General features: G+C 70.8%; 52 protein-coding genes, 2 pseudogenes and 1 riboswitch (2 of these 55 only partly in view). Of the genes and pseudogenes, 16 read left to right on the top strand and 38 right to left on the bottom strand.

Annotation, left to right across the window (positions count from 1 at the left end; translation table 11 throughout):
• On the top strand, positions 1–1791 hold the 3' portion of the coding sequence (locus ABEA10_RS12250) for a right-handed parallel beta-helix repeat-containing protein (protein ID WP_345461881.1). Its footprint begins 1575 nt before the window's first position; 1791 of the gene's 3366 nt are visible here — the last part of the coding sequence; the start codon falls outside the window, past its left edge; it ends in the stop codon at positions 1789–1791.
• Here ABEA10_RS12250 and ABEA10_RS12245 read toward each other — a convergent pair.
• The 5 genes from ABEA10_RS12245 to ABEA10_RS12225 form a co-directional block, all read right to left on the bottom strand.
• Positions 1753–4005, bottom strand: coding sequence for an ATP-binding cassette domain-containing protein (locus ABEA10_RS12245; RefSeq protein WP_345461879.1), 2253 nt, complete (start codon positions 4003–4005; stop codon positions 1753–1755). The genes ABEA10_RS12250 and ABEA10_RS12245 overlap by 39 nt on opposite strands.
• A gap of 203 nt (positions 4006–4208) precedes the next feature.
• Positions 4209–5477 (bottom strand): ABC transporter substrate-binding protein, encoded by a 1269-nt coding sequence (locus tag ABEA10_RS12240; RefSeq protein ID WP_345461877.1) that lies wholly within the window; start codon positions 5475–5477, stop codon positions 4209–4211.
• An 8-nt stretch (positions 5478–5485) separates the two neighbouring features.
• Entirely contained in the window at positions 5486–8254 is a 2769-nt protein-coding gene (locus ABEA10_RS12235) for an alpha-L-rhamnosidase (protein ID WP_345461874.1), read from the bottom strand.
• Entirely contained in the window at positions 8251–9072 is an 822-nt protein-coding gene (locus ABEA10_RS12230; protein ID WP_345461871.1) for a carbohydrate ABC transporter permease, read from the bottom strand. The genes ABEA10_RS12235 and ABEA10_RS12230 overlap by 4 nt, the downstream gene beginning before the upstream one ends.
• The gene (locus ABEA10_RS12225) at positions 9069–10067 is read right to left on the bottom strand and encodes a carbohydrate ABC transporter permease (RefSeq protein WP_345461869.1); all 999 of its coding nucleotides are present in this window, start codon (positions 10065–10067) and stop codon (positions 9069–9071) included. Before ABEA10_RS12225 ends, ABEA10_RS12230 begins: the two co-directional genes overlap by 4 nt.
• A 192-nt stretch (positions 10068–10259) precedes the next feature.
• Between ABEA10_RS12225 and ABEA10_RS12220 the strand changes: the two genes are divergently transcribed.
• Positions 10260–11180: a helix-turn-helix domain-containing protein gene (locus tag ABEA10_RS12220; RefSeq protein WP_345461866.1), complete on the top strand. Its 921-nt coding sequence runs from the start codon at positions 10260–10262 to the stop codon at positions 11178–11180.
• A gap of 79 nt (positions 11181–11259) precedes the next feature.
• Here the strand turns inward: ABEA10_RS12220 and ABEA10_RS12215 are convergent, their stop codons facing one another.
• Positions 11260–11937, bottom strand: a complete 678-nt coding sequence (locus ABEA10_RS12215; RefSeq protein ID WP_345461863.1) for a phosphatase PAP2 family protein — start codon at positions 11935–11937, stop codon at positions 11260–11262.
• Between the two features lie 161 nt (positions 11938–12098).
• Entirely contained in the window at positions 12099–12554 is a 456-nt protein-coding gene (locus ABEA10_RS12210) for a hypothetical protein (protein WP_345461860.1), read from the bottom strand.
• Positions 12555–12656: 102 nt separating this feature from the next.
• Between ABEA10_RS12210 and ABEA10_RS12205 the strand changes: the two genes are divergently transcribed.
• Positions 12657–13340 carry a response regulator transcription factor gene (locus ABEA10_RS12205; RefSeq protein WP_329260209.1) on the top strand — a complete coding sequence of 228 codons (684 nt, stop codon included), beginning with the start codon at positions 12657–12659 and terminating at the stop codon, positions 13338–13340.
• A complete protein-coding gene (locus tag ABEA10_RS12200; RefSeq protein ID WP_345461855.1) occupies positions 13337–14617 on the top strand; it encodes a sensor histidine kinase in 1281 nt (426 codons plus the stop codon). The genes ABEA10_RS12205 and ABEA10_RS12200 overlap by 4 nt, the downstream gene beginning before the upstream one ends.
• Positions 14618–14725: 108 nt before the next feature.
• Here the strand turns inward: ABEA10_RS12200 and ABEA10_RS12195 are convergent.
• From ABEA10_RS12195 to ABEA10_RS12185, 3 genes and pseudogenes are all read right to left on the bottom strand, one after another.
• Positions 14726–15377: pseudogene (locus ABEA10_RS12195) on the bottom strand (IS701 family transposase); the annotation flags it as partial.
• Positions 15378–15612: 235 nt separating this feature from the next.
• Positions 15613–16557 carry an alpha/beta fold hydrolase gene (locus ABEA10_RS12190; protein WP_345461852.1) on the bottom strand — a complete coding sequence of 315 codons (945 nt, stop codon included), beginning with the start codon at positions 16555–16557 and terminating at the stop codon, positions 15613–15615.
• A gap of 146 nt (positions 16558–16703) precedes the next feature.
• Positions 16704–16984, bottom strand: a pseudogene (locus ABEA10_RS12185) (IS701 family transposase); the annotation flags it as partial.
• Between the two features lie 135 nt (positions 16985–17119).
• Between ABEA10_RS12185 and ABEA10_RS12180 the strand changes: the two are divergent.
• The 6 genes from ABEA10_RS12180 to ABEA10_RS12155 all read left to right on the top strand — a co-directional run bounded on the left by ABEA10_RS12180 (position 17120) and on the right by ABEA10_RS12155 (position 20768).
• Positions 17120–17530, top strand: a complete 411-nt coding sequence (locus tag ABEA10_RS12180) for a PepSY domain-containing protein (protein WP_345461849.1) — start codon at positions 17120–17122, stop codon at positions 17528–17530.
• Between the two features lie 223 nt (positions 17531–17753).
• On the top strand, positions 17754–18137 hold the full coding sequence (locus ABEA10_RS12175; RefSeq protein WP_345461846.1) for a MarR family winged helix-turn-helix transcriptional regulator: 384 nt from the start codon (positions 17754–17756) through the stop codon (positions 18135–18137).
• A 127-nt stretch (positions 18138–18264) separates the two neighbouring features.
• Positions 18265–18687: a cytochrome P450 family protein gene (locus ABEA10_RS12170; protein WP_345461843.1), complete on the top strand. Its 423-nt coding sequence runs from the start codon at positions 18265–18267 to the stop codon at positions 18685–18687.
• Positions 18668–19510 carry a cytochrome P450 gene (locus ABEA10_RS12165; RefSeq protein ID WP_345461840.1) on the top strand — a complete coding sequence of 281 codons (843 nt, stop codon included), beginning with the start codon at positions 18668–18670 and terminating at the stop codon, positions 19508–19510. Before ABEA10_RS12170 ends, ABEA10_RS12165 begins: the two co-directional genes overlap by 20 nt.
• A 32-nt stretch (positions 19511–19542) precedes the next feature.
• The gene (locus ABEA10_RS12160; protein WP_329260225.1) at positions 19543–19740 is read left to right on the top strand and encodes a ferredoxin; all 198 of its coding nucleotides are present in this window, start codon (positions 19543–19545) and stop codon (positions 19738–19740) included.
• Positions 19737–20768, top strand: coding sequence for an NAD(P)/FAD-dependent oxidoreductase (locus ABEA10_RS12155; RefSeq protein WP_345461835.1), 1032 nt, complete (start codon positions 19737–19739; stop codon positions 20766–20768). Before ABEA10_RS12160 ends, ABEA10_RS12155 begins: the two co-directional genes overlap by 4 nt.
• Position 20769: 1 nt before the next feature.
• Here the strand turns inward: ABEA10_RS12155 and ABEA10_RS12150 are convergent, their stop codons facing one another.
• Both ABEA10_RS12150 and ABEA10_RS12145 read right to left on the bottom strand, forming a co-directional pair.
• Positions 20770–22209 carry a sodium:solute symporter family protein gene (locus ABEA10_RS12150; RefSeq protein WP_345461833.1) on the bottom strand — a complete coding sequence of 480 codons (1440 nt, stop codon included), beginning with the start codon at positions 22207–22209 and terminating at the stop codon, positions 20770–20772.
• A gap of 52 nt (positions 22210–22261) precedes the next feature.
• The gene (locus ABEA10_RS12145; RefSeq protein WP_345461831.1) at positions 22262–22489 is read right to left on the bottom strand and encodes a DUF3311 domain-containing protein; all 228 of its coding nucleotides are present in this window, start codon (positions 22487–22489) and stop codon (positions 22262–22264) included.
• 552 nt (positions 22490–23041) lie between these two features.
• Here ABEA10_RS12145 and ABEA10_RS12140 point away from each other — a divergent pair.
• Together ABEA10_RS12140 and ABEA10_RS12135 are read left to right on the top strand one after the other, a co-directional pair.
• Positions 23042–24520 carry a hypothetical protein gene (locus ABEA10_RS12140; RefSeq protein ID WP_345461829.1) on the top strand — a complete coding sequence of 493 codons (1479 nt, stop codon included), beginning with the start codon at positions 23042–23044 and terminating at the stop codon, positions 24518–24520.
• A 110-nt stretch (positions 24521–24630) separates the two neighbouring features.
• Positions 24631–25266, top strand: a complete 636-nt coding sequence (locus ABEA10_RS12135; RefSeq protein ID WP_345461827.1) for a GNAT family N-acetyltransferase — start codon at positions 24631–24633, stop codon at positions 25264–25266.
• Positions 25267–25321: 55 nt separating this feature from the next.
• Here ABEA10_RS12135 and ABEA10_RS12130 read toward each other — a convergent pair whose 3' ends face one another.
• Positions 25322–26776, bottom strand: a complete 1455-nt coding sequence (locus tag ABEA10_RS12130; protein ID WP_345461825.1) for a protein kinase domain-containing protein — start codon at positions 26774–26776, stop codon at positions 25322–25324.
• 476 nt (positions 26777–27252) lie between these two features.
• Between ABEA10_RS12130 and ABEA10_RS12125 the strand changes: the two genes are divergently transcribed.
• Positions 27253–27612 carry a LysR family transcriptional regulator gene (locus tag ABEA10_RS12125; protein WP_345461824.1) on the top strand — a complete coding sequence of 120 codons (360 nt, stop codon included), beginning with the start codon at positions 27253–27255 and terminating at the stop codon, positions 27610–27612.
• A 91-nt stretch (positions 27613–27703) separates the two neighbouring features.
• Here the strand turns inward: ABEA10_RS12125 and ABEA10_RS12120 are convergent, their stop codons facing one another.
• The 15 genes from ABEA10_RS12120 to ABEA10_RS12050 form a co-directional block, all read right to left on the bottom strand.
• Positions 27704–28996, bottom strand: a complete 1293-nt coding sequence (locus ABEA10_RS12120; protein ID WP_345461822.1) for a 2-hydroxyacyl-CoA dehydratase — start codon at positions 28994–28996, stop codon at positions 27704–27706.
• Positions 28996–30132: a 2-hydroxyacyl-CoA dehydratase gene (locus tag ABEA10_RS12115; protein ID WP_345461821.1), complete on the bottom strand. Its 1137-nt coding sequence runs from the start codon at positions 30130–30132 to the stop codon at positions 28996–28998. The genes ABEA10_RS12120 and ABEA10_RS12115 overlap by 1 nt, the downstream gene beginning before the upstream one ends.
• Positions 30129–31367, bottom strand: coding sequence for a CaiB/BaiF CoA transferase family protein (locus ABEA10_RS12110; RefSeq protein WP_345461820.1), 1239 nt, complete (start codon positions 31365–31367; stop codon positions 30129–30131). Before ABEA10_RS12110 ends, ABEA10_RS12115 begins: the two co-directional genes overlap by 4 nt.
• Positions 31364–32512: a CapA family protein gene (locus ABEA10_RS12105; RefSeq protein ID WP_345461819.1), complete on the bottom strand. Its 1149-nt coding sequence runs from the start codon at positions 32510–32512 to the stop codon at positions 31364–31366. Before ABEA10_RS12105 ends, ABEA10_RS12110 begins: the two co-directional genes overlap by 4 nt.
• Positions 32513–32577: 65 nt before the next feature.
• The gene (locus ABEA10_RS12100; RefSeq protein ID WP_345462218.1) at positions 32578–33438 is read right to left on the bottom strand and encodes an alpha/beta fold hydrolase; all 861 of its coding nucleotides are present in this window, start codon (positions 33436–33438) and stop codon (positions 32578–32580) included.
• Positions 33438–34334 (bottom strand): alpha/beta fold hydrolase, encoded by an 897-nt coding sequence (locus tag ABEA10_RS12095; RefSeq protein WP_345461818.1) that lies wholly within the window; start codon positions 34332–34334, stop codon positions 33438–33440. Before ABEA10_RS12095 ends, ABEA10_RS12100 begins: the two co-directional genes overlap by 1 nt.
• A 64-nt stretch (positions 34335–34398) precedes the next feature.
• Positions 34399–35130 (bottom strand): ABC transporter ATP-binding protein, encoded by a 732-nt coding sequence (locus ABEA10_RS12090; RefSeq protein ID WP_345461817.1) that lies wholly within the window; start codon positions 35128–35130, stop codon positions 34399–34401.
• Entirely contained in the window at positions 35127–36935 is a 1809-nt protein-coding gene (locus ABEA10_RS12085; RefSeq protein WP_345461816.1) for a branched-chain amino acid ABC transporter ATP-binding protein/permease, read from the bottom strand. Before ABEA10_RS12085 ends, ABEA10_RS12090 begins: the two co-directional genes overlap by 4 nt.
• On the bottom strand, positions 36928–37779 hold the full coding sequence (locus ABEA10_RS12080) for a branched-chain amino acid ABC transporter permease (RefSeq protein WP_345461814.1): 852 nt from the start codon (positions 37777–37779) through the stop codon (positions 36928–36930). The genes ABEA10_RS12085 and ABEA10_RS12080 overlap by 8 nt, the downstream gene beginning before the upstream one ends.
• Before the next feature lie 16 nt (positions 37780–37795).
• Positions 37796–39022: an ABC transporter substrate-binding protein gene (locus tag ABEA10_RS12075; protein ID WP_345461811.1), complete on the bottom strand. Its 1227-nt coding sequence runs from the start codon at positions 39020–39022 to the stop codon at positions 37796–37798.
• 214 nt (positions 39023–39236) lie between these two features.
• On the bottom strand, positions 39237–39959 hold the full coding sequence (locus tag ABEA10_RS12070) for a TetR/AcrR family transcriptional regulator (RefSeq protein WP_345461808.1): 723 nt from the start codon (positions 39957–39959) through the stop codon (positions 39237–39239).
• A gap of 167 nt (positions 39960–40126) precedes the next feature.
• The gene (locus ABEA10_RS12065; protein ID WP_345461805.1) at positions 40127–40591 is read right to left on the bottom strand and encodes a MaoC family dehydratase; all 465 of its coding nucleotides are present in this window, start codon (positions 40589–40591) and stop codon (positions 40127–40129) included.
• Positions 40588–42087 (bottom strand): acyl-CoA synthetase, encoded by a 1500-nt coding sequence (locus ABEA10_RS12060; RefSeq protein ID WP_345461802.1) that lies wholly within the window; start codon positions 42085–42087, stop codon positions 40588–40590. Before ABEA10_RS12060 ends, ABEA10_RS12065 begins: the two co-directional genes overlap by 4 nt.
• A 95-nt stretch (positions 42088–42182) precedes the next feature.
• Complete coding sequence (locus ABEA10_RS12055) at positions 42183–43133, bottom strand: amidohydrolase family protein (RefSeq protein WP_425550896.1); 951 nt, start codon at positions 43131–43133, stop codon at positions 42183–42185.
• Between the two features lies 1 nt (position 43134).
• Positions 43135–44046 (bottom strand): SDR family NAD(P)-dependent oxidoreductase, encoded by a 912-nt coding sequence (locus tag ABEA10_RS12050; protein WP_345461799.1) that lies wholly within the window; start codon positions 44044–44046, stop codon positions 43135–43137.
• Positions 44047–44196: 150 nt separating this feature from the next.
• Here ABEA10_RS12050 and ABEA10_RS12045 point away from each other — a divergent pair, with 150 nt between their 5' ends.
• Positions 44197–44652 (top strand): MarR family winged helix-turn-helix transcriptional regulator, encoded by a 456-nt coding sequence (locus ABEA10_RS12045; protein WP_345461796.1) that lies wholly within the window; start codon positions 44197–44199, stop codon positions 44650–44652.
• Positions 44653–44670: 18 nt separating this feature from the next.
• On the opposite strand, the gene ABEA10_RS12040 is transcribed toward ABEA10_RS12045, so the two are convergent.
• Complete coding sequence (locus ABEA10_RS12040; RefSeq protein WP_345461793.1) at positions 44671–45138, bottom strand: MarR family winged helix-turn-helix transcriptional regulator; 468 nt, start codon at positions 45136–45138, stop codon at positions 44671–44673.
• Positions 45139–45260: 122 nt separating this feature from the next.
• On the opposite strand from ABEA10_RS12040, the gene ABEA10_RS12035 reads away from it, so the two are divergent.
• On the top strand, positions 45261–46898 hold the full coding sequence (locus ABEA10_RS12035; protein WP_345461790.1) for an MFS transporter: 1638 nt from the start codon (positions 45261–45263) through the stop codon (positions 46896–46898).
• Between the two features lie 88 nt (positions 46899–46986).
• Here the strand turns inward: ABEA10_RS12035 and ABEA10_RS12030 are convergent, their stop codons facing one another.
• Both ABEA10_RS12030 and metE read right to left on the bottom strand, forming a co-directional pair.
• Positions 46987–47382: an MmcQ/YjbR family DNA-binding protein gene (locus tag ABEA10_RS12030; protein WP_329260294.1), complete on the bottom strand. Its 396-nt coding sequence runs from the start codon at positions 47380–47382 to the stop codon at positions 46987–46989.
• 144 nt (positions 47383–47526) lie between these two features.
• Entirely contained in the window at positions 47527–49824 is a 2298-nt protein-coding gene (gene metE / locus ABEA10_RS12025; protein WP_345461785.1) for a 5-methyltetrahydropteroyltriglutamate--homocysteine S-methyltransferase, read from the bottom strand.
• A 127-nt stretch (positions 49825–49951) separates the two neighbouring features.
• Positions 49952–50172, bottom strand: a riboswitch (cobalamin riboswitch).
• Between the two features lie 96 nt (positions 50173–50268).
• Between metE and ABEA10_RS12020 the strand changes: the two genes are divergently transcribed.
• Positions 50269–50553: a hypothetical protein gene (locus ABEA10_RS12020; protein ID WP_345461783.1), complete on the top strand. Its 285-nt coding sequence runs from the start codon at positions 50269–50271 to the stop codon at positions 50551–50553.
• A gap of 41 nt (positions 50554–50594) precedes the next feature.
• Here the strand turns inward: ABEA10_RS12020 and ABEA10_RS12015 are convergent, their stop codons facing one another.
• The 7 genes from ABEA10_RS12015 to ABEA10_RS11985 form a co-directional block, all read right to left on the bottom strand.
• Positions 50595–51866, bottom strand: a complete 1272-nt coding sequence (locus ABEA10_RS12015) for a GNAT family N-acetyltransferase (RefSeq protein ID WP_345461780.1) — start codon at positions 51864–51866, stop codon at positions 50595–50597.
• Positions 51863–52222: an ArsR/SmtB family transcription factor gene (locus ABEA10_RS12010; protein WP_345461777.1), complete on the bottom strand. Its 360-nt coding sequence runs from the start codon at positions 52220–52222 to the stop codon at positions 51863–51865. The genes ABEA10_RS12015 and ABEA10_RS12010 overlap by 4 nt, the downstream gene beginning before the upstream one ends.
• Positions 52223–52437: 215 nt before the next feature.
• The gene (gene nhaA / locus ABEA10_RS12005; RefSeq protein WP_345461774.1) at positions 52438–53688 is read right to left on the bottom strand and encodes a Na+/H+ antiporter NhaA; all 1251 of its coding nucleotides are present in this window, start codon (positions 53686–53688) and stop codon (positions 52438–52440) included.
• Positions 53689–53807: 119 nt separating this feature from the next.
• Complete coding sequence (locus ABEA10_RS12000; protein ID WP_345461771.1) at positions 53808–53960, bottom strand: hypothetical protein; 153 nt, start codon at positions 53958–53960, stop codon at positions 53808–53810.
• 184 nt (positions 53961–54144) lie between these two features.
• The gene (gene eno, locus ABEA10_RS11995; protein ID WP_345461768.1) at positions 54145–55479 is read right to left on the bottom strand and encodes a phosphopyruvate hydratase; all 1335 of its coding nucleotides are present in this window, start codon (positions 55477–55479) and stop codon (positions 54145–54147) included.
• A 298-nt stretch (positions 55480–55777) separates the two neighbouring features.
• Positions 55778–56005: a hypothetical protein gene (locus ABEA10_RS11990; RefSeq protein ID WP_345461765.1), complete on the bottom strand. Its 228-nt coding sequence runs from the start codon at positions 56003–56005 to the stop codon at positions 55778–55780.
• Positions 56006–56061: 56 nt separating this feature from the next.
• Positions 56062–56509: the 3' portion of a dynamin family protein gene (locus ABEA10_RS11985; RefSeq protein ID WP_345461763.1), read on the bottom strand. It continues 206 nt past the right edge of the window; 448 of the gene's 654 nt are visible here — the last part of the coding sequence; its start codon lies beyond the right edge, outside the window; it ends in the stop codon at positions 56062–56064.

Genomic DNA, 56509 nt, shown 5'->3' with positions numbered 1-56509 from the left:
GAGCTGCCCGACGCGTACGGCGAGACCGCCGAGGCCGGCGCCGGGGGAGAAGAGCCGGCGGAGCCGGTCGAGCCCGCCGAGGACGCGGAACGGCCGGCCGGCGAGGAGGCGGAGCCGAAACGGCCCGAGGAGCAGCACGGCCCGCTGGCCGACCTGCACGCCCTGGTCGGGCTGGCGAACGTGAAGGACGAGGTCACCGCGCTCGTCAACCGCAACGAGCTGGCGAAGCGCCGCGCCGAGGTGGGCCTGCCGGCGCCGCCGATGAGCCGGCACCTGATCTTCGCCGGGCCGCCCGGCACGGGCAAGACCACGGTCGCGCGGCTGTACGGCAGCATCCTCGCCGAACTGGACGTGCTGCGGTACGGCCACATCGTCGAGGTGTCCCGCGCGGATCTGGTGGCACGCGTCGTCGGCGGCACCGCGATCAAGACGACCGAGGCGTTCACGAAGGCCCTCGGCGGCGTGCTGTTCATCGACGAGGCGTACACCCTGGCGGGCGAGGGGGAGCGGGGCGGTACGGACTTCGGCCGGGAGGCCGTGGACACGCTGGTGAAGCTCATGGAGGACCACCGCGACGACGTCGTCGTGATCGCGGCCGGCTACTCCGAGGAGATGCGGCGCTTCCTCTCGACCAACCCGGGCCTGGCCTCGCGGTTCAGCCGGACGATCGAGTTCCCCAACTACAGCGTCGACGAGCTGGTGACGATCGTCGAGAAGCAGTGCGCCAAGCACGGCTACGAGCTGGACGACTCCGGCCGGGTCGCGCTCGCGTACCACTTCGAGACCATGACGAGGGACGCCACGTTCGGCAACGGGCGCGAGGCCCGCAGGACGTTCGAGGGGATGGTCGACCGGCAGGCGGTGCGGCTCACCCGCATGCCCGACTCCGACCCCGCCGACCTGCTCCGGCTGACCGCGGAGGACGTCGGGGAGGCCGCCGCGGAGGCGGCGCGCAACGGTTCCGGCGCGGTGGCCGGAGACAAGGGCCGGCTGGCGGCCCTGATGGCGGACCTCACCGCCATGATCGGCCTGGCCGAGGTGAAACGTCAGGTCACCGACATGGTCAATCTCGTATCGGCCACCCGCAAGCGCGCGGCGGTCGGGCTTCCGGTGCCCAAGATCAGCCATCATCTCGTGTTCTCCGGCGCGCCCGGCACCGGCAAGACCACGGTGGCCCGGCTGTACGGCGAGCTGCTCTCCGCCCTCGGTGTGCTGCCGCGTGGGCAGATGGTGGAGGTCGCCCGGTCCGACCTGGTCGGCCGCTATATCGGGCACACCGCGCAGCAGACCAAGGAGGCGTTCGACAAGGCGCGAGGCGGCGTGCTGTTCATCGACGAGGCGTACGCGCTGACCCCGCCCGGAGCCGACGGCGACTTCGGCCGGGAGGCCGTGGACACGCTGGTCAAGCTCATGGAGGACCACCGCGACGACACCGTCGTGATCGTCGCGGGCTACTCCAGGCCGATGCGGCGGTTCCTGGACTCCAACCCCGGCCTGGCCTCGAGGTTCTCCCGCAACGTCACCTTCGCCGACTACACCGACGAGGAGCTGGTGACGATCGTCGGCTACCAGGCCGCCGCCCAGGGGTACGAGCTCGCTCCGGAGCTGAGCGGGGCGCTCGCCGGCCACTTCGCGTCCGTGCCACGCGACGAGTCGTTCGGCAACGCGCGGTACGCCCGCAAGGTCCTGGACGTGATGATCACCCGGCAGGCCGGGCGGCTGGCGTCGGTCGCCTCACCCACGCTCGACGATCTACGGCTGCTCACCCCGGACGACCTGGAGATGCCGTGAGCGAAGCGGCCGTCCGTCGAAGCGCATGGGGCCTCCCACCGACTCCTCCTGGCCTTCCTCCTCCTGGCGTTCGCGGGCGAACAGCCAGAGCAGGCCGGGCAGCTGGAACCAGCGAACGCTCCTGGTCACCTCGACCAGGTTGGTGTCGATGAGCTCCTCAAGGGCCTCCTCGGTCCGGTCCCGGCCGACCCCGGCCGACGCGGCGGCGAGGCCGGCGTCGAACGGGCGGTGGTCCGGGAGCAACGACAGGCACCGGAAGATCCGCTGGGTGGTCGGCGAGAGCCTCCGGTAGGAGGAGACGAAGGCGTCGCGCACGTTCAGGTCGTCGACGCTCAGGGCGGTCAGCCGGTTCTCCGCGGGCCGCAGCTGTTCGACGAGGCGGCGGATCGACAGTCCCGGGCGGTTCGCCAGCCGCCTGGCCATGATCTGCAGCGCCAGCGGCAGCAGGCCGCACAGCTGGACGAGTTCGGCGGACGCCTCCGGCTCCGCGGCCACGCGGTCGGCGCCGACCGCCTGTTCGAGCAGTGTCAGCGCCTCGCCGACCGACAGGCAGCGCAGCGGCACCGGCCGCGCCGTCTCCAGGCCGGCGAGCGTACGGCGGCTCGTGACCAGGGTCATGCAGTGCGGATTCGGGGCGATGAGCGGGCGGACCTGGCGTTCGTCGATGGCGTCGTCGAGCACCACCAGCACGCGCTTGCCGGTGAGCAGCGAGCGGTACATCGCGCCGCGCTCCTGCAGCGAGGTGGGCAGCTCTCCGGAAACGCCGAGCGATCGCAGCAGTGTGCCCAGCGCTCCGGCGGGCGAACCCGAACGCCTCCCGGCGGAGCCCAGGCAGACGAAGAGCTGCCCGTCGGGGAACCGGTCGCGCAGATCGTAAGCGGCCCGGATCGCGAGTGCCGTCTTACCGACTCCGGGCCCACCGGAGATCGCCGCCGCCGGTGGTGCCGGCGGCTGGATGTGCGCGGCGGTGTCCGCCAGCGCCCGTATCGTCGCGATCTCGCCGTCACGGCCGGCCAGCGGGCCGGAATGGGCGGGCAGCGAGTCCAGGGTGCGGTCGAACGCGTTCGAGCGCCGCCTGCCGGCCGTGGCGATCTGGTGGAACCAGTCGAGCTCCGGCCTGCTCAGCCGGAGCGCGGTGCCCAGCACCTCGGTGGAACGCGACTGGGGTCCGCGCGCCCGGCCCCGTTCCATGTCGCTGATCGCGCGCACGCTCATTCCGGATTCGGCGGAGAGCTTCTCCTGGCTCAGGCCGAGGCGGGTCCGGTGGGCCCGGAGCAACGCGCCGAACATCGAACCGTGCGCCTGGGCCGTCCCCGGATCGGGCGCCGGCCGTGTCGCGATCCCGGCGGCGGATGGCGGCGGGCGCCACCGTGAGCCTGGCATCGCCTCCGTCTCCAGCTCGGTGAGGCGGTGAGCGCCCCCGGCCGCGGTCGGCCCGTTCACCGTGCCACGGACCCGCCCGCCGGCCATGACCAGAGCACGGTCCGCCCAGGCGGCGACGGCCGGGTCACGGGTCACCATCACCATGGTCTGGCCGAGACCGTCGACCAGGTCGCGGAGCAGGTCGAGCACCTCGCCGGCGGTGTGCGGGTCCAGGCCGCCGGTCGGTTCGTCACCGAACACGACCGTCGGCCTGGTCACCAGAGCCCGGGCTATCATCGCCCGCCGCTGCCGGCCGTCGGACAACTCGGCGGGGCGGTGGTCCAGCCGGTCGCTCAGCCCCACCCGCTCGACCAGCATCCGCAGCCAGTCCCGGTCCGGCTCCTTGCCCACCAGCCGAAGCGGCAGCCTGATGTTGTCCGCGACGGTGAGCGAGGGCACCAGGTTGTAGGGCGCGAACACGAACCCGACGCGCTCGCGGCGCAGTTCGGCACGGCGCGTCTCGCTGAGCCCGCCGGCCGCGGTGCCGTCGATGATCACATTGCCGCTGGTCGGTTCGTCCAGGCCGGCGGCGCAGTGCAGTAACGCGCTCTTGCCCGCCCCCGGCGGCCCCGTCACGACGACGAACGTGCCGCGCTCGACGGTGATCGAGACTTCGGTGAGCGCACGGACGCCGCGCGGATAGACCTTGGTGACCTGCTCCAGCAGCACCGCGGGAGCCTGCAGCGCCGGCCGTGGGTGGCCGGGTGGCCGTACGACCTCGCGCAACGGGCTCACGGGCGGTACGGCGGCAGGTTCGGCGGGCGCCTCCGGAATGTCGCGGAGATCGGTCATTCGCGTGCTCCCGCCTGCTCGCTGGTCAGCAGTCCCGGCCAGATGCTCCGTAACGGTAGGGGAGGTTCGGCGCGAATGGCCGCTTATCCGAAGTCTTTTCTTTTACTGATACATACAGGATAGGCGTTCCAGCGAGAGATTGAGGGGTTACCGGCGCGTGCGGTGCGGCCGGAGGCCGGACCGCACGGGCTCGGTGTCGGCGGTTACTTCTGGGTGTAGGCCTCGTCCATCCGCTTGAGGACCTCGGCCGGGTCGGCCTTGCCGGCGAACAGGTTCTGCACGCCGGTGAAGTGGGCCTGCTGGACCTTGGGGTTGGGCCACAGCTGGTCCATGAACGGGACGGTCCTGCCCGCCTTCTGGAAGTCGATGAGCGGCCGGAGAGCGGGGTCGGCGGTGAACTGGGCGTTGGGGATGCTCGGGAGGTTGCCGATGGCGCCCGCGTAGAGGTTCATGGCTTCCGGGGTGGCGAGGAAGTCGATGAACTCGGAGGCCAGGCCGGGGTTCTTGGCCTTGGCGTTGAGGGCGAAGGCCCCGCCGGCGGCGCCGGGCATGCGGGTGTCGGCGGGGTTGTCGGTGGCGGGCAACGGGAACATGCCGAATCCGGTGCCCTGGGGGGCTTCGGACTTGAGCTGGTTGAGGGTGGAGGTGACCTGGACGGCGGCCACGGCGTCTCCCTTGGCGAGCTGGGACACCGAGCTTTCGAAGGACGTGCCGAGCGGGTCCTTGGAGAAGCAGCCGCGCCTGTTCATCTCCAGGTACTTGTCCATCGCGGTCTTCCAGCCGGATCCGGCGAAGGTGGCGGAGCCGGCCTTCATCTTCTGGTCGAAGTCCGGCGTGGTCGCGTAGACGGTGGTGGGGACGAGGGCGTAGTCGACGAGCTGGGTGACCCAGTCGGTCTGGTCGCCGAGGGCGAAGGCGACCTTGCCCTTCGCCTTGGCCGCGTCGCAGAGCGCCAGGGTCTGCGTCCAGGTGGTGGGGATCTTCGAACCGACCTCGTCCAGGGCCTTCTTGTTGTACAGGGCGCCGATGCCGACGAAGGTGAGCGGCACGATGTAGGTCTTCCCGTTCACCTGGGTCACGGGCTTGATCCCGGAGGGGATCCGGGACGTCCAGGATCGTCCGGACAGGTCGGCGAGGTAGCCGGTGGGGGCGAGCACGTCGACGGCACCGGGGTTGCCGTTGCCCGGCCAGGCGAAGAACACGTCGGGCGCGGTGCCCGAGGACAGCTGGGTGCGCAGCGTGCCCTGGTACTGGTCGGTGTCGGCGTAGGAGGCGGTGATGTTCACGCCGGGGTTGTGCTGCTTGAACGCCTTGATGACCGCTTCGGTGCCGGCGCGGTCGGTGGCGACGGCCGACACCCGCAGGCTCTTGGAGCCGCCGGAGTGGGCGTTGGTGCCGCTGCTGCACGCGGCGGCGGAGAGGGCGACGGCCGAGACCGCGCAGACGGCGGTCAGACGATTGATCTTGGACATGGTGTTCCTCAGGGGGTGGGCAGGTCCTGGGCCAGGACCTGGGACGGTGATGAGGACGGCCCGGTGGCAGGAGCCCTGAAGTCGTAGTGGCCGCTGCCCAGGCGTACGGTCAGGGATCGGTCGGAGCGTTCGAGGACGTCCACGCCATCGACCGCCGGCAGCGGCACGCCGCTCTCGGACACGCCGTCGGGGAGTTCGGTCGGCACGGTCAGCGTGGCGTCCACGCCGGGCGGGACGACGACCCGGAGCCGGAGTTCTCCCGCTTCCAGGGCCCAGCCGCATTCGACGGTTCCGCGCGCGGTCTCCTGGCGGGCGCAGGCCCAGGTGAGCCGTCCGCCGATCGTGGGAGCGAGGCGGAGTTCGCGGTAGGCGACGGATCCGGGGGCCTGGCCGATGCCGGCGACGCCGCCGTACAGCCATTCGCCCACCGAGCCGAGGCTGTAGTGGTTGAAGGAGTTCATCGCGGGCGGCTTGATGCCGTGTTCCTCGGTCCAGCCGTCCCAGCGCTCCCAGATCGTGGTGGCGCCGTGCCGGATCGAGTAGGCCCAGGACGGATAGGTGTCCTGGTGCAGCAGGGCGTAGGCCAGGTCCGCGCGGCCGTGCGCCGCGAGCACCGGGCACAGCAGCGCGACGCCGACGAAGCCGGTCGTCAGGTGGTGGCCGCGGGCTTCGACGTCGGCGGCGAGCCGGTCCACCGCGGCCGGTACCGCCCGTTCGGGCAGCAGGCCGAACGCCAGGGCGAGCAGGTAGCCGGTCTGGGTCTCGCCCGCGACGCGTCCCTCGTCCGCGTCGACGAAGGCGTCGGCGAACGCGTCCCCGACGGCGGTGCGCAGCGCGCGGTAGCGTGCGGCGTCCTCCTCCGCACCGAGCACTTCGGCGGCCCTGGCGACCAGTTCGGCGCTGCGGGCGAAGTAGGCGGTCGCCAGCAGGTCGCGCGGGGTCTCGGCGCCGACCTGGAGCCAGTCGCCGTAGTGGTTGCCGACGCGGTGCCGCCACAGCAGGTCAGGGTTGTCGCGGTGGACGTGGTCGACCCACGCCTTCATCGCGGGAAAGCCGCGTTCCAGCACCCGGCGGTCCCCGTACTCCCGGTACAGGTGCCAGGGGATGATCACGCCGCCGTCGCCCCAGGCGGGCGCGCCCTCCCGGGTCATGCACACCTCCGGCACGACGTCGGGGAACGCGCCGTCGGGGTGCTGGGCGTCCACCACGTCGCGCATCCAGCGGGCGAAGAACGCGGCGACGTCGGCGTTGCGGCACGCGGTCGGCAGGAAGACCTGCGCGTCGGCCAGCCAGCCGAGCCGCTCGTCGCGCTGCGGACAGTCGGTGGGGACGGACACGAAGTTGCCGCGCTGGCCCCAGCGGATGTTGGACTGCAACCGCATGACGGTCTCGTCCGAGCACGCGAACTCGCCCGTCCACGGGGTGTCGCTGTGCAGGACGCGTCCGGTGACGTCCTCGGGCGCGAGGTCGCCCGGGTGGCCGGTGACCTCGACGTAGCGGAAGCCGTGGAAGGTGAAGCGGGGCTCGAACACCTCGACGCCGCGGCCGGCCGTCACGTAGACGTCGGTTGCCTCGGCGGTACGCAGGTTGTCGACGTACAACTCGCCGTCGTCGAGGATCTCGGCGTGCCGGAGCCGGATCCGCCGTCCGGCGGGAGCGCCCCGGACGGTCAGCCGGACGCGTCCCACCATGTTCTGACCGAGGTCGACGATGAACCGCCCGTCCGCGCGGCGTTCCACCGTACGGGCCGGCAGCTCCTCGAGCACCCGGACCGGACGGTCGGGCGCGGCCCGCAGGACGGAGGTGTCGGCGCCGGCGATCGCGACGGGGGTCCAGTCGTGGTCGTCGTAGCCGGGTTCGTCCCAGCCGGGCAGCTCGCGGCGGCCGTCGACGTACTCGCCCATGAGCAGGTCGGCGTGCCGGATCGGGCCGGACCGCTCGCGCCAGTCGCCGTCCGACAGCACCCAGCGGCGTGAGCCGTCGGCGAAGTCCAGCAGCAGCTGGACGATCAGCTGCGGCGCGTCGCCGTAGTGCAGCGCCTGCCGCCGCGAGTCGAAGCCGACGAAGCCGCTCCACCAGCCGTCGGCCAGCACCGCGCCGATCGCGTTGCCGCCCTTGCGTAGGAGGTCACCGACGTCGTACGTCTGGTAGAGGACGCGATGCCGGTACTCGGTCCATCCCGGGGCGAGCTCGGCGTCGCCCACCCGTCGCCCGTTGATCCGGAGTTCGTACAGGCCCCGCGCGCTGACGTACGCGCGGGCCCGGACCAGGGGCTTGTCGACGGTGAAGGCACGCCGCAGATGCGGGCAGGAGGCCAGGTGGCGCGTGCGTTCCGTGCGGTCCTCGACGGCCGGCGGATCCTGGGGCGGCGCCGCGTCCCGGTCGCGGGCGATCCACGACGCCTTCCATTCGTCCCGGTGCAGCAGCCCGGTCTCGAACCACGAATCGGCGTGGGCGGTCTGCTCACCGCGCACGTCCCAGACGGTGACGCGCCAGTGGTAGCGGGTCGACGACTGCAGCGGCGGGCCGTCGTAGGGGATCAGCAGCGTGTCGGCGCCGCTCACGCGGCCGGTGTCCCAGAGGAGGCGGCCGTCGCGCAGATCGGTTCCGGACGGCGCGACGGTGAGCCGGTAGGCGCTCTGGGCGTCGCCGCGCCGTGACGAACGCAGCTTCCACGACAGGCGCGGAACCGGTTCGTCCAGGCCCAGGGGTTCGTCGAGCAGTTCGCAGGTGAGGCCGTACGGGGTCAGTGGCCCGGGAGGCGGTGGCACGGTCATCCCTTCAGCCCTCCCGCGAAGCCCTTGATGATGTGCCGCTGCATGACGAAGTAGACGGCCAGGATCGGAAGCATCGCCAGGACGAGGCCCGCGAAGACCAGATTCCACTGCGAGACGTACTGGCCGAGGAAACCGAAGATGGCGACCGGAATGGTCTGCTGGTCGCTGCCGCTGAGATACAGGAAGGGAGTCAAGAAGTCATTCCAGATGAAGATGGCGTTGAGGATGATGACCGTCCCGGTGATGGGACGGAGCAGGGGGAACAGCACGCGCCAGAAGACCTGGATCGGCCGGGCGCCGTCGATGAGCGCGGCCTCTTCGTAGTCGCGGGGGATCGCCCGCAGGAACCCCACGTACAGGAAGGTCGCGAAGGGCACCTGGAGCCCGCTGTAGAACAGCACCAGCGACCAGAGCGTGCCGAGCAGGTGGAGATCGCGGATGGTCTGGTACAGCGGCAGCAGCGCGAGCTGGAAGGGCAGCAGCAGCCCGAGCATGACCAGCCAGAACAGCCATCGCGACCAGCGGGCGGTCACCCGGGCCAGCGGGTAGGCGGCCATCGCCGACAGCACCACGATCAACGCCACGCTCAACGCGGTGACGACGACGCTGTTGACGATGGCGCCGGCCAGCCCGGCGTCCCGCCACGCGTCGGCGTAGTTCCGCAGCGTCGGGGACGTCGTCGGCACGACCGCGGACGACCCGTCGTGCGGGTCCCGCAGCGACAGGTTCACCAGTACGTACAGCGGGAACGCCATCACCGCGGTGACCGCGATCATCAGGATCTCGCGCAGGAGGGTGCGCGCCGTGTAGCGGTTCACCGGGCCGCCCTTTCCTGCCGCCGCAGCAGCCCGTACTGGCCGCTGGAGATGATCGCGACGAAGATCGTGAGCACGATCGCGATCGCGACGCTGTAGCCGTACTCGTTGAACTGGAAGGCGTTCTTGTAGATGAGCGTGGACAGGGTCTCGGTAGCGTTTCCCGGCCCGCCGGCGGTCATCACCCAGACCTGGTCGAACAGCTTCAGGCCGCCGATGATCGACAGCATCAGGTTGATGGTCGTCGCGGGTGCCAGCAGGGGCAGCACGATGCGGCGGAACCGCTGCCAGGCGCCCGCCCCGTCGACCGCCGCGGCCTCGTGGATCTCGGCGGGGATGCCCTGCAGCCCGGCCAGGAAGATGACCATCGAATAGCCGGCGAACTGCCAGACGATCACGCCGATCACGCTGGCCAGGGCCAGATCGCCCCGGCCCAGCCAGTTCTGCTGCCAGGAGCCCAGGCCGACTCCGTCCAGCAGGCCGTTGATCGCACCGTCCGGCGCCAGCATGTACTTCCACAGGGCCGCGGTGACCACCGGCGTCATCACCGCCGGTGCGAACAGCAGCACCCGGAGGACGAACCGGCTCTTGATCAGGCTGTGCACGCCCATCGCCAGCGCCAGCCCCAGCGCGTTCTGGACCACCGTGATCGCCACCGCGATGATCAGCGTCTGCCGCAGCGCGCCGCGCGCCGCCGGATCCGACCACATCTGCCGGAAGTTGCCGAGCCCCACGAAGTGCTTGACCGGGTTCAGGCCGTCCCAGTCGGTGAACGCGTATCCCGCTCCCCTGACGCTCGGCACCAGCACCACGAACGCGTAGAGAACGAGGGCGGGAAGCAGGAACCATCCCGGCGCACGCGCCCGCCGTCTCCGGCGCGACGGCCGCCGCGGGCGTGATCCGATGGATGTGAGGCGACGCTCGGCCGCGGCGGTCGCGCTCGCCCCGGGATCGGCTTCCATCTCCGACGTCACCTCCTTGGTGTCCCGGTCGGACATCAGCACCTCCCAGCGCCGTACGCTCCCGGCGCGCGGCGAACGACGATCTCGTTTCGAACGGGTGAACCACGTCACCGTTCAGTGAGGGATCGTGCGCCCGCGGCCATGGACGCCGATAGCCCGGAATGGCCCCGCGATAGCACGATGTTCACCTCACCTCCATTGAGGAGTGGACGGGTTAGAGTGCCCGCCATGGAAGAACCGCCCGTCGGGACGGCCAAGGGACTGCTGTACTTCACCGACGGCTCGCTGGCGTACGCCGGCCACTACGTCCACCAGGGACACCACCCGGTCCACACGCACAGCTTCATGGAGATCGCCGTGGTCACCGGCGGCAAGGGGACGCACCGGTCCCTCGGCGGCCGCAGGAACCTCGAGTTCGGCGAGGTCATCCTCTTGCGGCCCGGGGTCTGGCACGGCTACGAGGACTGCCAGAGCCTGGATCTGTACAACTGCTGCTTCAGCACCGAGCTCCTCCACCGCGAGCTCGCCTGGACCCGCGAGGACCCGATGCTGGGCTACCTGCTGTGGACCGCGCCCAACTCCATGCAGCGCCGCGGCATGCTCACCACCCGGCTCGGCGCACAAGCGCTCAAAGCATCTGTCGTTCACCTCGACGCACTCGACCGGCTCGGCCGCCAGAGCGTCGACCGCCACCGCGGCGACATCATCGGGCGTCTCACCCTGTTCCTGAGCCACCTCGCCCGGGCGGTCGCCGAGCAGCGCGGCTCCGGCTCAGGACCGGCCCACCCCGCGGTGGTGCAGGCGATGCGGCTGCTGGAGGCACGCTTGGCGCACCGGTGGACGCTCACCGAACTCGCCGGCGAGCTCCACCTGTCTCCCCGCTACCTGGTGAGGATCTTCAAGACCACCACCGGCCTGCCGCCGATGGCCTACCTCGCCCAGCACCGCGTCGAGACCGCGGCCTCGCTGCTGCTGCACACCGACCAATCCGTCACCCAGATCGGCCAGGCCGTCGGCTGGGCCGACCAGAACTACTTCGCCCGCCGCTTCAAGGCCCACTACGGGCTGTCGGCCACCACCTACCGGCAGCGTTTCACCCACAACGCCATCGGCCTGCGACCGTCCGCACGCGTCCCCGTACGGTCGTGACGGCCGAGGGTGACCTGACGGGCGGCGTCTGACGGTCTGGACGCCGCCGTCGCCCGGAGCCGTCGGCCGGTGCCAGAGCTCAGCGACGCTCCACCACGGTCCCGGACGCGCGTCCCGCGTGGTGGCGTCCGGACGCGGGCGTTCCGACGTCCTCGAGGCCGCGGCGGATCGCCGGTACGTTGAAGAAGCCGACCACCACGAGCGACACTCCGGTCGCGACCAGGTATCCGCCGGCGACGTCCACCGGGTAGTGCACCCCCAGGTAGACCCGGGCGAAACCCACCCCGAGCGCGAACAGCACCCCGAGAGTCGACACGAGCACCCGCAGCCGTCCGCGTACGAGGAGGAACAACAGCAGTGCGACCGCGGCCGCCACGGTGGCGTGCCCGCTGGGAAAGCTCTCCTTGTTGTCCGGCGGGATCACCCACAGCCGCTCCGGCGGCCGATGCTCGGCCACCAGGATCTTGGCGGCGAAGGCGACCGCCAGCGACCCCGCCATCAGGCAGAGGGCGATCAACGCGTCCCGGCGCCGGCGCACCAGCCACAGGCCGATCGGGACGACCACGGCGACGACCGCGCCCACCGCCGCCTGGGCGACGGTCGTGGCCCCCTTCGCCCCCAGGGTGAGTACGGCGTCGCGCATCGGCGCGAGATGTTCGTCCAGCCGGATGTCGATCCGGGTGAGCGCCGGTGTCTTGGCGGCGACGCCCAGCAGCGCCATGAGCACGAGAAGTAGCAGCCCACCAAGAATCTTCATCCGCTCCGTCACGTGCGCCCTTCACATGCTCATGCGGTGTTCACCGCAACTTCATGATCACGACACGTTATCGCCCCGGCGGCGTGCGGGCGCCCCGATGCCGGTCTCCGGGCGCGGTCACCGGGGAACGCGCCATGGGCCGTCCGATCGGCGCGGGCCGTTCAGTCGTCGACGTCGCCGTTGACGGTCGTCGCCGTGGGGACACCCGAGCGGCAGGTCACCTGGACGGTGACCTTGTTGTCGTGGTCGGCCTCGAACTCCACCCATGCCCGCGCGGCCGGGCCGCGGTGCGCGTCATCGGCCGCGTACCCCTGCGCGGGGGTCCAGGAGACCAGGTACGCGTCGCCGGCCGGGTCGCAGCGGGCGAGCACGCTGCCGCCCGGGGTCGACAGCCCACGGGTGATCGCGCCGGCCGGCGTGCTGCCCGCGGTGCCCGGTACCGGTGTCGCGGTCGCGGGGCTCGCCAGGGCGCGCTCGACCTGGGCGGACGTCAGCGGCCGGACGCCGTGGTCGGTGATGCCCGCGCCCAGTACGGAGATCGCGGCCACACCGACGCCGGTCGCGACGGCCGCGGTGGCGGCCCAGGCGCCGATCCCCATCAGAGTGCCTCGCGTCATGCCGTCCAGGCTCGCACGGCTGCGGCTAAGGGGCGGATAAGACGCCGACAAGGCCCCGCTATGGGCGTATCGGACGCTGAAACCGCTGGCTACGGTGGGGAGGTGCCGCAACTTCTGCTGATCGAGGACGACCCGCAGGTGCGGACCGCGCTGGTACGGGCGCTGTCCGAGCGCGGTCACGCGGTCGCCACCGCGGACACCGCGATGGCCGGGCTGGCCCAGGCCGTCGAATCCCGGCCCGACCTGGTCGTGCTGGACCTGGGGCTGCCCGACCTGGACGGGTGCCGGCTGCTACGGATGCTCCGCGGCGTCAGCCGGGTACCGGTCATCGTGGCCACCGCCCGCGACGAGGAGAGCCAGATCGTCGAGGCACTCGACGCCGGCGCCGACGACTACGTCGTCAAGCCGTTCGGCGCGAGCCAGCTGGACGCGCGGATCCGCGCGGTGCTGCGCCGCGCCGACGACCAGACCGGTCCGGAGCCGGTGACGGTCGGCGCGTTGCGCATCGACCCCGGCGCCCGCGAGGCGAGCCTGGACGGGCGGGCGCTGGTGCTGGCGCCCAAGGAGTTCGACCTGCTGCACTACCTCGCCGCCCGCGCCGGCCAGGTCATCTCCAAACGGGAACTGCTCACGCAGGTGTGGCAGACCCCGTACGGCGGGGCCGACAAGACCGTCGACGTGCACGTGGCGTGGCTGCGCCGAAAGCTCGGTGAAACCGCCAAACAGCCCCGCTACCTGCACTCCGTACGCGGTGTCGGCGTCAAGATCGTTGATCCGGGCGCATGAGAGGCCGCCTGTTCCGGCTCGTGGCCGCCACCGCCTCCCTGGTGCTGATCGCGTTCCTGGTACCGCTGGCGCTCCTGGTCCGCGACGTCGCCGCCGACCGTGCGACCGCCGCGGCCACCACCGCCGCTCAGTCGCTGGCACCGGTGGTCGCCGCCGCGGACAAGGCCACCGTCGGGCTGACCCTCGCCCAGATCCAGTCCACCAGCCGCTATCCCGTCACCGTGTTCTGGCCCGACGGCCACCTCCTCGGCACACCCGCGACCCGCAGCCACGCGGTCGAGCTGGCCGCTCGCGGGCGCAGCATCACCGTCCAGGCTCCCGGCGGGCGCGAGATCCTGATCGCCGTCCAGGGTGGCGCGGGCGGAACCTCCGTGGTCCGCACCTTCGTCACCGACGCCCAGCTCCGCGCCGGCGTGGCGCGCGCCTGGCTGATCCTGGGTCTGCTCGGGGCCGGACTGCTCGCCGTCGGCCTGGTGGTGGCCGACCGGATCGCCCGCTCCATGCTCGGGCCCGTCACCGCACTGGCGGCCCTGTCACATCGGCTGTCGGCCGGCGACCTGGACGCCCGGGTGCACCCCGGCGGACCCAGCGAGATCCGCGACGTCGGCGCCGCCCTCAATCACCTGGCCGGCCGCATCGCCGATCTGCTCGCCGGCGAACGTGAAGCGGCCGCCGACCTGTCCCACCGGCTCCGCACCCCGCTGACTGCGCTGCGCCTGGAGACCGAGACACTGCGCGATCCCGCCGAGGCCGAGCGCATCACCGCCGTCGTCGACGCGCTGGAGCGCACCGTCACCCGGATCATCCAGGACACCCGTCACCCCCACCACCGGGCCGGTGTGCACTGCGACGCCCGCCAGGTCCTCACCGAACGTGTCGAGTTCTGGTCCGCCCTGGCCGACGAGCAGGACCGTGCCGTCACCACCACGCTGCCCGACGGCCCGCTGCCGGTCGCCACCGGCCGCGACGAGCTGGCCGCGGCCGTCGACGCCCTGCTGGAGAACGTCTTCGCCCACACCCCTGAGGGCACCGCCTTCTCCGTCACGCTGGAGGCCGTCTCCGGCGGGGCCCGCATCGTCGTCGGCGACGACGGCCCCGGCCTGCCCGCCGGCGACCTGCCGGCCCGCGGCCGCAGCACCGCGGCCTCCACCGGCCTGGGCCTCGACATCGCCCGGCGCACCGCCGACACCGCGGGCGGAACGATCGATCTGGGCGCCTCACCCGGTGGCGGCGCGCAGATCAGCCTGACCCTGCCCGAGCCTCCCGCAACGCCTTAATACTGCAACGGCATTTAGGTGAGTGGGTAGCCGCGTCGCGGGTAGTGGCTGAGACGGGCTTGATGCTGGCGTCCGCGGCGCCAGGTCGACCAGTACCAGACGTGTTCGGCATTCTTCGATCCGCCAGCGTGCCCCGGCGATCCAGGCCAGGTCGGCCAGGCTGGAGCGGCGGGGGCCGTAGCAGATGTAGTAGGCGATCTCGGTGGGGTCACTGATCGAACGGCGGGCCAGGAGCCAGTGTCCTCGCCCGCGCGGCCAGCCGATGCGGATCGGGATACGCGCCCAGTCGTACTCGCGAGGGCCGTGTCCAGGACTCGGGCAGGTACAACTCCCGATCGATCAGCGCGTGCCCACACGCTGAGGCATAGGCCAAGAAGGTGCCGATCTGACAGTTCTCGGTCCGGCCCGCGGTCCCTGGATACTGCCGTCGCACCCCGGCCGATCGGGTGCCCTTCTTGATGAACCCGGTGTCATCGACGATCAGCACACCCTCACGGTCGCCCAGATGCTCGATGACGTAGTCCCGCAGATCCTCCCGGACGCCATCGATGTCCCAATCCGCCCGCCGCAACAACCGCTGCATCCCATCAGGTGACAGGGCACCGGCATGCTCGGCAAGCGTCCAGCCGTTCTTACGCTCCAGCCCCGCGACCAGCCCGGACACATACTCCCGCACCCGCTGGCGCGGCTCGGACCGGGTGAACCGGCCCGCGATCCGCGCATGCACCCGATCCAGCTCCTCAGCAACCACATCGACAATCCATGATCCACTACAGACCACCCGAGTGCCGTTGCAGTACTAGGCCCGCGACAGGACTCGGGTGGGCGCCTCCTCGGCGTGCGGCCGACCACGCGAGGCGCAGCACCCTGTGCCGTCCCGCCCGATCTGCCGGCCAGACGTCAGGGCCTGTCCGGTGGGGCGAACGGAGCGACCTGGCGGGACGTGCCATCGGATACCGAAGGGCCGGGTGCGCCGGGCTGTGCCGGGGGCAGGGTCAGCGCGGTGCGGCGGCGACCATGTCTTCGACCTCCTTGAGCACGAGAGCGGGGCGGTCCTTCGGCACGTCGTGGGAACTCCCCTTGGCGGTGACGAGCGTCCGGTCGGGGCCGGCATTGACGAACGAAGCGGCGGCGTCGCGCCAGCGCTGGGCGTCCACGGGGGATCCGTCGAACGGGGTCTTCTCCGAGACGATGACCGTCACCGGTACCGAGTCCGGCCAGCCGACCTTGTGGTATGCCCGGTGCGCGGGGAGGTAGTTCTCCGCCGTGGAGATGAGCTGGCGGTTCGCCGGCTTGTCGGGGTCCTTCTTCGCCGCCTCGACTTGCGACCGGCTTGCGGCCACCACACGGGTGATCTCCTCGTCCGTGAAGAACTGGGGGAGGTCGGCGTCGACCAGCACCGCACCGGAGAGCACCCTCGGGTTCTCCTCGGCGAAGTAGCTCGCGACCTCGCCGGCCTCCGAGTGGGACACCAGGGTCACGTCCCTGGTGACGCCCAACTGCTCAAGCCCCGACTCAAGGTCGCCGGCGGCGCTCTCGGCCTTCCACGCGCCGGGCACCACGTCGCTTTTCCCCATACCGGCCCGGTCGTATGTGATGACGGTGGCGCCGGTGGCCGCGTGAAGCTTGGGGACGAGGTCCTTCCAGTAGGAGGCGTCCTCACCGCCGCCCGAGTCCAGGACGATCGTGCGGCCGCTTCCTCGGGTGACGTAGAAGGCGAGCCGGTGCCCGTCATGGGGGAGCATGTACAGCTTCGACCCGACGGATTGTCCGACTCCCGGTGAGGCGGATGACGTGGCCGAGGGTGAGGCCGCGGCCTGCTGCGAGCTTGAGTCGTTGCTCTTGCAGGCCGTGACGGCACCGGCGGCCAGGGGAAGCAGGGCGAGAGCGGACAGAACCCGGTACGCGTGCCGGCGGCGCTTGAGGGGAGTGCGGGACATGACTGATCCTTCGGTGAATGATGGGCGCTGTGGTGCCCTCTTGAAGTCCCATCATTCGGTCACGCGGCCGATCATTTAATACGGCTGGCACGTCTGTTGGCCGTGTCGCTGGAACCCATGAGCATGGTGGGGTCAGCCCCCGCCCGGAGCACACCCTCACGGTCGCCCAGATGCTCGATGACGTAGTCCCGCAGATCCTCCCGGACGCCATCGATGTCCCAATCCGCCGCCCCCGCAACATCCGCTGCATCCCATCAGGTGACAGGGCACCGGCATGCTCGGCAAGCGTCCAGCCGTTCTTACGCTCCAGCCCCGCGACCAGCCCGGACACATACTCCCGCACCCGCTGGCGCGGCTCGGACCGGGTGAACCGGCCCGCGATCCGCGCATGCACCCGATCCAGCTCCTCAGCAACCACATCGACAATCCATGATCCACTACAGACCACCCGAGTGCCGTTGCAGTATTAACCCGTCCTTAGGCTCGCCACAGCGCCTCCCTATCACCGCCGGCCCCACCCTGAGACACGTACGACCACGAACCCGATCAGGGGAGGCATCTCATGCACCGCAAGCTCGCACTCGGCGTCGGCATCGCCGCCGCGGCCGTCATCGCCACCGGCGGCATCGCGCTCGCCGCCGAGGACCACTCCCACCCGGCCACCGCCGGCGCGCACAGAGGCGACCACCACGACGACGCGCCCGGTCGCGACGATCACGGCACCGCCGCCACGGCCACCCCCGCCAACACCAAGATCAGCCTGGAACGAGCCGGCGAGATCGCGCGCGGAGCGGTGCCCGGAGCCACGATCACCTCGATCGAGATCGAGGATGAGCACGGCACCGCTGCCTGGGAGGTCGAACTGACACCGGCGAACGGCCCCCACCGGGAACTGACCATCGACGCCGGGACCGGCAAGATCATCGAGAACGAGATCGACCGGCCCTCAGCCCACGACGACGACGAGGACTGAGCCGGCACCGACGGGGACCAGACGACGGCGATCCGCCCCGTGACGGACCCCGGCGTCGCGCGATCGCCGGACCGCGGCGCTCTCCTCCGCCCTGGTCCCCGCCGGTCGCCGGTTCGGTGAGGGCGTCGAGCTCGGCGAGCACTCCCTCGGCGGCCATGGCGGGGGAGGGCCTCGACAGTACGTGACGGCGTTGATGGCGAGGCACCTGTCGAACCGTCAGGCCATGAGTCTCACCACCGCCTCGACCCTCGCCAGGGTGGAGCGGGAAGGTCCCATCCGGCTGACCGCACTGGCCGTGGCGGAAGGCGTCGCCCAGCCATCGATGACCCAGCTGGTGCAGCGGCTCGAACGCGACGGCCTGGTCGCACGGATGAGCGACCCCGAGGACCGGCGCGTCGCTCTCGTCACGATCACTGAGACCGGGCGGGGAGTCCTGGCCGAGCGCGGACAGGCGCGGCACGCCCGGCTGGCCGGGCTCCTGGCCGCCCTCCCCACGGAGGAGCGCGAGGCGCTGGGCTCGGCCATGCGGACGGCCTTGCCGATCGTGCGGCGGCTGATCCACGCCGCCGGGCAGCCTTCCGCCACGGACGACGGGACGGGCTCGTGACCGACGCCTCGACCCCCCGCGTTCCGGCCTTGAGGCCGGGCTCCCTCCGCCGGCCGCGGGCCGCGACCTCGCGCTTACGCGTGCCGCCGCTGATCACGCAACGGACGCGTCGAGAGGACGGAGAACCATGAGCGCCGACTCGGCGACCACCACGACGAGCACTCCTTCGGCCGAGGTGCCGCGATTCCCGATGCCCCGGGCGACCGGCTCCCCGTTCGACCCGCCGCCGGCCCTGCGCGCGCTGCGGGCCGACGCCCCCATCACCCGGGTCCGGCTGTGGGACGGCAGCACCCCCTGGCTGATCAGCCGCTACGACGACCAGCGGGCCCTGTTGTCCGATCCCCGGATCAGCGCGGACTCCGGCCTCCCGAACTACCCCCACACCACCCCGGGTCAGATGACGGTCCGCAAGGAGTCGCGGACCTTCATCAACGTCGACGACCCGGAGCACGCGCGTCTGCGCCGGATGGTGACGGCCCCCGTTCTCCATCAAGCGGGTCGAAGCGCTCCGGCCCGCCGTCCAGAAGATCGTGGACGGCCTGATCGATGACATGCTCGCCGGCCCGGCACCCGTGGACCTGGTCGAGGCGTTCGCGTTGCCGGTGCCCTCGCTGGTGATCAGCGAGCTGCTCGGCGTGCCGTACGCCGACCATGACTTCTTCCAGCGGAACAGCCGGCTGCTCGTCAACCGCGCCACCGCACCGGAGGAGGCCCTGGCGGCCCAGCACCGGCTGGTCGAGTACCTCGAGCGGCTGGTCGCCGACAAACAGGCCCACCCGTGCGAGGACCTGCTGTCCCAGCTGGCCGTACAGCGCGTCGCCACCGGGGAGCTGTCCCGGCACGAGGCGGCGATGATGGGCCGCCTGCTGCTGACCGCCGGCCACGAGACGACCGCGAACATGATCGCGCTGGGCACTCTCGCGCTGCTGCGCCACCCGGACCAGCTCGCCCGGCTGCGGGAGACCGACGATCCCAAGCTGATCGCCGGCGCGGTCGAGGAGCTCCTGCGCTACCTGACCATCGTGCACAGCGGGCGGCGACGCGTCGCGCTCGAGGACATCGAGGTCGGCGGCCGGACCATCCGCGCCGGCGAGGGCATCGTCTTCGCCAACGACATCGGCAACCGCGACACCACCGTGTTCGCCGACCCCGACCGGCTCGACCTCCGGCGCGACGCCCGGCGGCACATCGCCTTCGGCTTCGGTGTGCACCAGTGCCTCGGGCAGCCGCTGGCCCGGGTCGAGCTGCAGGTCGTGTACGGCACGCTCTACCGCCGGATCCCGACCCTGCGCCTGGCGGTGGACCTGGAGCAGGTGCCCTTCAAGCACGACGCACTCGTCTACGGCGTGTACGAGCTCCCCGTCGCCTGGTGACCACGGCGAACGACAACGCGAAGGAGGCCTTGATGAAGGTAACGATCGACCAGGACAAGTGTGTGGCCTCCGGCCAGTGCGTGCTCGCCGCCGCCGGCATCTTCGACCAGCGCGACGAGGACGGCATCGTCGTCCTGCTCGACCCCGACGTGCCCGCCGGACGGGAGGACGACGTCCGGGAGGCCGCCATGCTCTGCCCGGCTCTGGCGATCACGGTGGAGGAGGAGTGAACCGGATCGTCATCGTCGGCGCCTCGGCGGCGGGCCTGACCGCCGCGGAGGCACTCCGCCGTCGTGGCTACGACGGAAGGCTGACGCTGATCGGTGACGAGCGGCATGCGCCGTACGACCGGCCGCCGCTGTCCAAGCAGGTCCTCGCCGGCACGTGGGAGGCCGGACGCACCGCCCTGCGCTCGCCCGAGGCGCTCGCCGGGCTCGGCGCCGACATCCGGCTCGGCCGGGCCGCCACCGGCCTGGACATCACCGGTCGTCAGGTGCACATCGGCGACGGCCACCCGATCGATTTCGACGGCCTGGTCATCGCCACGGGTCTCACTCCCCGTCGCCTGCCCGGCGGCGACCTGGCCGGGGTTCATGTGCTGCGGACCCTCGACGACGCCGTCGCCCTGCGCGCGGCGCTGCTCGCCGGGCCGCGGGTCGTCGTCGTGGGCACCGGGTTCCTGGGGACCGAGGTGGCGGTGACGGCCCGGACGATGGGCGCGGAGGTCACCCTGGCCGGCCCGCGGCCGGTGCTCCGCCCGTTCGGCGACCGGGTCGGCGCGCTCGTCGCCGCGTTGCACCGCGACCACGGCACCGTGCTGCGCTGCGGGGTGCCCGTCCGCCGTCTGCGGGGCGCGGGCGGCCGGGCCACCGGGGTCGAACTGGCCGATGACACCCTGCTGCCGGCCGACGTGGTTGTCCTGGCCATCGGCTCGGATCCCGCGACCGGCCGGCTGGAGGGTTCGGGCCTGCGGCTGGGGGACGGGGTGACGTGCGATCGGTTCTGCCGCGCGGCTCCCGGTATCTACGCCGCCGGAGACGTCGCCTCCTCCCCGCCGACGGCCGTTTCACCGCCGCCTACGCCCGCAACGGCACGGTGGTCGGGGTCCTCGGCTGGAACCACCCGCGTGAGATGTACGGACTGCGCCGGCTCGTCGCCGAACGTGCCTCCTGGGCGGCCGCGTAACCGGCCGATGCCCCGGCGGTCACAGGGCACCCGGAGCGGCGGCTTCGGGTGCCCTGTGCGCCGTCGTCCGTAGGCTAGGCGCGCCCGGTGGCCTCGTGCGAGAGCCCGGCCGGCCTGCCGCCGAGGGTACGTTCCAGCGCCGCGCCGATGGCGACGACGACCACGTTCGGCACGAGCCCGATCAGTCCCACGTTGACGTGGCCCTGGTAGACGTCGCTGAAGGTCAGCCAGATCACGACCGCCTCGCCGACCAGCAGGCCGGACAGTACCGGCCACAGGCCCACGATCCTGCGGGCGAACAACGCCAGGACGATCGCCGGGATCAGCTGGTCGAGCCCCGAGTAGGTCAGCAACAGCAGGTTGGCAAGGAGATCCGGGCGTACGAGCGCGGTGATCAGAGCGAAGCCGGTGACGACGACGACCGACACATGGTTCACGGCGATCTGGCTGCGCTCGCTTCGGGTGCCGACGAGATTACGGGCGATCAGCGTGGACATCCCGACGATGAGCCCGGCCGCCGGCACCATCGCGGTCGCGGCCGTCGCCACCACCACGATGCCGACGAACCAGCCGGGAAACGCCTGACCGGCGAGCGTCAGGAGCACGCCGTTGCTGCCGGAGTTCTTCGGCAGCGCGAGGATCCCCGTGAATCCGATGATCATCGGGAGCGCCAGGGCGATCGAGTACACCGGGAGGAACACATAGTTGCGGCGTACGGCCTTGGGCGACCTCGCCGAGAGCAGCGCCGGCCACTGGTGCGGGAGCGTCATGAACAGGACGCCGATGGTCGAGGACACCATGCTGCTGAAGAACCAGGCGGTGTCGTTCTCACCCGCGTGCACCTTGAGCATGTCCGGGTGAGCGGCCAGGATCTTGTCGAACGTCGGGCCGATGCCGCCGGTGAAGTGCGCCGGAATGGCGATCAGCAGGACCAGCAGCACGACGAGCATCAGGGCGTCCTTGAAATACGAGGTCGTCGCGACGCCGCGGATGCCCGCCCAGAGGACGAACGCCACCACGAGCACGAACGCGATGATGATGCTGACATCGCTGGAGGTCTTGTCGCCGGTGGCCAGCTGGACGGCGAGACCGAGCCCGGTGATCTGCAGCTGAAGATAGGGGATCAGGAAGACCACGCCGCACAGCGCGGCGAGCCGCCCGAGCAACCGCGAGTCGTAGTGGTCGGCGAGGAAGTCGGCCTGGGTGAGATGGCCGCGGTCCCGCGCCCGTCGCCAGATGACCGGGCCGAGGAAGTACAGGCCGGCGTACGCGAGCGGAACGTACGGCAGCGCGTACAGGGCGGCGGCTCCACCGGTGAAGGCCAGGCCGGCCATACCGAGGAACGTGAACGTCGTGAAGACCTCTCCGGCCTGCAGGAACCACATCGTCATGGCGCCGAAGCCACGACCGGCCACCGTCCATTCGGACAGGTCGCCGGTGCTGCGGCGGCCGACGAAGCCGAGGACGGCGATCACGACGATGCCGACGAGCGTGACGACCAGGGTCGTGGTCATGAGACCTCCTTCGCCGACCACCGCGCGTCCTTGATTCCCTCGCACCGCTCGGTCATGGCCGGCCTCCGTCCGTCGCGTCGACGTCATCGGTCTCGTTCGCGTCCGCGCGGCTGAACTCGATGAGGGCCAGGACCAGGGTGAGGCCCAGGACCCAGGCGGCCGTCCAGACCATGATCGAGGGGAGGCCGAGCCACAGGGACGAGGAGTTGACGAAGGGCAGCCAGACCGTCGCGACCAGTGCCACGACGACCACGCCGAGCAGGATCAGCTTGATGCGCATGGGGCTCCTTCCGTGGGGGTTGCAGGGAGATCACCATCTCGGCGGCTCTCGATGCCGCATCACCGCCCGCGACGGCGGAGGCCGGGGGAGCGATCGCTTCGATCGACGGCGCGCGGCCTCGGCAGCCGCGCCGGTCGGGACGCGACGGCCGCCCGGGGTAAGCGTCTGGTCATCGAGCCACCTCATCGCCGATGGTGGAACGAACCCACGATCACTCGATTTGATCACTTGATGCAATCCATAACAATGGATCTTCCACGCCGATTTTGTGGCGCGTCCTCGCGGCGGGTCGGCGGGCCTGCCCCGGCCCGGCGGCGGCCGTTCGAGCACCGCCCGCCCGGTTCGGCGACCTCGGCTACCGGAGACGGGCTCGGCGGCGGAGGGCCGGATTTCGGCTATACCGAACGTAAACCGCAGGCCGCTAACGTGCCGCCTCAGCCCGGCGCCCGCATTGTCGATGCGGGGTCGGGCGGTTCGTATTGATCCGCGGAACGGGGATCCCGATGAGCGCGCGCCCGTACGGCGACGCGTCGAACGTCTTCAGGAGGACGAGTGGGCAGGTTGGTCCGGGTCGGAGCGGGAGTGTCGTCACTCGCGCTGGTGGCGGGTATCGCGACATGGGCCGCGGTGCGGGAACCCGCGTCCTCCACCGCGTCGATGCGCTCGAACGCCGACGCCGCCGCGTCGCCGGTCGCGAACGCCGTACGCGTCGACCTGTCGCAGAGTCAGGGCGCGTTTCCGTTCCGGCCCGGCGGTGAGCTGAGCGCGACGCCGAACAGCTGGAAATACGGTACGAAGACGAGCGCCGAGTTGAGCGGCCTGAAGCTCGACCGGTCGCGGGTGTGGCTGGAGTTCGACCAGGCGTACGACGTGGCGAACAAGAAGCCGGACTACGCCAAGTGGTACGACTACCTGCAGGCGTACTCCTCGTGGTCGAAGTCGCTGGTGCTCAACTGGCGCTCCGACTACGACCCGCTGGTCACCAAGGGCACGTTCTCGCGCGCCGAACTCTTCGCCGCCGAGCGCGACATGCTCGCCGACTACAAGCGGCATTTCCCGACCATCGAGTACCTCGAGTCGGAGAACGAGCCGCCGGACATCGCGGCGTACTACCCGAAGTACAAGTTCACCTACCAGATGGTCAACGCGGTGAACGCGATGAACCTGCCCGGCCCGGCGATCAAAATCGGTGGGCCGACGACCGACATCTTCACCACGAACCGGATCGGCGCCTTCCTGGACCTGTACGCCGCCGACACGGACGCGAACAAGCGGCTCGACTTCGTCTCCTACCACCAGTACCTGATCAACACCACCGGCGGTGCGTGGGACAAGCTGAAGATGGACCCGGCGGTCGTCGCCACGGAGCGTTCGCAGCTGAACTCCATGCTGTCCGCCCGGAAGCTGAAGAGTGTTCCCGCCCTGGTCACCGAGAGCGGCGTCTTCCCCGGATCCCGCGCCTCCAGCTTGGGCCTGTCGGCCGACTACCACATCCAGGCGGCGGGCCTGGCGTCACTGCACTACTACTACCTCGGTCAGAAGTCGGTCACGCCGTTCCACTGGACCATCGACCACCCGGACAACGACCGCAAGGACATGTTCGCCGACACCGGCACCGGCGTACCGCGGCCCTACTTCAACATGATGCAGATGCAGTCGATGCTGCCCGCGACCCGGTACAAGGCGACGTCGGACCAGCTCAGCGCCCAGGGCATCGGCGTGTACGGGCTGGCCGCCGCCGATCCGACCAAAGTCGCGGTGATGACGTGGAACTATCAGTGGACGCAGCAGACCGGCTACAACTCGAAGATCGTCCTGTCCCACCTGCCGAGCGCGTTCGGCAAGTCGAACATCCTGGTGACCCGGTACAAAATCGGCGATGACTCGGACTCGGGCGACCTGAAGCCGGTGGAGCAGTTCGTCATCGCGCCACGCACCAGCGGCTACACGAGCCAGACCCTGTCCCTGCAACCGAACGAGCTGCGCCTGCTGGTCCTCACACCCACCACCCAGCCCGTGACCCCGCGCTGACACCGCGACGACCGACCGGCCCCTTGCGGATGATCGCAAGGGGCCGTTATTTCGCTTGGCGTGCAAATCGCCTACGGGAGTGAGGGGGATTACGGAGTTACGAAGGAGAAGTGAAGCCGTTGTCCTTACGGCGCGAGCGCGGCCTGGTTCTCGTCAACGTGTGGGAGATTGGTGCCATGTCAATGTTCGCTCCCTTTCCCCGAATCGACGACGGCACGCTCGTGCTGCGGAATTTCTCCGACGACGATGCGAGATTCATCGAAGAAGTCTCCGACGATCCGCTGATCACATTGATCGATCCGGTGCTCGCGCAGAGCAAGGTTCAGGCGACATCCGACGTTGATCAGATGCAGGCCCTGATCGACCTGGCCCGAAGCCACTACGTCGCAGGCGTCAGATATTACTTCGCCATCGCTGACGCGGAAACCGACCACGCCATCGGACATATCGGACTGGGATTGAAGGATCTGCAGGCCGGGCGGGCAAGCATCGGGTACTGGATCGCCGAACGAAAGCGCGGTCAGGGGGCGGCGGGACATGCGTTGCGCATGCTGTCGGCCTGGGCGTTCACGCCGCCCGGGATCGACCGCCTTGAGCTGTACGCGGAGCCTTCGAACGAAGCGTCCTGGCGCACCGCCGAGCGGGCCGGCTACCAACGTGAAGGACTCCTTCGCCGTTGGTGGCCCGCCGAAGACGAACGCCGAGACGTTTACCTCTACTCCCTGCTGAGATCCGACCCTCGCTGAAGAACCCGGCCGCGTACCCCGCTGTGTCCAACGCGGGCCAGGCTCGGTCCCCGGGTCATCGCCAGGTGCCGGTCGCCCATACCGGCGTGCCGTTCTTGTCCTCGATCACCAGGTTGGCGTCGGCCTGCAGCACCATCGTCGGATGATCATGGCCCTGGCATCCCGCGCCCCAGACCGGCCGATCGCTCGCGGTGTAGACGACCAGGTTGCCGTCGCTCTGGAGGATGGCGTGGGCTCCGGGCCGGTGGGTCCCGGTGGACCAGATGACCTTGCCACCCTTGTCGCGGAGCACGAGATCACCGTCGGTCTGCATGGTCAGCGCGATGCGGTTCGTCCGCACGGTCCTGCCCGAGCGGAGCACGTACGGTGCGTGCAGCACGCGGCTCGTCCACGGCGGCCCGCCCGCCAGCGGCAACTCGTTCGAGGCGGCCTCGGTCCCGGCGTGCTTGCGGCGTGAAGCCGAGGGCGTGGGGCTCGCCACGGTCATCGGTCCGCGGCTCCTGCTCGGGGAGGCCGTCGGGTGCTGCTGCCGGTCACCGGGCTGCACGGAGTGGACCGTGGTCGTCACCGTTGGGGCGGCCTGCGTCGCCGCCGGTCTCAGCTTGATGGCCCCCGTGGCCGCGGCCACACCGGCCGCGAACGCGGCTACGGTGATGATGGCCGCCACCGGCAGTACCCACGCGCGGCGAGTGCGCTTTCCGTCGCCACCTTCCTTTCCGGGTCCCTTCTCGGCGGCCGGAGGCGCCGTGTCGGTGGAGGCCGACGGTGTGCCCTCGGCCACCTGGCGGAGCCGCTCGACGACCTGAGCGCCGCTGGGCCGCCGTTCCGGGTCCTTGTCGAGCATGGCCATGATCAGCGGGGTGAGCGGTCCGCCGTGGATCGGGTCCGCCGGCCGCGCGTTCATGATCGCCTGGAAGGTCGCCTCCGGGACCTTGCGCAGGAAGGGTGAGTAGCCCTCGACCGCCGCGTACAGGACGACGCCGAGGGAGAAGAAGTCCGACGCGGGCACGGCGACCCTGCCCAGCATCCGTTCGGGTGGAAGGAACTCGGCGGAACCCATCATCATGCCCGTGGCGGTGAGCCCCTGCTCGCCGTGAATCTGGGCGAGGCCGAAGTCGGTGAGGACGGCCCGGCCGTCGTCGCCGATCATGATGTTGTGCGGCTTGACGTCCCGGTGCAGCACACCCATCGCGTGCGCGGCGACCAGCGCCTCCGCGACCGGCAGCGTGACCTTCATGACGCCCGATCCGACCGGGGCCCAGAATCTCCGCAGGGCGAACCGCACCAGCCGCTGGGCCTTCGCGCTGCGTGCCAGCCGATCACGCGCCTGTGTCGCGTAGAAGGCGACATGGCGGGTCTCCTGCCGGACGATCCGTTCCAGCAGGGCCGACAGAACCGGGTGGTTCTCGAATGCGGTAAGGCGTTTGTACGCGGCGATCGCCGACCATTCATTTGCGATGTACGACAGCGGCGGCTCACCGCAGGCCGGTAGGGACCTCGCCCGCATCATGATCGAGCCACGTCCGGCCCACGAATCCGCGGTGGATCAGGTGACGCCGGTGGAAGATGTCTCTCCGGCCGTCGAAGCGGGGGACGAAGAGGGTCCGCGGCCGCAGGTCGGCGATGAGGCCGTGCACACCGCGGCGGCCGACGACAGTGCGTGGACGAAATCCTCGTGGAGCATTCCCTGGAGCCGGGAGGCCCGGTGCACTGCGTGGAAGCGGTTCTCATCTCGACCGCCACGGCGGTGGGGTGATCGCGGGCTGAGCCGGTGGTGATGCGCTCGAATGCGACGGACGGTAGTGCCGGCTGTACCGCGGATGTACCGCGTGCCGGATCGTGACGGCCGTCGGTCTCGGAGAAGCTACTTCGTACGAAGCGGCCGGATGCCTCCAGCCGCTTCGCGATCAGCTGGACTCCTTGGCGCCCTGGCAGGGCGCCGCCGGCCTCGACCTGGACATCGCTCGCATTCGCGGAGGGAAATGCGTGGACTTCCAGTCACTTCGTTACGCGATCACGCTTGCGGAGGAGCTGCACTTCGGCAGCGCCGCGCAGCGGCACTACATCGGCGCACAGCCGTTCGGCCGTCGAATCCACGAGCTGGAGCGTGAACTGGGCGTCCGGCTGTTCGAGCGGACCAGCCGGCGGGTCACCGTGACTCCTGCGGGCGCGCGGATCGTGGCCGAGGCACGGGCCATCGTGGACGCGGTGGACGCGCTCACCGATTCGCGCCACTGGGCCGGACCCGACGAGCCCGAAATTCCGGCCGGCTCGCGCAAGGAGTCGAAAGGCCGGTCGCGGGAAAAGGTACGTGGCGGCGGGAACGCGCGGAGCGCCGCCACGTGAATGTCAGTTGAAGTCGATTTCTTCGAACACTACGCCAGCGGGGCCGAAATAAATTTCCTGGTAGTTCCTGAAGCGCACGTTCGCGCCCGTCTCAAGGTGCCGAGGGAGTGTGCGGGCTCGGCTTTTTCGATGCCCTGCCGGCGACGCGGTCGGTGAGCCAGTCATCGACCGCGGCGCGGACGGTGGTCAGGTCGTAGGCACGCTGGTCGACGTTGTCGACCCGCAGTTCGAACACCGGGATACCCGCGCGTTCGAGCGTCTCGGTGATGAACCAGCCGCTGCGCGCGTCCTCGCCGACCAGGTGCACGACTCCGTCGACCTGGTGCAGTCTCGCCTCCTTGAGGTACCACTCGTTCGACCACGGTGGGCGGTACAGCTGGTCCGAGAAGGCCGCGAACCTCGCAGCGAGGGCGCGCATCGGGTCGTCGCCGTGGCGGATGTAGCCGTCCGCGGCGATCGCCAGGTACATCGACCAGACGAAGACGGCGCCGTGACGTTCCTCGAAGTACCGGTAGAAGTCCATGTCGTACCAGAGGCCGCGGCCGATCCACATCAACCGCAGCCGCTCGCCGGGGCAGGCGGCCTCGCCGGCGGCGACGCGCGCGGCGACCTCGTCATGGAAGCGTCTGGCGGCGTCCCGGGCCCAGACGGTGCCACGGTGCCATTGCGGGACCATGACGCTGGAGATGCTGTCGTCCACGCGAAGCGGGACGGGACGCGTGCGGGCGATGAGGTCGCGGGTGCGGCGGTTCCATTCCTCCTGCTCGTTGATCAGAGCCATGACCTCGCGGAAGCGGGACTCGCGGAAGACGCGGCCGGTCGTCGTCTCCAGGAAGCGCACCAGCCCTTCCAGCTCGGCGACCATGAGGTCCAGGCGTGCGGTGCCGATGACGGTCTCCCACTGGTCCGGCATCAGCTCCCACCAGTTGACCGGGACGGTGTCGGCGGCGGCGCTCTCCAGCGGGTAGTAGGCGATCCCGTCCTGCTCGTCCCAGATGTCGAAGACCTTGCGTGAGGCGTCGCCGGTGGTGTCGCCCAGGACGATCGTGGGCCGGGGCAGCCCGTTCCAGGGAGGGTCGGGGATCTCCGCGAAGACGGACGCGAGGGAGGTGGCGCTGTACTGCTCGGAGTAGTCGGGATAGCCGTTCTCGCGGAGCGTCCGCAGGTATTCGCCCGTACGCCGCTTGGCGGCCACGACGGACGCCCACCATTGGTTCACCACGTACGGGATGCCCATCGCCCGGAAGATCTCCTGTGGTGCGTCGGCGTTGACGAGGGCGAGTGGTGCGCCACCGGCCACGGCCTCGCGCAGCCCGGCGAACCATTCCCGCTGGTAGCGGGTGGCCTCGATCGAAGAGGCGAGGAGCTTGTTCCGCCGGGCCATCAGCCGGTCTCTCCGTTCTGACGGGCGGTGCGCAGGGCGTCCGCGATGATCGGCAGCGCGTCCTCGCCGAGTTCTCCGTAGCGGCGGTGTTCGAGGATCACCGCCGGGACGCCGGCCGCTCTGCGCTGGGCGGGGAAGTCCCAGGCCGGTGCCTCGTCCCTGTCGCGGACGTAGCACACGAGCAGGTCGGGGTGGGAGCGTTCCACGGTGGCGGCGGTCTGGTCGGCGCGGACGCGGACCGACGACCGCGCCGCGGTCGGGGCCCGGTACTGGTAGCGCTCGGCCAGGGCGTCCAGGGTCGGCTCGCCGACGAGCGGCCCGGCGAGTGCGTCTCCCCAGTCGTGGTCGTCGGCGACGATCAGGTAACCGGCGGCTTCGATCGCACGGTAGACCTCGGGACCGTCATGGGCACTGCCGGTGAGGTAGAGGCGGGGACCGTCGTAGCGGGGCAGGCCGGCGTCGGCGAGCATGAGCCGGTCGAGCAGTGCCGCGTGTTCCTCGGGGGTCAGCACCGCGCCGGCACCGATCGCGACCAGCGCGTCCTCGCCACGCAGCGCGGGACGGTCGGCGGTGCGCAGCCGCCGCAGGGCGAGAATCCTCCGTCGCGCCTCGTCGTGCTGCCGGACGGCCTTCGCGAGCTCGCTCTCGCCGATGCGCCGGCCGGACCAGCGTTCGAGCAGTTCCTTGGTCTCCGCGAGCCGGACGCGGTTGTAGCGGGTCGTGGTGCGGTGGGGGAGATGAAGGACGTCGACGAGGTGGGTGCGCGGCAGGGAGGGTTCGACGCCGAGCCGGCGCAGTTCGCGGACGGTGTAGAAGAGCCGCAGTGAGGCGGCGCAGTCGTTGGAGATCAGCAGCAGGTCCAGCTCCGGCTCTCCGGACAGGAGACCGGCGAGGATCGAACGGGCCGCGGGATCGAGGCCGGTGCCGAGATAGCGGTCGGCGGCGGCGCGGTCGCGGGCGGGATCCCCGGCCAGCCGCACCGGTAGCGCCCCGGCCGCCGTGACGAGTTCGACGGGGACGTCGGCGCCCACGCATCCCACGACCGGGGCGCCCGCCGCGCGTCGGCGCCGGATGGCGGCGGGCCGGTCGTCATAGGCGTCGCGCAACTCCTTGAGCGCCGCGGGCGTGGTGCTCACAGGACGCCCTCGTCGGCGAGCGCGGCCAGGCGTTCGGCGGAGTAGCCGAGCAGCCCGCCGAGCACCGCCTGGTTGTGCTGGCCGATGTGAGGTGCCGGGCGGTCCAGGTCGGCGTGCGAGGCGGAGAACGTGATCGGGATTCCCGGGCCCAGCAGTCCGGTCGGGCCGTGGTCGGGGTGGACCAGCTCGACGACCTCCCCGCGGGCGAGGACCGTCGGGTCCCGGACGGCCTCCGCCGGGTCCCGTACCTCGGCGGCCGGGACGCCGTGGTCCGCGAGCCGCTTGATCGCCTCCGCGCGGGTCAGCCCGGACGACCAGGACCGGATCAGCTCGTGGAGTTCCGCGGCGCTCCGAACGCGCCGGTCGCGCGTGGCGAAACGCTCGTCCCCGGCCAGTTCGGGGCGGTCCATCGCGGCGAACACCCCGCGCGCGAACGCGTCGGTCGGGCCGCACAGAGCGATCCAGCCGTCGGCGGCCGGGAACACGCCGAACGGTGCGAGCCGCGGCACCAGCGCGCCGGTGCGGCCGGGCAGGCCCATCATCTCGTAGGCGTCGAACGGCTCGCAGGACAGCAGTGAGGTGAGCGCGCCGAGCATGGACACGTCGACGTGCTGGCCCTCGCCGGTGTGTTCGGCGTGCAGCACGGCGGCGAGGGTGCCGATGACGGCGTACAGCGGGGCGAGCAGGTCACCGACCGGAAGTCCGAACCGGACGGGAGGGTCGCCCGGTTCGCCGGCCGTCATCATCACCCCGCTGAGCGCCTGGATGATGGTGTCCATCGCCTTGCCCGTGCCGGAGCCGCCGCCTTGCGCGCCGAAGCCGCTGATCGAGGTGTAGACGATGCGCGGGTTGACCGCACGCGCCGCCTGGTAGCCGACGCCGAGCCGGTCGGCCGTGCCGGCCGCGTAATTCTCGACCACGATGTCGGCGTGGCCGAGGAGGTCGGCGAAGACCTCCCGGCCGCGGGGCTGCTTGAGGTCGAGCGTGACGCTCAGTTTGCCCCGGCCACGGGTCAGCATCGACACCGACATGTCAGTGTCGTCGCGGCGATCGGCGGCCGGGCCGTCCGCTCGCGCGTACGGGGAGTTGCCGCGGGAGCTGTCCCCGCCGGTCGCCGGATTCTCGATCTTGATCACGGTGGCGCCCAGGCCGGCCAGCAGCAGCGTGGCGTACGGTCCCGCCAGCGCGGTCGTCAGGTCCAGGACGGTCTTACCGTCCAGCGGTCGTGCCGTCATCGGGTTCCCCCGTCCACTTCCGTCAACTCGATCTCGGCGTCACCGCGCCAGCGCGTCGCGGTGTCCAGGCCCGCGCGGCGGCCGATGCCGTCGATGTAGGCGGCGACGTCCTGGCCTCCGTCGCGGCGGCCCCGCGGGACCGGGCGTCCTCGGTCGTCGATCCAGCAGGGCACGTAGCCGGCACCGGTGAGGCCGGACGCGCCGAACCGCATCGTGGCGATGGCGGTGTTCCGGCTCTCCGGATGGAAGGGGTAGAACGGCATGTCCGGATCGGGCGCGAACCCGTACAGTTCGACGCGGCGTCGTGCCCATGCCTCGATCTCCGCGCTGTCGCCGCCGGTCGGGGTGAGGGCGCGGGTGACGGTGACGAAGTTGCCGAGGCCGTGGTAGATCGGACGGCCGCGATAGACCTCGATGCCCCGCATGATGTGGGCGTGGTGGCCGACGACCGCGTCGGCGCCCGCGTCGATCGCGGCGTGCGCGACGGGCCGCTCGTACATGGCGATCGCGGCCGGGGTGTGGCCGACGCCCTTGTGGAAGGCGACGAGGACGGCGTCGGCCTCGGCGCGGGCGGCGCGTACGTCGTCGGCGAGCCGGTCGAGGTCGTCGGGTTCGGCGAAGGTGTAGATTCGCGGCGGGCCGCCGGGGCTGGCGTGGTCGAGCTCGTAGTGGGTCAGGACGTGCACGTACGCGCAGCCGGCCTTCGCGGAGGTGGCCCATGACTCGCGGGGGCCGACGCAGTTGTAGCTGAGCACGGCCAGTCGCAGTCCACCGCGTTCGACGATGGCGGGGCGCCGCGCCGCGGGCAGGTTCGGCCCGGCGCCGGTCGTGGCCACGCCGTTGTCCCGCAGGTGCCGGATCGTGTCCGCGACGCCGCTCGCGCCGGCGTCGTAGATGTGGTTCCCCGCGAGAGTCGCGACGCCGAACCCCGCGCCGGGCAGCGCCGCCAGAGCGGCGGGATCGGCGGGCGGGGCGGGCACGTCGGTGCTGGTCCGCTCGGTGGTGTCGGAGTGCGGCACCTCGATGTGCGCGACCGCGACGTCCGCCCCCAGCAGCGTGTCGCGTGCCGGTTCGAAGAACGAGGCGGGCTCGGGTTCGTCGAGGATGACGTCGCCGACGGCCATCACGGTGATCTCCGCGCTCATGAGTCCTCCTCCGTCGGAGGAGAGATCCCGGCGCACGTGTTCTTTGATTCGCTCGCTCCGCTCGCTCATGCTCCGGCTCCCGTCCTGGCGGCGGTCCGGGGCTCGGCGACGTCGTTCAGCTCGTCGACGAACACGCGCACCTCCCGGACGAGCCGCTCCGGGCTCTCCGTGCCGATGAAATGGCCTTCGTCCTCGAAGAGCACGGACTTGGCGCCCGGGACCGAACGGGCCGCGCGCAACGCCGACTCCGGGGAGATGACCCCGTCCCGCATCGCCGCCAGGATCAGGACGGGGACACGGATGCCGCGCAACACCTCGGCCAGTTCCTCGTCGGTGCGCGCCCGCGGGAACGGCTTGCCCTGGTTGATGAGCGTCTCCCGTTCGGGCTGGGCGAGGTACCGCTCCACGCGGCGGGCGATCTCCTCCTCGCGCGCCGCCCGCCGGACGGGGTCGTCGGTCGGCCCGTACATGATCCGGAGCTGCTCGGCGACGATCTCGGGGGAGCGGCGGTTCTCGATCATCCGGCGGCGACCGGCCGACGAGTCCGTGCCGCCCGCGCGGTCGTGCGGGGTACCCACCACGGAGATCAGCGCTTTCAGCCGTTCGGGCCGCCGGGCGGCGAGATGCCAGCCGATGCCGCCGCCGTGTGAGATACCGGTGTAGATGAACCGGTCGATGCCGAGACGGTCGGCGAAGGCGCAGACGTCGTCGGCCCACTGGTCCAGCCAGCCCTGTTCCGGCGGTACGTCCGGGTGGCTGGACCTTCCGTATCCACGCGCCTGGATCGTGTACACGTGATAGCCGGTGGGCGGTGCCGCCAGGCAGGACGGGTAGGCCTGAGGGTCGAACGCCATGGCGGACGACAGGACGACTTCGTCACCGGTGCCGTACTCGTCGTAGTGCAGCGTGGCGTCTGCCATCTCCATCAAGGGCACGGGGAGCTCTCCTCGTGGTCGGGCCGGTCGTTGGACTTCGCGTCGGTGGGGGAGAGGAAGAGCCGGATCTGGTCGATCAGTGGCTCGGGTTCCTCGTCCAGGAGCGTGCTGTGGCCGTGATCCTGGAAGAGGACCAGGCGAGCACCGGGGACGGCACTCGCGGCGCGCAGGTTGTCCTCGGGCCGGCAGAGCCGGTCCTGCATACCTCCGGCGACGAGGACGGGGACGTCGACGCGGCGCAGTTCGCCGGCGACCTCCGCGTCGGTGCGCAGATGCGGCAGCGCGACGCCGGCCCGCGGCAGCGTCTCCGGATCGAGTGCGTCCAGGCTCTTCAGGTAGCGTTCGCGGGCCTGGGCGCGCCGGCGCAGCCGCAGCGGATCGGACGTGGGCGAGCGCATCGAGGCGAAGATCTCCTCGGCCAGCCGTCGGTCGTGGACGGCGGCCCTGCGCTGTTCCCAGCCGGACGATCGGCCCGGCCCGGCGTCGCGGCCGTGTGGCGCGCCGACCACCGACACCAGCGCCCGCAGTCCGGGCGGGCGGCCGAGTGCCAGGTGCCAGCCGACGACGGCGCCGTGCGACGCTCCGGCGTAGACGTAACCCGTCTCACCGAGGACTTCGGCGACACGGGCGACGTCCATCGCCCACCGTTCGTACCAGCGGTCGCCCAGATCCTCGTGGGCGCGTGGCGAGCCGTCGGTGCCGCGCAGCTCCAGCGACAGTACGTTGAGGCCGGGAACCTCGGCCAACATCCGCAGCCAGAGCGGACGAGGCGGCCCGCCCGGCCCCTGGTGCGCCGCGACGACCGTTCGTGCGCCGTGCCCGAGCCTCCTCCACCGCAGCCCGGCACCCTCCACCGGCACCACACCGCTCCTCCCGCGGCCGCTCATGAATCCTCCTTCGTCGGCGGGAGTGACCACTGGCGCGCGTCTTCGATTCCCTCGCTGCGCTCGGTCATGGGGCCAGCTCCTTCATGAGGTGGTCGCGGACGCCTTCCGCCGTGCTGTCGACCGTGGACACGATGCGGCCGAGCTTGAGAACGGCCACCCGGTCGGCGACCCGCAGGCTGAGGTCGACGTTCTGCTCCGCCATGAGCAGGGATATGCCTCGCCGCTCCCGCTCGGCCCGCAGTACGTCGCCGACCGTGTCGACGACGCTCGGCTGGAGACCGTCGCTGATCTCGTCGATGATGAGCAGCCGGGGTTCGCGCAGCAGCGCCAGCGAGAGCACGAGCATCTTCTGTTCGCCGCCGGACAGCGTCCCGGCGGTCTGCCAGAGACGGTTCGTCAGCACCGGGAAGTAGGCGAGCACCTCCTCGCGGCGCTTCGCCGTATGACCGCGGGGCAGGTGCATGGTGGCCGCCTGGAGGTTCTCCGCGACGGTCAGGTCGGTGAAGAGGTTTCCCTCCTGAGCGGCGTAGCCGACGCCGAGACGTACGATCCGGTGGGCGGGCCGGCCGGTGACGTCGGAGTCGCCGACGCGGACCGTCCCGGTCGTCCGGCCGGCATGGCCCATGATCGCCTTGAGCAGGGTCGTCTTGCCCATGCCGTTGCGGCCGACGACGGCCAGCGCCTCGCCGACCGCGACGTCGAACGACACCTCGCGGATGACGGTCGCCGCGCCGTACCCGGCGTCGAGATCCCGTACGTGCAGGCCGAGGGTCTCGGTCGTGACGTTCGCGCTCATCGGACCGCCGTCCCGAGATAGGCGCTGCGTACGGCGTCCGATCCGCGGACGGTCTCGGGCGGGCCGTCCTCGATGACGCGGCCACCGTGCAGCACGACCACACGGTCGGAGACGCGGATGACGAAGTCCAGATCGTGCTCGATGAGCACGACCGCGATCCCGATGTCGCGCAGGTGCTCCAGGACCTGGCCGATGTCATGGCGTTCATGGGCGGTGAGCCCGGCGGTCGGCTCGTCCAGGATGATCACGCGGGGCCGCGCCGCGACGGCCATCGCCACCTCGAGACCCTGCCGCAGCCCGTGCGAGAGGTCGGCCGACGGCGTGTCGGCCCGCCCGGCCAGCCCGGCGATCCGGACGATGTCGATGACGGACGGGGCGACCCCGACCGTCGCGCTGCGCCGCCACGGCGAGGGCAGCGCCCCGCGCCGGTCGGCCAGCAGCAGCGCCTCGGCGACGGTGAGGCTGGCGAAGACGGAGGGGATCTGGAACTTCCGGCCCACGCCCGCGCGGGCGATCTCGTGCGGTGCCGGCCGGTCGCCGAGCCGTCGGCCCGGCAGCAGGAACTCGACCGTCCCGCGCGACCGCAGCCGTCCGTCGGTGATGACGTTCGTCAGTGTGGACTTGCCGGCACCGTTCGGCCCCACGACGCACAGCAGCTCGCCCGCGACGACGTCCAGGGCGACGCCGTCCAGGACGCGCAGGGAGCCGTATCCGAACACCAGGTCGCGAATGCGGATCACGGGCCCGCCGCCGTCGGCGTCCGGCGCCGGACCGTCCGGCGCCGGACGGTCCGGCTCAGCGGGCGCGGCGGCGATGACGCGTCCGCGCGGCGGGTGCCGGTGGGCGAGCAGCCGCCCGGCGAGCCGGACGAGCGGCCCGAGCAGCCCGCCCGGGATGAACACCACGACGGCGATCAGCAGCGCGCCCTCGATGATCGTCCATTGGGCGGGGAACTGCTCGTTCAACTTGGCGCCGGCCAGGCTCATCACGATCGCGCCGATCATCGGGCCGACGATGGTGGCGCGGCCGCCGACGGCGACCCAGACCAGCATCGAGGTGGCCAGCGTGAAGCTGAACTGGCCGTCGTTGGCGACACCGGTCATCATCGCGAAGGCCGCCCCGGCGAGTGCGGTGACGGCCGCACCCGCGGTGAACACCCAGATCTTGACGTTGACGTCGTTGTAGCCCAGGTAGCGGGCGCGCGGTGCGTTGTCACGGACGGCGCGCATCAGCAGTCCGAAGTCGCTGCGGACGACCACCAGCGCGACGGCGACGGTCACGGCCAGCATCGCCGCGGTGATGTAGTACCACCCCAGCGAGGAGACGCCGGGCAGGTTGAAGCCGAACAGCCCGTTCTCGCCCCCGCCGAGGCCCGGCGTCTGGTCGTAGACCGTGACGGCGGCGGTCGCCAGCGCGAGCGTCACCACGACGATGTAGAAGTCGTTCGACCGGCGGGACGACAGGCACAGCCGCGCGACGATCGCGGCGAGGACGGTCGCGGTGACCACGCCGATGACGACGCCCACCAGATACCGGCCGGCCGAGCCGTGGACCTCGGTGACCAGCCCGACGTCGGACAGGACCGTGGTGGTGTGGCCGACCGACAGGGCACCGATGCCGAACCAGAGCGCGTGTCCGAGGTCGGGCACGCCGGCGTAGCCCCAGACGAAGTCCAGGCTCACCGCCACGATCGCGTACAGGAACGCCTGGGCGAGCAGTTGCTGGTAGTAGGTGCCGCTGAGGAAGGGAGTCACCAGCACGACCACGGCGATCGCGGCCGCGGCGGCCGTCACCGACCTAGACATGGACCCTCCTGAACCTTCGCAGGTCGATGCCGTCCGGGAGGACGCCGAGGACGACGACGGCCACGGCGATGACGGCGACCGTCGCGTACGCCGGTTTGGACCAGTAGGCGAACCCGACCTGCACGATCGACAGGACGACGCCGGAGATGACCAGGCCGTGCAGGGTACGGCCCGACATCATCACCGCGAGGAAGGCGGGGATGAGCAGGTTCCCGGCGTAGTTCGGGCTGATCCCGGAGATCGGGCCGAGCAGAACGCCGACGAATCCGGCGAGGGCACAGCCGAGGACGAAGGTCGTCTGCCGGACGAGCGATGTGTTGATGCCGCTGTCCTCGGCCAGGTCCGGGTCGGCCATGCACATCCGCACCCGCAACCCGACCCTGGTGAAGCGGGTCAGCGCCCACATCGCCACGATCAGCAGGACGGCGGCGACCACCAGCAGCACGCGGTACTTCTGCCAGGTGGTGCCGAACAGGTGGAACGAGCCGTGCAGCGGGGTGGCCATGACGCGGCTGTCCGGCCCGTACCTCAGCTGGATGACCTGGGTCAGGACCAGCGACAGGCCCCAGGTCGCCAGCATCGTCTCCAGCATCCGCTCGCGGACCCGCCGCAGCAGCAAGGTCTCGGCGGCGGCGCCCAGCAGGCCGGTGACGATCGCGGCGATCAGCGCGCCCGTCCAGAAGCCGAGGCGCGGCCCGATCTCCAGCCCGGTGTAGACACCGACGGCCATGAAGCCGGTCTGGGCGAGGTTGACGATGTGCATCAGGCCCAGCACGATCGCCAGTCCCATGAGGACGAGCAGGGTGGTCGCGCTGGTGTTGATCATGCTGATGAGGACGGTCATGTCGTCTCCCGCCCGGTCACTGCTTGCAGCCGACGGCGGGGTCGGCGGACGGGACGGTGTTCAGGACGGTGGAGGCGGAGCCGTTCGAGCCGACCTTCCAGATCCGCATCGGCATCGTGACGTACCGGTTCGCCGCGGCGGTCACCTTGCCGCTCGGCGTGTCCGCCGTGGCCGCCGAAAGGGCCGCCCCCAGCTTCGCCGACGAGGGCTTCTCGCCCTTGGCCAAGGTGTCGATCGCCTTGGTGACGAGCGTCATGCCCTGGTAGCTGAGGATGGCGTCACCGGGGTTCACGTTCGGCGCCGCCGTCTTCAGCGCCGCGAGGTAGGTGGTGTTGGCGGCGTTCTGGGCCGACTGGTCGTAGGGGCCGGCGTAGACGACGCCCGCGGCGGCGGAGCCGAGCGCTCGTGCCGTCTTGGTGACCATCTGCATGTCACCTTGAATGAGCCTGGCCGTGCCCGCGTTCGCGGCGAACTGCTTGTGGTAGGTGATGTTGTCGCCGGCGACCACGGCGCTGAACACGGTGTCGGCCCCGGAAGAGATGATCTTGGAGATGTCGGGGGAGAAGTCCGAGGTGCCCAGCGTCTCGTAGCCCGTCCCGACGACCGTTCCGCCCTTGGCCTGGATCTGGGCTCTGACGATGGCGAAGGTCGCCTTCGGTGAGGCCGAGTCGGTGCCCATCAGATAGAACTTCTTCGAGCCGTGGGCGAGCAGGTGGTCGATGAGCGGCAGCGCCGCCTGCTTGGGCGATGGCCCGTAGTTCCACATGTTGGGGAAGCAGAACTCCGTCGCGCCGGTGGAGAAGGAGATGTACGGCACCTTCCGGACGGCGGCGACGGCGCGGCACGCCTGCGCGTTGGCGGCGGGCTGGCCGGCCACGATGAGGTCGACGTGGTCCTGGTTGACGAATCGCTGGCAGACCTGCGTGGAGGTGGCCGGGTCGCTGGCGTCGTCACCCTTCGTCAGCTTGATCTTCCACCCGCCCGACCGGTCGTGGACCTTCACCGCGCTCTCGACGCCGCCGGTGAAACCCCCCGCGTAGAGCGCGGCCGTTCCCGACAGGGGTGCGATGTAGCCGACCTTGAGGGTCGAACCGCCGTCGCCCGCCTCGCTCGTCCCGCAGGCGGCGAGGGGGAGGAGCAGTGCGGCGGCGACCGCGCAGAGGACGCGGGAACGGAACGCCGGCGGGCGTTGGATGCGCGGAGGGGTGGGGGATGGGTGACTTGCCCCGATGTTGGCGAACATCCGGGTACCTCCTCGATGACACCACGCCGCATCCGGCGGCGTGAAGGAGTGTGTGGAGTGAGATGGGCGTTCCGCGGCACGGCGGTCATCGTCGTGACGGCATGCCTGGTCGCGTCAGGGCACACCGGCGGTGCGCCGTGTCGTGATGTGAGTTCGGCTGGTGGGGGATGAGGCCCGTACGGGGCGGGCGCGTGATGCCTTCAGCGCCGGCCGGTTACCACCAGACGTCCCGGTGGGCCTTCTCGACCACCTCGACCAGGCGGGTGATCGACGGGGCTTGGAGATCGTCGAAGCGCAGTGGGCGGCCGTCGCGGTGGGCGCGGACGGTTCCGAGGGCCAGGTCGGCGAACTGGGCGGCCACCGTCTCCAGGCCGAGCGCGCCGTCGGCCTGGTACCACTGGGTGACCAGTGTGGTCGAGCGCATCAGCGCGATCCGCGCCAACGACGCCGACCCGAAGGTGAAGACGCCCTCCGCCTGCCCCCGGGCGAGGACGTCGGTCCACAGCCGGTTCGTCCGCGCGCGCTGGCGGCTGATCGATGGATGGTCGGACCAGTCGCGTGCGTGCAGTTCCTGCTGCAGCAACTGGCCCATCTGCGGATGTTTGATGGGGATGATGACCTGCACGCCGATGAGGGCGGCGAGCCGTTCCTCGGGACGGTCGACGATGCCGCAGGCGTCCTGCAGCGCCTGGCCGTGCCTGCTGAGCCCTTCGAGCACGAGGTCGCTCAGGGCCTCGTCCTTGGAGCTCAGGTAGTGGTAGAGCATCGAGGTGCTCACGCCGGCGTGCGCGCCGATCTCGCGGATCCCGGTCGCGTCGAACCCTTTTCGCGAGAACAGCTCCAGCGCCGCCCGTGACAGCCGGACGTTGACGGGCGTGGCGTCCGCGGCCCGGCGACCGCGCCGCCCCTGTACCGGCTTGCCGGCGTCTCCGCTCATCCGGGCCTCCTCGGTAGGTCATCTGGATTATCGATCGATCGGTCGATCAATCCATTGCCGCAGAACGTATCTTTTGATCGATCGATCGGTCAATACCTGCGGCGAATCTGCGAGCGTCGAATTTCGGCCGGTCATCGGCTCGTCAATCACCGAAGACCGGCATTGGTCTATGCGTAATGACGGAGGACGGCCCGCGCGGCGCAGGCGGGTTTGTCGGAGCCCTCGATCTCCACGGTGAAGGCGAGCCGCATCTCGACGCCGTTGCCGCGAACATCGTCGACGGACTCCACGGTGCCGTGCAGGCGGATCTTGGCGCCGACCTTTACCGGCTGCGGAAAACGGACCTTGTCCAGGCCGTAGTTGATGCTCATCGAGATGCCCTCGATGGCCAGCAATCGGGTGAAGAGAGGAATGATCAAAGACAGGGTCAGGTAACCGTGGGCGATCGTGGCACCGAACGGGCCGGTGGCGGCACGCTCGGGATCGGTGTGGATCCACTGATGGTCGTCGGTGGCGTCGGCGAACATGTTCACCCGTTCTTGGGTGATCTCCAACCAGTCGGTACGGCCCAGGTCGGCCCCGGCGAGAGCCTTGATCTCGTCGAGACCGGTGACGGTACGCGCGGCGGTCATGGCAGGTCTCCTTCAGAAGGGGTACCGAATTTCTCTCGAATGCGAGCCTTGATCAGCTTCCCGGCGCCGGTGCGGGGCAGAGCGTCGGTGAAGACGAGTGACTTGGGAATCTTGTAGCGTGCCAGACGCCCATCGAGGGAGGCGAGGATGTCCTCGGCCCTCGCCGTGGCATCGAGCGCGAGAACGACGACGGCGCGGGGTACCTCGCCCCACCTTTCGTCCCGGACCCCGATGACGGCGCAGTCACCGACGGCCGGATGCTCGTAGAGCAGGTTCTCGACCTCGGCCGGGTAGATGTTCTCACCGCCTGAAATGATCATGTCTTTGGCGCGGTCGACGATGGTGACGTAGCCGTCGTCATCGGTGCGGGCGATGTCCCCGGAATGGAACCAGCCGTCGTGGAGGGCCGCGGCCGTCTCATCGGGGAGGTTCCAGTAACCGCTCATGACATTCGGGCCTTCCACGAGCAGTTCGCCGCGGGAGGAGTCGTGGCCGGCGGGGTCGACGATGCGGACGTCGTCGAAGAAGTGCGGAAGGCCGGCGCTGCCGGACTTGTCGAGGGCGTGCTCGGCGTCGAGCAGGCACACGCCGGGGGACGCCTCGGTCATGCCGTAGCCCTGGAGGAAACCCAGTCCGCGTCGCCGGTAGGTCCGGATCAGCGCTTCCGGCACCGGAGCGCCGCCGCACAGCATCATCCGCACCGACGACAGATCGGCCTCGGCGAACCGGGGCTCCGCGGCGATCCGCTGGAACATGGCCGGCACGCCGAACATCACCGTGACGCGGAGGCGCTCGACCAGGTCGAGGGTGCGGGCCGGGGAGAACGACTCCTCGAGCACCAGGGTGCCGCCTTTGAGCACGGTGGGCAGGCAGGTCATGTTCAGCGCGGCCGTGTGGAACAGCGGTGCGGAGAGCAGTGCCACGTCACCGGCGGCGAACTCCCCGTCGACCAGGGTGTTGAGGCTGTTCCAGATGAGGTTGCCGTGCGTGAGCACGGCGCCTTTGGCGCGTCCCGTCGTGCCGGAGGTGTACATGATCATCGCCGTGTCGGCGTGCGTCACGCGGATGTCGATGGGATCCGGGGGACACGCGGCGAGCGCCTGTTCGAGGCCGGCGTCCACGGCAAGGCGGCGCGGAACGTCGCAGGTGACCGCGGACTCTTCGAAGGCCGGGGTGTGCACCAGAACGCTCGCCCCGGAGTCCGTGAGGCAGTGCCGCAGCTCCGGCTCGGCGAGCCGGGTGTTGAGGGGCACGAAGATGGCTCCGAGCTGGCCGGCGGCGAACAGGGTCTCCAGGAACGAGGGATGGTTGGGGCCGAGGTACGCGACACGGTCGCCGGGCCGCACGCCGAGCCGGCGCAGGTGGTGGGCCAGGCGCGTGGTGCGATCGTGCAGTCGGGCGTAGGTGATCGGGACGCCCTCGTGGATGACGGCGGGGCGGTGCGGGGTTCTACGGGCGCGTCGCGCGGTCCAGGACCCGATGCCGTGGTTGCGCATGCCGTGCCTTTCGGATGGGCCGGGCCCTTCGCCGGGCGGCCGGGCTCGTGGGGACGGGAGAAGTCGTTCGGCGGCGGTCGGTCTCGCCGTGGGGGTCAGCCGGGAGTGAGGCCGAGCAGGCGAACCGCGTTGTCCTTGAGGATGAGCGGCCGTACGTCGGGTTTGATGTCGATCTTCGCGAAGTCGCTCAGCCACCGGTCGGGGGTGATGACCGGGTAGTCCGAGCCGAACAGCACCTTTTCCTTGAGCAGTGTGTTGGCGTACCGGATGAGCTGCGGCGGGAAGTACTTCGGCGACCATCCGGACAGGTCGATGAACACGTTCGGCTTGTGCGTCGCCACGGCCAGCGCCTCGTCCTGCCAGGGGAAGGACGGGTGCGCCAGGATGATCTGCAGCTCGGGGAAGTCGGTCGCCACGTCGTCGAGGAACAGGGGGTTGGAGTACTTCAGGCGGATGCCTCCGCCGCCCGGCACACCCGCGCCGATGCCGGTCTGCCCGGTGTGGAAGAGGGCGGGCACACCGAGCTCCGCGATGGCCTCGTACAGCGGGTAGGCCATGGGGTCGTCGGGTGAGAACGCCTGCAGGCTGGGGTGGAACTTAAAGCCCCGCACCCCGTACTCCTCCACCAGCCGGTGCGCCCGGCGTACCGCCGCCCGGCCTCGCCACGGGTCGAGTGAGGCGAAGGGGATGAGCGCGTCCGCGTGGGCGGCGCAGTCCTCGGCGATCTCCTCGTTCGGGATGGGCGGGTGGCCCAGGGCGTGCTCGGCGTCGACGGTGAAGACGACCGCCGCCATGTTCCGCCGGCGGTAGTAGTCGGCCATCTCCTCGATCGTGGGCTGGCGGTGACCCTGCGCGGCGAAGTACTTCTCCGAGGCGGCCATGAGCTCCGGGGTGAGGGACGGATGGCCCGTCCGGGACACCTCCGCGTGCGTGTGCACGTCGATCGCGGTCAGCCGTGCCACGTCCATGCCGGCGGGGGCGGCGATGTCGGTTCGCGGCAGGTCGGTTTGCGGCAGGTCGGTTCGTGGCCTGTCGGTTGGCGGCATGTCAGTTTCCCGTCGGCTGGGGCGCGGGGATGCCGGAGGACTCGGGCTGCGCACCGACACCTTCGGCCCAGGCGGCGGCGATCTCATCGGCGTTCCAGCCGCCGTCCCGCAGCTCCACCTTCTTCTCCTGCGGGTGGGCCCACAGCGCCAGCCGGTCCCCGCCGACGCCGATGGCCTGGCCGGTGATGGCGGCCGAGGCGTCGGAGGCGAGGAAGACGACGAGGCCGGCGACGTCCTCGACGGTGCCGAGACCTTCGTCCTTGCGCATCCAGGCCGGAAGGGGTTCGCCGGTGCGCTCGGCCTCCGCGATGGCCGGCGCGAACGCCGGAATCGTCTTGGTCATCTCGGTGGCGGCGACGGGGATGACGGCGTTGACCGTGATCCCGGCTCGCGCCAGCTCCAGGGCCCAGGTGCGCGCCATGGCCACGATGCCGGCCTTGGCCGCCGCGTAGTTGGTCTGCCCGAAGTTCCCACGCTGTCCGGCCGGCGATCCGATCACGATGATGCGTCCGCCCTCGCCCTGTCCGCGCATCCGGGTCGCGGCGGCCCTGGCGCAGGTGAAGGTGCCGCGCAGGTGGACGCGGACGACGTCGTCGAAGTCATCGTCGGTCATCTTCCACAGGACCTTGTCCCGCAGAATGCCGGCGTTGGTCACCAGGATGTCGAGCCGGCCGAAGTGCCCCACCGCCGCGGAGACCAGATCCTCGGCCGTGGCGGTGTCGCCGACCGCGGCGGTCACTCCGAACGCCCGGCCGCCCGCCGACCGTACGCTCTCCACCGCGGCGTCGACGGCCTGCCGGTCCACGTCGTTGACCACGACGGACGCCCCGGCCGCGGCCAGTGCGCGGGAGTAGGCGAGCCCGAGGCCGCGGCCACTGCCCGTGACGACGGCCACCTTTCCTGTCAGGTCCACTGGAGTCCACCCTTCATCGACAGGATTCCTGGCTATGGGGGGCAAGTCTGATGACCGACAGGAATCCTGTCAATGGGGTAGGGTCGTTCCGATGTCGCACCAGGGTGCGCCGCAGCGGCGCACCGCCTCACGAACGAAGGAGAGGGCGCCGTGGCGGAAGCGGCCGCGCGGCCGGCCGGGAGAGGCGCGAAGGCGGCCCCTTCGCTGCTGTACCTGGTCAAACGCACCGAACTCGCCGTACGGGCGCGCCTTGACGAGGTGCTCAAGCCGTCGGGGCTGACCGCCCTGCAGTACACCGCGCTGACCGTGCTGGAGCGGCATGCCGGTCTCACCGCCGCTCAACTCGCCCGCGACTCGTTCGTCACCGCGCAGTCGATGGCCGACATGGTCCGCACACTCGAGAGCCGCGGCTACGTCGTCCGGCGCCCCAACCCGGCCAACCGGCGTGAGCTTCTCATCGCGCTGACCGATCTCGGGCATCGGCTCCTCGCCGACTACGAGCGGCCCGTGCGCGACATCGAGCGACGCATGACCGACGGCCTCACCGACGACGATGCCGCCCGGCTGCGCAGGACCCTCGACCACGCGTGGCGCCGGCTCTCCTGACGCGGGCCGGTCCTCGCCTTAGTGCGGAGGCGAGCTCGACAGGGCGCTGCGGCAGGCGGCCACGTAGCGGCGCAGGTCGTCGACCTCGTCCGCGGCGAGCGGCGACAGCATTCGCGCCTCCACTGCGTCCACGTCCGCGCGTACGTGATCGAGGAGTTCCTGGCCCTCGGCGGTGAGCCGCAGCACCCGCCGCCGACGGTCACCGGGGTCGGGGTGCCGCAGGACGAGGCCGCGGCTCTCGAGAACGCCGACCATGTCGGCGGCGCTCTGGTCGGTCACGAACGCGTTGCGGGCGAGCTCGGCCGTGCTGAGGTCCGACCGGCGCTCCAGAACCGTCAACGCCGTGTACTGCAACGGCGTGATGGACACCGGGCGCAGCACCTCGTCCAGCCGGGAGCGTACGGCCAGCTCCAGCTGCTTGACCAGATAGAGCAGGGACGTCCGCGCCTTCGCGTGGACGTCGCCGGAGGTGGCGGGGTCGGTCACCCGTCCATCTTCCCCGGATTGCGGCGCAACGGAGAAAAACCCAGGAAACCTGTACATCAATAGTGATGCGTGACACAGTCTCTCGTTGGCAGCATCCGGGCTCCTCCGTTCCTGGAGACGCAATGAGCGATCTCACCACCGCACCGGCCAGCCGGCACGCGATCACCACCCCCTTCCTCACCCCCGGCACCCGCGTCGCCACCGCCCTCGCGGTGCTGGTGGCGCAGGTCGGGCTCGCCATCCCCGCCGTCCTGAACGGCCTGTTCCAGCAGGACCTGCACACCACATCCGCGCAGCTCACCTGGATCTCCGACGCTTTCCTCGTGCCGGTGACCTTGCTCGAGCTGAGTTTCGGCGCCCTCGGTGACCTCTTCGGCCGCAAGCGCCTGCTGATCGGCGGCAGCCTGCTCATGGCCGTCGGCGAGTTGATCAGCGTGCTCACTCCGTCGGCCGGCACCTCGAACACCGCGGCCATCGCCACGCTGTGGACAGGGCAGGCGCTGACCGGCATCGGCGCGGCGGTCCTCTTCCCCACCTCGCTGGCGATGGTGGCCGCGGGCACCCACACGGCGAAGGACCGGGCGCGAGGCATCGCGGTCTGGTCCGCCGCGTTGTCGTCCGGAGGGTTCGTGTCCCCGCTTCTGGGTGGACTGGTCACCAAGATGTCCTGGGGCGACGACCCGACGGCGACCTGGCGCTGGGCGTTCGTCGCGGTCTTCCTCCTCGCCCTGATCAGTGCGGCCGTCGCCCTGACCGCCCGGAACTCCTCCGCACCCGAGGGCCGCTCACTGGACTGGCCGGGGCAGATCACCGTCGCCGTCTCGTTGTTCGCCCTCCTGTTCGCCGTCATCCAGGGCGCCACGAGCGGTTGGTCGAGCCCGTGGGTGATCGGCGGTTTCGTCGTCGCCGTGGTCTTCTTCGCCGCGTTCATCGCCGCCGAGCGGCGGTCGCCGGCTCCGTTGTTGCGGCTGAGCCTGTTCGCCAACCGGGCCTTCGCGGTGAGCTCCCTCGTGACGGTGCTGGGCATGTTCGCCTTCCTGGGCACCGCCTACTCCACCAGCATCCGGCTGGCGGCGATCCAGGAGTTCTCGCCCCTGGAGACGGCCATCGCGTTCGTCCTGTTGCAGGGCTTCGCGCTGGTGCTCATGCCGGTCACCGCGAAGACGATTCACTCGTACAACCCGCGCTGGGCGCTGGGCGCCGGCTTCCTGCTGATCGCGGCCGGGGACTTCTGGATCGCCGCCCAGTCGGCGGTCGACCGGTCCCTGTGGCCGATCGTCGCGCCGCTGGTCCTGGTCGGTATCGGATTCGCGTTCGCGCTCTCCGGCGTGACCGCCGTCGCGGTCAACACCGTGCCCAACCACCTCGCCGGCATGGCCTCGGGCACGACCAGCCAGCTGCGGGACTTCGGCTTCACACTCGGCCCCGCGGTCATCGGCGCGATCGCGTTGAGCGCGGCCGCCTCCGAGATCCAGCACAAACTGCACGCCAGTTCCGCGCTGCGGGCCGCGATGGAGAAGTTCGGCGCGAGCGCACCGCCCGAGGCCGTCGGCGCGGTGAACTCCGGCCCGCTCGGCGCCAACGCCGTCGCGGGCAACCCGATCCAGAACGTCGCCTTCCACGCTCTCGACCACGCGTACGCGATCGGCTACGTCGTTTGCGGGGTCTCCGCGCTCGTCGCCGCACTACTGGCCGCGGCGGGAATGCTCGGCGGTGCGGCGCGTCGGCCCCTGGTCACCGAGGAGTCGCTTCATGACTGATCTGGTCGCCGGGGCCAACACTTGTGAGACGTAAAGCGGCAGGGCGGCCACTGGCTGGATTCATCTTCACCGACCCGGGCGCGCTCGTTCAGCACGGATCAGTGCCGGACGATTCGCCGGCCTCATCGAGGTCGCTGACGAGCGCGTCCGGCGCACGCATACGCCACGCGTCGGTCACGAGCTCTTCCAGACGTTCGACCTTCACCTCGGCCAGGCGCAGCATCACCAGGGGCAGGCCGTCGTAGCTCGGCGTGGTGAAGAAGAGGTCGGGCTCGCCCAGCAGGAGAGCCTGCTTCTCGGCCTCGTCCCCGACGTACAGCACCGCGATATCGGTTCGGATCAGGCGCGGCCTCCCCGGCGTGCGCTCGGGGTAGGACCAGACGAACCCCTTGTCGGCAACCCGGAAGTCAAAGCCGTCACTGTCAATCTCCACCACGTGAGGCAGAGCCAGCGCCAGCCGGCGCACATCGTCGGCGTCAGCCACCGAGATCCCTCCCAGAGCGCACGATCCGCATGTGCCGAGGCTACGCGCCGGCGACCGCATCGCGGGCGAGGGGCACCCTCGCCGGCCGCCGGCCGTCGGCATCGAGTGAGCGGGGGCGGACACCGGGTGTCCGCCCCCGCTCGTTCAGGAGTTCTGGGAACGGCGGAGCTCACGGGCCGCGGTGGCCAGGTTCTCCAGGGACGCGCGTACTTCGGGCCACCCGCGGGTCTTCAGGCCGCAGTCGGGATTGATCCACAGCCGTTCGGCGGGAACGGCCCGTAGCGCGGCGCGGATCAGGGCCGTCATCTCCTCGACGTCCGGGACGCGGGGGGAGTGGATGTCGTACACGCCGGGGCCGACTTCGCGGGGGTAGCCGGCGGCGGCGAGTTCGGCGGCGATTCGCATGTGGGAGCGGGCGGCCTCCAGGCTGATGACGTCGGCGTCGAGGGCGTCGATGGCGGGCAGGATGTCGCCGAACTCGGCGTAGCACATGTGCGTGTGGATCTGGGTGTCGGTGCGGACACCGCCGGTGGTGAGGCGGAAGGCCTCGGTGGCCCAGGAGAGGTAGGCGGCGTGGTCGGCGGTGCGCAGCGGGAGGGTCTCGCGCAGCGCGGGTTCGTCGACCTGGATGATCGCGCTGCCCGCGGCCTCCAGGTCGGCGACCTCGTCGCGGAGGGCGAGCGCGACCTGGCGGGCGGTGTCGGCGAGCGGCTGGTCGTCGCGTACGAACGACCAGGCGAGCATGGTGACGGGGCCGGTGAGCATGCCCTTGACCGGGCGTTCGGTGAGCGACTGGGCGTACCGGGTCCAGCGGACGGTCATCGGGGCGGGGCGTGCGATGTCCCCCGCGAGGATCGGCGGGCGTACGTAGCGGGTGCCGTAGGACTGGACCCACCCGTGCTGGGTGGCGACGTAGCCGGTGAGCCGTTCGGCGAAGTACTGGACCATGTCGCTCCGTTCGGGCTCGCCGTGGACCAGCACGTCGAGGCCCGCCTTCTCCTGGAAGGAGATGACCTCGACGATCTCGGCCTCGATGCGCTCCTCGTACGTGGCGGTGTCGATGCGGCCGGCGCGCAGGTCGGCGCGGGCGCGGCGCAGCTCGTCGGTCTGGGGGAAGGACCCGATGGTGGTCGTGGGCAGTGGTGGCAGGCCGAGCCGGGCGCGCTGGGCGGCACCGCGTTCGCCGTACGGCCGGGCGCGGCGCGTGTCGTCGCCGGTGACGGCGGCGGCTCGGGCGCGTACGGCCGGGTCGCGGGTGAGCGGTGAGGAGGCACGGGCGGCCAGGCGGGTGCGGTTGGCGGCGAGTTCGCCGGCGATGGCCTCCGTGCCATGCGACAGCCCGCGGGCGAGTGTGGCGATCTCGGCGGTCTTCTGACGGGCGAAGGCGAGCCAGTCGCGGATCCGTGGGTCGATGCCGTGCTCCAGGCTCACGTCGAGCGGAACGTGCAGCAGCGAGCAGGACGCCGCGACGTCGACCCGGTCGGCCAGGCCGAGGAGCGTACCGAGGACGGACAGGGACTTGGCCAGGTCGTTGATCCAGATATTGCGGCCGTCGACGACGCCGGCGACGAGGCGCTTGCCGAGCAGGCCGCCCGCGGCGGCGATTCCGTCGAGGTTGGCGGCGGCGGGCCCGGTGAGGTCGAGCGCGAGCCCCTCGACCGGTGCCTCGGCCAGGACGGGCAGCGCTTCGCCGAGCCGGCCGAAGTAGGAGGCGACCAGCAGTTCGGGCCGGTCGGACCGCTCGCCCAGCTCGCGGTACGCGCGCGCGACGGCCTCCAGCTCCGCGGGCGTACGGTCCTGCACGAGCGCGGGTTCGTCGAGCTGCACCCACGTGGCGCCGGCGGCGCGCAGGTCGGCCAGCACCTCGGCGTAGACGGGCAGCAGCCGGTCCAGCAGCGTCAGCGGCTCGAAGTCGGCGGCGACCCCGGGGGCGGGCTTGGCCAGCAGCAGGTACGTGACCGGTCCGACCAGCACCGGCCGTACGGCGAGGCCGAGCGCGCGGGCCTCGGTCAGCTCGGCGACCTGCTTGGCCGAGTTCGCGCGGAAGACCGTTTCGGGGCCGAGCTCGGGGACGAGGTAGTGGTAGTTGGTGTCGAACCACTTGGTCATCTCCAGCGGCGCCGCCTCCTGGGTGCCGCGGGCCATCGCGAAGTAGCCGTCCAGGGCGTCGGCCCCGACCGCGGCGCGGTGGCGTTCGGGGATGGCGCCGACCATGACGCTGGTGTCGAGCATGTGGTCGTAGTAGGAGAAGTCGCCGGTGGGGACCTCGTCGATGCCGGCGGCGGCGAGCCGCTGCCACGTGGCGCGGCGCAGGTCGGCCGCGGTGGTGTGGAGGGCCTCGGCGCCGAGGCGGCCCTTCCAGTAGCCCTCGATGGCGCGCTTCAGCTCCCGGTCAGGACCTTGCCGGGGGTAGCCGTACACGGTGGCGGACGTTGTCGTCACAGCACTCTCCTTCGCGAGCACCTCTGCGGATGAGTCCGGGGCCGAGGACGCGAAGGAGCACACCAGGAGCTACCTGGAATGTCCGCCGACCCGCCCTCGAGGTCACCGAGCTCTCCGTACGCGCGGGTCGCGCGTACGGGCAGTGGCAGGTCTTCGGACTCGCGGACACGCCTGCCGGGGCAGGCACCTACTGGCCGTCGCTTCCCGGACCCGTACGTCGGGCCCAGTGCGTGGTGACGGCGGTCGTTTCCGCTCACCGCTGCGGGGCAGTCCCGGACTCACACCGGGTTCCCTCTTACGACGCGTCTGCCTGGCGGGCAGGGCGAACCAGCTGCGCGACACAGCCTACGGGATGGGACCCGGACGCGACCGGCACGGGGGATGCCCCACTCTTACCGGCGCGACCGGCGACCGCCGGGTCGGTGCCGCGCTCACAGACAGTTCGTGCAGGCCGGAGCGGCCGTTCTGCTGAGCTCGTGCTCGGCCGGGGGGACGGATTCGGGCACGCCGCGCAGGGGCGGCATGGCGCGGGCCTGGCTGTCGGGCATCGGCCTGAGGCGTTCCAGAGCCGTCGGCGGGCAGGTCGTGCGCCGGTTCGATGACCGCTGGGACGGTGGATCGTCCGGCAGCGGCGAGTGGCACCTCGACACTCTGCGCGAACAACGATTCACCGAGACCCGCGAGATCTGGTGCTCACCGAGCGACGTCCTCATCGCGGCCCTCCGCTAGAAGCGCCGAGCGCCGTGAGGCGGAGAGACCCTCGTCGCCTCTCAGCCCGGCTCCACAGTGGGGCTGCGACGTTCGATGAGGACTACGTCGCGCCATCGTCCGTGGTGGCGGCCGATGCGTCGGCGGGTTCCGACGGTGCGGAATCCGGCGCCGGCGTGGAGGCGGAGGCTGGCGGTGTTGTCGGGGAAGATGCCCGATTGGATGGTCCAGATCCCGGCGGTCTGGGTGGAGTCGATCAGAGCTCGGAGAAGGGCGGCGGCGATGCCGCGGCGGTGGTGCCCGGGGTGGACGTACACGGAGTGTTCGACGACGCCGGCGTAGACACAGCGGTCGGAGACCGCCGTGGCGGCGATCCAGCCGAGGACCTGGCCGGTGCCGGTGTCGGTGGCCACGTGGCGGTGCAGCGGCAGCTTGGCGGCGTCGAATGCTTCCCAGGTGGGGGTCGTGGTCTCGAAGCTGGCGTTGCCGCCGTCGAGCCCGGCCTGGTAGATCGCCAGGACGTCTTCGGCGTCGCCGGGCCGCATGGGCCGGATCACGATGCCGTCCGGGGCCGCGGGCTTACCCGCTTGAACGATCGCTGAGTGCAGACCAGGGGCGACCTGGTGGGTGGGCGTAATGGTCGCGGTGGTGAACCCGGCGGCGAGCAGCCGGTGGCGGTACTCGCTGAGGGTGAGGGTTCCGGCGGCGCAGCCGACGGCCTGTTCGGCCGTGGTGCGTTCGGCCGGGTCGAGGTCGTGGGCGGCGATGACGTCGGTGACGCCGAGGCGGCCGCCGGGGCGCAGGACGCGGAAGGCCTCGGCGAGCACGCGGGGTTTGTCGGTGGACAGGTTGATGACACAGTTGGAGATGACCACGTCGACGTGCGCGTCCGGCAGGGGGATGTCCTCGATGTGGCCACGGAGGAACTCGACGTTGCCGATCCCGGCCTCGGCCGCGTTGGCGGCCGCGAGTGTGAGCATGTCGGGGCTGGCGTCCAGGCCGTAAGCCTTGCCCGCCGTGCCGGTGCGCCGGGCCGACAGGATGACGTCGAGCCCGCCGCCCGAGCCGAGGTCGAGGATGGTCTCGCCGGAGGCGATGCCGGCGACGGCGGTGGGGTCGCCGCAGCCCAGACTGGCCCGCAGCGCCGCCTCCGGAACCGCCTCATCGGCGCCATAGCGGGCAGCGCCGAAACAGCCTTCCTCTTCGCGCTCGCTCGTCGTGCACGAGTCGGCGGGGGCCTGCCCGGCCAGGGCCTGGCGGGCCAGCCCGGAGTAGCGATCCACGATCGCCTCACGTGCATCCTCGAGGCTGCGGCCGGAGAGGTGCTCGGTCATCGGGTTCCCCCTGTCTCACAAGCGGCGGCGTCGGGCTGGGTGGGGACGGGGCGGCCCATGACCACGTCGGCGGCGGTCGGGAAGCAGCGCACGCAGGTCTCGTTGATCCGGTAGTACCGGGCGGTCCCTCGTTGCTCGACCAGCACGAACCGCACGTCGGCCAGTACCTTCAAGTGCGCCGAGACGGTCGATTGGCCGACGTCGACGGCCTGGACGATCTGCCCGACCGCCATCGGCTCACCGCGGCGGGCCAGCAAGGAGACGATCTGGATCCGGGTGGCATCGGCCAGGGCCTTGAACCAGGACGCGTACTCGACCGCCGTCGACCGGTCGAGAGGTCCGCTCTCGTCATTCATCGTTAATCGACGATAGGCGATGAAGTTTGGAGAGGGAAGAGGTCACACCGCCACGATTCGCGAGCGAGCCCGGTCGCGGGTGGCGCTGCGGGGCGGCGTCGCGGCCGACGCCGCACAGGCCTCGCCGAGGACGGGCTGCGTTGCGATGCCAGCCCACACGTATCCTGCGCGTGGCCGGCCTGGAAGGCTCCATCACCCCCTCGGCATCGGCCGGGTCAGTGTTGGCGGCGGTAGTGACGGCTGCGGGCACCCAGGAGCAGCGCGGCCAGCAGGGAGGCGATGGCCGAGGCCAGCAGGACGGCGCCTTTGGCGATGGTCTGGTGGGCGGGCGTGGTGTAGGACAGCTCGGTGATCAGCAGGGAGACGGTGAAACCGATCCCGCCCAGCAGGCCGATGCCGACGATGTCGATCCAGCCGATCCCGGGGTTGAGATGGGCGCTGGTGAGGCGGGCGGTCAGCCAGGAGGCCCCGAAGATCCCCACTACCTTGCCGCACACCAGCCCGGCCAGCACGCCCCAGGCGATGGTGCTGCCCCAGAAGCCGCCGGCCCCTGACAACGCCACTCCGGCCGACAGCAACGCGAAGGCCGGCAGAGCGAGGGCGGAGGAGATCGGCCGGAGCAGGTGTTCGGCGTGCTCGGACGGGCTGATGGTCTCACCGGCGCGAGTACGGGTGCGCATCAGCAGGCCCATCGCCACCCCGGCGATCGTGGGATGCACGCCGCTGGCGTGCGTCGCACCCCAGATCACCAGTGCCAACGGGGTGAACAACGCCCAGCCCGGAACCGCGGCCCGCACCCGTGTGAGCAGGCGGCCGCGGCCGTGCTGCAGGTAGGCGAACAGCGCCGAACCGGCCACGGCGCCGGTCAGGGCGGGCAGCGACAGGCCGCTGGTGTAGACGACGGCAATGATGATCACCGCGCACATGTCGTCGACGGTGGCCAGCGTCAGCAGGAAGGTCCGCAGAGCGGCGGGCAGATGCCGGCCGATCACCGCCAGCACCGCGACCGCGAAAGCGATGTCGGTGGCTATCGGGATCCCCCACCCGCCACCCGCCTCCCCACCGGTACGGGCGTTGAGGGCCGCGAACACCCCGGCCGGGACCGCGACCCCGCCCAGTGCCGCCACGATCGGCAACACCGCACGGCGCGGGTCGCGCAGCTCACCGTGCACCAGTTCCTGCTTGAGCTCGTTGCCGACGATGAAGAAGAACACCGCCAGCAGCCCATCGGCCGCCCACGTTTGGACCGGCAGATGCAGATGCAGCGCGTACGGACCGATGGTGTAGGACCGCATCCGCTCATAGACGGGTGCCAACGGCGAGTTCGCCCACACCAACGCCACCACCGCGGCGGCGATCAGCAACGACCCGCTGACCACTTCCGACCGCACCACCGCGCCGATCCGCACAGCGGTGGCTCGGGCAGACGACCAGGCCAGCGCGGTCAACCGCGCCAAGGCAGACATCAGCGGCACTCCAAGCGAGGGCGTGGAAGATCAACGACACCGAGACGAAGGCCCCGCCGGCCGCCGTGACCGATCGCCGTAAGCCAGATACCTGGAACCGGCTGTCTTGGCGGGGCGGGTCACACCTGGTCAGGTGGACAGGTGCTGGTGATCGCGCCCCAGGTGCTCACATAGCCGTTCGTACCGATCGGACGATGCTCCAGCGCCCGCAGCACCACCGGTGAGGCGAACCGGTCCCGCCGAACCCGGCGAGCCGAACCCCGCTGGTGCATCGGCGCTCCCTCTTCCCACGGCCCGCTTACCCAGGGCCTTCGTGCGATCTTGACGAAACTCTATCAACCGGCCCGGCCGGTCTCCGTCTCCTCGCAGCGCCGGTCACTTCGGTGAACGTGGCGCCTTGCCCTACGTGGCGAGCGGTCGTCGGCCCGGGCCGTGAGCCCCCGCCCGCGAGACGGGTCACGGCGTCAGTCCGAAGGGCAGCCTCGGACGGTGAGCGGCGATCTCGAGCAGCCGGTTGTACTTGGCGACGCGCTCGCCGCGGGCCGGTGCGCCGGACTTGAGCTGGCCGCAGCCAGAGCCGACGGCCAGGTCGGCGATGAAGGAGTCCTCGGTCTCCCCGGAGCGGTGGGAGACCATCGCGCCGTATCCGGCCTGGCGGCAGACCGCCATGGCCTGCAGTGTCTCGGTGACGGTGCCGATCTGGTTCAGCTTGATCAGGGACGCGTTGGCGATGCCGTCCTCGATCGCCTGGGCGATGACCGCGGGGTTGGTGACGAAGTTGTCATCGCCGACCAGTTGCACCCCCTCACCGAGCTCTTCGGTGAGCCGGATCCAGCCGTCGCGATCGTCCTCGCCGAGACCGTCCTCGATGCTCCAGACGGGGAAGTCCTCGGTGATCTGCCGGTACCGAGCGATCATGTCCGTGCTCGTCAGCTTCTCCCCGGCCACCAGGTAGGTGCCGTCCGGCTGCCGGAATTCACTCGCCGCCGGGTCCAGAGCGATGGCGACGCCGTCCCGGCCGGGCGTGTATCCGGCGTCCCCGATCGCATCGAGGAGCAAGGCGAGGGCGTCCTCGGGCCGGGTCAGTTCCGGGGCGAAGCCGCCCTCGTCGCCCAGACCGGCCGAATGCCCGCCGTCGGTGAGGCGACGGCGCAGCGCGGCGTACACCTCCGCGCCCGCGCGTACGGCCTCCGCCAGGTCGGGGGCGCCGAGCGGGGCGATCATGAACTCCTGGAAGTCCAGCGGGTTCGCCGCGTGCGCACCGCCGTTGAGGACGTTGAAGTGCGGCACCGGCAGGCGAGCGGGAACGCCGTCCGGGCTCAGGGACCGCCAGAGCGGCACGCCCTGCCGAGCGGCGGCGGCGCGGGCGACCGCCATCGAGGCGCCGACGACGGCGTTGGCGCCGAGCCGGGACTTGCTCGGTGTGCCGTCCAGCTCGATCAGCGCTTGGTCGAAGGCGGCCTGGTCGGCGAAGCGCCGGCTGCGTACGGCGTCGGCGATCTCGCCGTTGACGTGGCCTACCGCCGTACGCACTCCCTGGCCCCGGTAACGCTCAGGGTCGCCGTCGCGCAGCTCGACGGCCTCGCCGGACCCGGTCGAGGCCCCTGACGGCACTCCGGCACGGGCGACCGCTCCGCCGGCGAGTTCGACGGTGACGGACAATGTCGGACGTGCCCGGGAGTCGAGGACCTCGATGGCACGCAGCATGGTGATCTCGATCGACACGATCGGCCTTTCGTCGGTGAACAGATGAGTGATCCCGTACGGGCACGGCGCGGCATCGACCGGCAAGTGCGGACGCCCAGGGTCCGGCGTTCGCGCGCCGGTTCGAATGCGGGACGGGGCATGGTCCTCCTACCGCTGAAGGTAGGGACCGTTGGCGGCGAACACCGCGGATGACGGCGAGCCCCTCCGCCGTACTCTCAGACTAAGGGCGGTCTCGGTGCCGGAGAAGGCTCGCGTGGCGATCCATTCGACGCCCGCGGACCGGCGGGTCAGCGTGTCGCCGTGACCGCCGCGGCGGTCAGCTGCGAAGTCAGGGCCGTCCAGGTGGGCTTGCCGCTCGTCCAGCTCTGATCTGCGCGCCCGGTCATCGGCGGCCGAACCGCCCGGGCAGGTGGCGGCGGACCGCACCGGCCAGCAGTTCCGTCTGGCCCGTGCCGCCGGTGAGGACGTAGAAAAAGCGAGGATCTTCGATCAGCCGTCCCTCCTCGGCCGGCACGGTCAGATCCACCTCGAGCAGTTCGGCCGCGTCATCGCGGACCGTCGCGAGCTCACGGTCCAGCGCGCCGACCAGCCGGGTGTCCAGGGCCGACAAGGCCTTCTCCAGGCTCTGGCGCTGCCGGTCCCGCCACCTCTCTACGGCGGTCCGGGTCAGTTCGACCAGGCGGCCGCTTCGGCGCGTTCGGCCTCACTCAGCCGGTCGGCCTTGTTGAGCAGGACGAACGTCGTCACCGAGTGCCGGGTGGCGCGTCGCAGCAGCGTACGCTCGGCGGCCGACAGGGGAGGGTCGGCGGTCAGCACGAACACCGCCGCGTCCATCGTCTCCAGCGCACGTTCGGCCTCGGCGGTGTTGTGCTCGTAGACCGACCCGGTGCCCGGAGTGTCGACGATCTCCACGCCGCGAGCCGGCAGCTCGGCGTCAAGATGCACCGTCACGTTCGACAGGCCGAGGCGATTACCGGGATTCCCGCGTTCGGTGACCAGAGCCGGCAACTCCTCCAGACCCCGGTCTTCGCGGCGCCCGTCGGCGAACCGGGCGGTGAGACGCTCCGGTGTGCCGTGGCGTAAGACCGTCGCGACGGCGGTCACCGGCGTCACC

Source organism: Actinoallomurus oryzae, assembly GCF_039541955.1.
Classification (GTDB): domain Bacteria; phylum Actinomycetota; class Actinomycetes; order Streptosporangiales; family Streptosporangiaceae; genus Actinoallomurus; species Actinoallomurus oryzae.
Note: the sequence above shows the minus strand (reverse complement) of the source record. Positions and strands in the feature narration are given on the sequence as shown.

What these genes read in the sequence shown, in the direction of transcription:
- ABEA10_RS12245 (WP_345461879.1), bottom strand. Translation starts at nt 4,005, where the DNA reads ATGACCGATCTCCGCGACATTCCGGAGGCGCCCGCCGAACCTGCCGCC.
- ABEA10_RS12240 (WP_345461877.1), bottom strand. Translation starts at nt 5,477, where the DNA reads ATGTCCAAGATCAATCGTCTGACCGCCGTCTGCGCGGTCTCGGCCGTC.
- ABEA10_RS12235 (WP_345461874.1), bottom strand. Translation starts at nt 8,254, where the DNA reads ATGACCGTGCCACCGCCTCCCGGGCCACTGACCCCGTACGGCCTCACC.
- ABEA10_RS12225 (WP_345461869.1), bottom strand. Translation starts at nt 10,067, where the DNA reads ATGTCCGACCGGGACACCAAGGAGGTGACGTCGGAGATGGAAGCCGAT.
- ABEA10_RS12220 (WP_345461866.1), top strand. Translation starts at nt 10,260, where the DNA reads ATGGAAGAACCGCCCGTCGGGACGGCCAAGGGACTGCTGTACTTCACC.
- ABEA10_RS12215 (WP_345461863.1), bottom strand. Translation starts at nt 11,937, where the DNA reads ATGAAGATTCTTGGTGGGCTGCTACTTCTCGTGCTCATGGCGCTGCTG.
- ABEA10_RS12210 (WP_345461860.1), bottom strand. Translation starts at nt 12,554, where the DNA reads ATGACGCGAGGCACTCTGATGGGGATCGGCGCCTGGGCCGCCACCGCG.
- ABEA10_RS12200 (WP_345461855.1), top strand. Translation starts at nt 13,337, where the DNA reads ATGAGAGGCCGCCTGTTCCGGCTCGTGGCCGCCACCGCCTCCCTGGTG.
- ABEA10_RS12190 (WP_345461852.1), bottom strand. Translation starts at nt 16,557, where the DNA reads ATGTCCCGCACTCCCCTCAAGCGCCGCCGGCACGCGTACCGGGTTCTG.
- ABEA10_RS12180 (WP_345461849.1), top strand. Translation starts at nt 17,120, where the DNA reads ATGCACCGCAAGCTCGCACTCGGCGTCGGCATCGCCGCCGCGGCCGTC.
- ABEA10_RS12175 (WP_345461846.1), top strand. Translation starts at nt 17,754, where the DNA reads ATGAGTCTCACCACCGCCTCGACCCTCGCCAGGGTGGAGCGGGAAGGT.
- ABEA10_RS12170 (WP_345461843.1), top strand. Translation starts at nt 18,265, where the DNA reads ATGAGCGCCGACTCGGCGACCACCACGACGAGCACTCCTTCGGCCGAG.
- ABEA10_RS12160 (WP_329260225.1), top strand. Translation starts at nt 19,543, where the DNA reads ATGAAGGTAACGATCGACCAGGACAAGTGTGTGGCCTCCGGCCAGTGC.
- ABEA10_RS12150 (WP_345461833.1), bottom strand. Translation starts at nt 22,209, where the DNA reads ATGACCACGACCCTGGTCGTCACGCTCGTCGGCATCGTCGTGATCGCC.
- ABEA10_RS12145 (WP_345461831.1), bottom strand. Translation starts at nt 22,489, where the DNA reads ATGCGCATCAAGCTGATCCTGCTCGGCGTGGTCGTCGTGGCACTGGTC.
- ABEA10_RS12130 (WP_345461825.1), bottom strand. Translation starts at nt 26,776, where the DNA reads ATGATGCGGGCGAGGTCCCTACCGGCCTGCGGTGAGCCGCCGCTGTCG.
- ABEA10_RS12120 (WP_345461822.1), bottom strand. Translation starts at nt 28,996, where the DNA reads ATGGCCCGGCGGAACAAGCTCCTCGCCTCTTCGATCGAGGCCACCCGC.
- ABEA10_RS12110 (WP_345461820.1), bottom strand. Translation starts at nt 31,367, where the DNA reads ATGACGGCACGACCGCTGGACGGTAAGACCGTCCTGGACCTGACGACC.
- ABEA10_RS12105 (WP_345461819.1), bottom strand. Translation starts at nt 32,512, where the DNA reads ATGAGCGCGGAGATCACCGTGATGGCCGTCGGCGACGTCATCCTCGAC.
- ABEA10_RS12100 (WP_345462218.1), bottom strand. Translation starts at nt 33,438, where the DNA reads ATGGAGATGGCAGACGCCACGCTGCACTACGACGAGTACGGCACCGGT.
- ABEA10_RS12095 (WP_345461818.1), bottom strand. Translation starts at nt 34,334, where the DNA reads ATGAGCGGCCGCGGGAGGAGCGGTGTGGTGCCGGTGGAGGGTGCCGGG.
- ABEA10_RS12090 (WP_345461817.1), bottom strand. Translation starts at nt 35,130, where the DNA reads ATGAGCGCGAACGTCACGACCGAGACCCTCGGCCTGCACGTACGGGAT.
- ABEA10_RS12085 (WP_345461816.1), bottom strand. Translation starts at nt 36,935, where the DNA reads ATGTCTAGGTCGGTGACGGCCGCCGCGGCCGCGATCGCCGTGGTCGTG.
- ABEA10_RS12080 (WP_345461814.1), bottom strand. Translation starts at nt 37,779, where the DNA reads ATGACCGTCCTCATCAGCATGATCAACACCAGCGCGACCACCCTGCTC.
- ABEA10_RS12075 (WP_345461811.1), bottom strand. Translation starts at nt 39,022, where the DNA reads ATGTTCGCCAACATCGGGGCAAGTCACCCATCCCCCACCCCTCCGCGC.
- ABEA10_RS12070 (WP_345461808.1), bottom strand. Translation starts at nt 39,959, where the DNA reads ATGAGCGGAGACGCCGGCAAGCCGGTACAGGGGCGGCGCGGTCGCCGG.
- ABEA10_RS12065 (WP_345461805.1), bottom strand. Translation starts at nt 40,591, where the DNA reads ATGACCGCCGCGCGTACCGTCACCGGTCTCGACGAGATCAAGGCTCTC.
- ABEA10_RS12060 (WP_345461802.1), bottom strand. Translation starts at nt 42,087, where the DNA reads ATGCGCAACCACGGCATCGGGTCCTGGACCGCGCGACGCGCCCGTAGA.
- ABEA10_RS12055 (WP_425550896.1), bottom strand. Translation starts at nt 43,133, where the DNA reads ATGCCGCCAACCGACAGGCCACGAACCGACCTGCCGCAAACCGACCTG.
- ABEA10_RS12035 (WP_345461790.1), top strand. Translation starts at nt 45,261, where the DNA reads ATGAGCGATCTCACCACCGCACCGGCCAGCCGGCACGCGATCACCACC.
- ABEA10_RS12015 (WP_345461780.1), bottom strand. Translation starts at nt 51,866, where the DNA reads ATGACCGAGCACCTCTCCGGCCGCAGCCTCGAGGATGCACGTGAGGCG.
- ABEA10_RS12010 (WP_345461777.1), bottom strand. Translation starts at nt 52,222, where the DNA reads ATGAATGACGAGAGCGGACCTCTCGACCGGTCGACGGCGGTCGAGTAC.
- nhaA (WP_345461774.1), bottom strand. Translation starts at nt 53,688, where the DNA reads ATGTCTGCCTTGGCGCGGTTGACCGCGCTGGCCTGGTCGTCTGCCCGA.
- ABEA10_RS12000 (WP_345461771.1), bottom strand. Translation starts at nt 53,960, where the DNA reads ATGCACCAGCGGGGTTCGGCTCGCCGGGTTCGGCGGGACCGGTTCGCC.